The 57671-nt window shown below is 33.2% G+C and carries 55 protein-coding genes and 2 pseudogenes (1 of these 57 running past the window's edge); 38 read left to right on the plus strand and 19 right to left on the minus strand.

What is annotated here, in order from left to right:
• On the plus strand, positions 1–207 hold a 207-nt coding region (locus A3I1_RS07625; protein ID WP_033376115.1), incomplete at its 5' end, for an LPXTG cell wall anchor domain-containing protein.
• A 56-nt stretch (positions 208–263) separates the two neighbouring features.
• Here the strand turns inward: A3I1_RS07625 and recD2 are convergent.
• The 3 genes from recD2 to rnhC are packed head-to-tail and all read right to left on the minus strand — an operon-like array spanning position 264 to position 4210.
• Positions 264–2642, minus strand: a complete 2379-nt coding sequence (recD2, locus tag A3I1_RS0100010) for an SF1B family DNA helicase RecD2 (RefSeq protein WP_018369260.1) — start codon at positions 2640–2642, stop codon at positions 264–266.
• 56 nt (positions 2643–2698) lie between these two features.
• A complete protein-coding gene (gene lepB / locus A3I1_RS0100015) occupies positions 2699–3289 on the minus strand; it encodes a signal peptidase I (protein ID WP_018369261.1) in 591 nt (196 codons plus the stop codon).
• A 24-nt stretch (positions 3290–3313) separates the two neighbouring features.
• A complete protein-coding gene (gene rnhC, locus A3I1_RS0100020; protein WP_018369262.1) occupies positions 3314–4210 on the minus strand; it encodes a ribonuclease HIII in 897 nt (298 codons plus the stop codon).
• A gap of 151 nt (positions 4211–4361) precedes the next feature.
• On the opposite strand from rnhC, the gene srtB reads away from it, so the two are divergent.
• The 5 genes from srtB (at position 4362) to trxA (ending at position 8960) form a co-directional block, all read left to right on the plus strand.
• Entirely contained in the window at positions 4362–5213 is an 852-nt protein-coding gene (srtB, locus tag A3I1_RS0100025) for a class B sortase, LPKTxAVK-specific (RefSeq protein ID WP_018369263.1), read from the plus strand.
• 73 nt (positions 5214–5286) lie between these two features.
• A complete protein-coding gene (zapA, locus tag A3I1_RS0100030; protein ID WP_018369264.1) occupies positions 5287–5598 on the plus strand; it encodes a cell division protein ZapA in 312 nt (103 codons plus the stop codon).
• Positions 5598–6143 carry a CvpA family protein gene (locus A3I1_RS0100035; RefSeq protein WP_018369265.1) on the plus strand — a complete coding sequence of 182 codons (546 nt, stop codon included), beginning with the start codon at positions 5598–5600 and terminating at the stop codon, positions 6141–6143. Before zapA ends, A3I1_RS0100035 begins: the two co-directional genes overlap by 1 nt.
• A gap of 100 nt (positions 6144–6243) precedes the next feature.
• Complete coding sequence (locus A3I1_RS0100040; RefSeq protein ID WP_018369266.1) at positions 6244–8571, plus strand: endonuclease MutS2; 2328 nt, start codon at positions 6244–6246, stop codon at positions 8569–8571.
• 71 nt (positions 8572–8642) lie between these two features.
• Positions 8643–8960, plus strand: a complete 318-nt coding sequence (trxA, locus tag A3I1_RS0100045; RefSeq protein ID WP_018369267.1) for a thioredoxin — start codon at positions 8643–8645, stop codon at positions 8958–8960.
• Positions 8961–8978: 18 nt separating this feature from the next.
• Here the strand turns inward: trxA and mutY are convergent, their stop codons facing one another.
• Positions 8979–10142: an A/G-specific adenine glycosylase gene (gene mutY / locus A3I1_RS0100050; RefSeq protein ID WP_018369268.1), complete on the minus strand. Its 1164-nt coding sequence runs from the start codon at positions 10140–10142 to the stop codon at positions 8979–8981.
• An 83-nt stretch (positions 10143–10225) separates the two neighbouring features.
• The gene (locus tag A3I1_RS0100055) at positions 10226–10684 is read right to left on the minus strand and encodes a hypothetical protein (protein WP_018369269.1); all 459 of its coding nucleotides are present in this window, start codon (positions 10682–10684) and stop codon (positions 10226–10228) included.
• A 170-nt stretch (positions 10685–10854) separates the two neighbouring features.
• On the opposite strand from A3I1_RS0100055, the gene rpsF reads away from it, so the two are divergent.
• The 7 genes from rpsF to A3I1_RS0100090 all read left to right on the plus strand — a co-directional run bounded on the left by rpsF (position 10855) and on the right by A3I1_RS0100090 (position 13846).
• Entirely contained in the window at positions 10855–11145 is a 291-nt protein-coding gene (rpsF, locus tag A3I1_RS0100060; protein WP_018369270.1) for a 30S ribosomal protein S6, read from the plus strand.
• Between the two features lie 11 nt (positions 11146–11156).
• Positions 11157–11630 (plus strand): single-stranded DNA-binding protein, encoded by a 474-nt coding sequence (locus A3I1_RS0100065; RefSeq protein ID WP_018369271.1) that lies wholly within the window; start codon positions 11157–11159, stop codon positions 11628–11630.
• 32 nt (positions 11631–11662) lie between these two features.
• A complete protein-coding gene (rpsR, locus tag A3I1_RS0100070; protein ID WP_018369272.1) occupies positions 11663–11902 on the plus strand; it encodes a 30S ribosomal protein S18 in 240 nt (79 codons plus the stop codon).
• Positions 11903–12008: 106 nt separating this feature from the next.
• Entirely contained in the window at positions 12009–12530 is a 522-nt protein-coding gene (locus A3I1_RS0100075; RefSeq protein ID WP_018369274.1) for a transcription repressor NadR, read from the plus strand.
• An 82-nt stretch (positions 12531–12612) separates the two neighbouring features.
• Positions 12613–13113 carry a hypothetical protein gene (locus A3I1_RS08465; protein WP_051069666.1) on the plus strand — a complete coding sequence of 167 codons (501 nt, stop codon included), beginning with the start codon at positions 12613–12615 and terminating at the stop codon, positions 13111–13113.
• Positions 13114–13399: 286 nt separating this feature from the next.
• Positions 13400–13579: a hypothetical protein gene (locus A3I1_RS08420; RefSeq protein WP_026216703.1), complete on the plus strand. Its 180-nt coding sequence runs from the start codon at positions 13400–13402 to the stop codon at positions 13577–13579.
• Between the two features lie 45 nt (positions 13580–13624).
• Positions 13625–13846, plus strand: a complete 222-nt coding sequence (locus A3I1_RS0100090; RefSeq protein WP_018369277.1) for a hypothetical protein — start codon at positions 13625–13627, stop codon at positions 13844–13846.
• A gap of 160 nt (positions 13847–14006) precedes the next feature.
• Here the strand turns inward: A3I1_RS0100090 and A3I1_RS08655 are convergent.
• A pseudogene (locus A3I1_RS08655) lies at positions 14007–14333 on the minus strand (IS982 family transposase); the annotation flags it as partial.
• 437 nt (positions 14334–14770) lie between these two features.
• Between A3I1_RS08655 and A3I1_RS0100100 the strand changes: the two are divergent.
• The 10 genes and pseudogenes from A3I1_RS0100100 (at position 14771) to A3I1_RS0100145 (ending at position 27425) form a co-directional block, all read left to right on the plus strand.
• Positions 14771–14977, plus strand: coding sequence for a hypothetical protein (locus A3I1_RS0100100; RefSeq protein WP_018369279.1), 207 nt, complete (start codon positions 14771–14773; stop codon positions 14975–14977).
• A 462-nt stretch (positions 14978–15439) separates the two neighbouring features.
• A complete protein-coding gene (locus tag A3I1_RS08565) occupies positions 15440–15982 on the plus strand; it encodes a hypothetical protein (protein ID WP_233275087.1) in 543 nt (180 codons plus the stop codon).
• A 208-nt stretch (positions 15983–16190) separates the two neighbouring features.
• Positions 16191–16661 (plus strand): NUDIX hydrolase, encoded by a 471-nt coding sequence (locus A3I1_RS0100110; RefSeq protein ID WP_018369280.1) that lies wholly within the window; start codon positions 16191–16193, stop codon positions 16659–16661.
• A 522-nt stretch (positions 16662–17183) separates the two neighbouring features.
• Positions 17184–19166 carry an ABC transporter permease gene (locus tag A3I1_RS0100115; protein WP_018369281.1) on the plus strand — a complete coding sequence of 661 codons (1983 nt, stop codon included), beginning with the start codon at positions 17184–17186 and terminating at the stop codon, positions 19164–19166.
• Entirely contained in the window at positions 19163–19786 is a 624-nt protein-coding gene (locus A3I1_RS0100120) for an ATP-binding cassette domain-containing protein (RefSeq protein WP_018369282.1), read from the plus strand. Before A3I1_RS0100115 ends, A3I1_RS0100120 begins: the two co-directional genes overlap by 4 nt.
• The gene (locus A3I1_RS0100125) at positions 19783–20271 is read left to right on the plus strand and encodes a hypothetical protein (RefSeq protein ID WP_018369283.1); all 489 of its coding nucleotides are present in this window, start codon (positions 19783–19785) and stop codon (positions 20269–20271) included. The genes A3I1_RS0100120 and A3I1_RS0100125 overlap by 4 nt, the downstream gene beginning before the upstream one ends.
• 186 nt (positions 20272–20457) lie before the next feature.
• On the plus strand, positions 20458–22959 hold the full coding sequence (gene leuS, locus A3I1_RS0100130) for a leucine--tRNA ligase (RefSeq protein WP_018369284.1): 2502 nt from the start codon (positions 20458–20460) through the stop codon (positions 22957–22959).
• A 137-nt stretch (positions 22960–23096) separates the two neighbouring features.
• A pseudogene (locus A3I1_RS07635) lies at positions 23097–25559 on the plus strand (pullulanase); the annotation flags it as partial.
• Between the two features lie 125 nt (positions 25560–25684).
• A complete protein-coding gene (locus A3I1_RS0100140; RefSeq protein WP_018369286.1) occupies positions 25685–26719 on the plus strand; it encodes an aldose epimerase family protein in 1035 nt (344 codons plus the stop codon).
• Between the two features lie 100 nt (positions 26720–26819).
• A complete protein-coding gene (locus A3I1_RS0100145; RefSeq protein ID WP_018369287.1) occupies positions 26820–27425 on the plus strand; it encodes an ATP-binding cassette domain-containing protein in 606 nt (201 codons plus the stop codon).
• A 103-nt stretch (positions 27426–27528) separates the two neighbouring features.
• Here the strand turns inward: A3I1_RS0100145 and A3I1_RS0100150 are convergent, their stop codons facing one another.
• Positions 27529–28530: a LacI family DNA-binding transcriptional regulator gene (locus A3I1_RS0100150; protein ID WP_018369288.1), complete on the minus strand. Its 1002-nt coding sequence runs from the start codon at positions 28528–28530 to the stop codon at positions 27529–27531.
• A gap of 139 nt (positions 28531–28669) precedes the next feature.
• Between A3I1_RS0100150 and A3I1_RS0100155 the strand changes: the two genes are divergently transcribed.
• From A3I1_RS0100155 to A3I1_RS0100180, 6 genes are all read left to right on the plus strand, one after another.
• On the plus strand, positions 28670–29842 hold the full coding sequence (locus A3I1_RS0100155; protein WP_018369289.1) for a galactokinase: 1173 nt from the start codon (positions 28670–28672) through the stop codon (positions 29840–29842).
• A gap of 4 nt (positions 29843–29846) precedes the next feature.
• Positions 29847–31331 carry a UDP-glucose--hexose-1-phosphate uridylyltransferase gene (gene galT / locus A3I1_RS0100160; protein ID WP_026216704.1) on the plus strand — a complete coding sequence of 495 codons (1485 nt, stop codon included), beginning with the start codon at positions 29847–29849 and terminating at the stop codon, positions 31329–31331.
• Position 31332: 1 nt separating this feature from the next.
• A complete protein-coding gene (gene galE / locus A3I1_RS0100165; protein WP_018369291.1) occupies positions 31333–32334 on the plus strand; it encodes a UDP-glucose 4-epimerase GalE in 1002 nt (333 codons plus the stop codon).
• A 180-nt stretch (positions 32335–32514) separates the two neighbouring features.
• On the plus strand, positions 32515–33369 hold the full coding sequence (locus tag A3I1_RS0100170) for a MetQ/NlpA family ABC transporter substrate-binding protein (RefSeq protein WP_018369292.1): 855 nt from the start codon (positions 32515–32517) through the stop codon (positions 33367–33369).
• Positions 33370–33460: 91 nt separating this feature from the next.
• The gene (locus A3I1_RS0100175; protein ID WP_018369293.1) at positions 33461–34525 is read left to right on the plus strand and encodes a methionine ABC transporter ATP-binding protein; all 1065 of its coding nucleotides are present in this window, start codon (positions 33461–33463) and stop codon (positions 34523–34525) included.
• Positions 34526–35218: a methionine ABC transporter permease gene (locus tag A3I1_RS0100180; protein WP_018369294.1), complete on the plus strand. Its 693-nt coding sequence runs from the start codon at positions 34526–34528 to the stop codon at positions 35216–35218.
• A gap of 87 nt (positions 35219–35305) precedes the next feature.
• Here the strand turns inward: A3I1_RS0100180 and brnQ are convergent, their stop codons facing one another.
• The 4 genes from brnQ to rsmG form a co-directional block, all read right to left on the minus strand.
• Positions 35306–36697 (minus strand): branched-chain amino acid transport system II carrier protein, encoded by a 1392-nt coding sequence (brnQ, locus tag A3I1_RS0100185; protein ID WP_018369295.1) that lies wholly within the window; start codon positions 36695–36697, stop codon positions 35306–35308.
• A gap of 116 nt (positions 36698–36813) precedes the next feature.
• A complete protein-coding gene (locus tag A3I1_RS0100190; protein WP_018369296.1) occupies positions 36814–37485 on the minus strand; it encodes a potassium channel family protein in 672 nt (223 codons plus the stop codon).
• A gap of 15 nt (positions 37486–37500) precedes the next feature.
• Positions 37501–38880 carry a TrkH family potassium uptake protein gene (locus A3I1_RS0100195; RefSeq protein ID WP_018369297.1) on the minus strand — a complete coding sequence of 460 codons (1380 nt, stop codon included), beginning with the start codon at positions 38878–38880 and terminating at the stop codon, positions 37501–37503.
• A 48-nt stretch (positions 38881–38928) separates the two neighbouring features.
• Positions 38929–39642, minus strand: a complete 714-nt coding sequence (rsmG, locus tag A3I1_RS0100200) for a 16S rRNA (guanine(527)-N(7))-methyltransferase RsmG (protein WP_018369298.1) — start codon at positions 39640–39642, stop codon at positions 38929–38931.
• Positions 39643–39803: 161 nt separating this feature from the next.
• Here rsmG and A3I1_RS0100205 point away from each other — a divergent pair, with 161 nt between their 5' ends.
• Positions 39804–40358 carry a LemA family protein gene (locus tag A3I1_RS0100205; protein WP_026216705.1) on the plus strand — a complete coding sequence of 185 codons (555 nt, stop codon included), beginning with the start codon at positions 39804–39806 and terminating at the stop codon, positions 40356–40358.
• A 14-nt stretch (positions 40359–40372) separates the two neighbouring features.
• Positions 40373–41263, plus strand: a complete 891-nt coding sequence (htpX, locus tag A3I1_RS0100210) for a zinc metalloprotease HtpX (RefSeq protein WP_018369300.1) — start codon at positions 40373–40375, stop codon at positions 41261–41263.
• A gap of 293 nt (positions 41264–41556) precedes the next feature.
• Here htpX and A3I1_RS0100215 read toward each other — a convergent pair whose 3' ends face one another.
• The gene (locus A3I1_RS0100215) at positions 41557–44160 is read right to left on the minus strand and encodes an ABC transporter permease (protein ID WP_018369301.1); all 2604 of its coding nucleotides are present in this window, start codon (positions 44158–44160) and stop codon (positions 41557–41559) included.
• Positions 44161–44162: 2 nt separating this feature from the next.
• Positions 44163–44870 carry an ABC transporter ATP-binding protein gene (locus tag A3I1_RS0100220; RefSeq protein WP_018369302.1) on the minus strand — a complete coding sequence of 236 codons (708 nt, stop codon included), beginning with the start codon at positions 44868–44870 and terminating at the stop codon, positions 44163–44165.
• Between the two features lie 102 nt (positions 44871–44972).
• On the opposite strand from A3I1_RS0100220, the gene A3I1_RS0100225 reads away from it, so the two are divergent.
• From A3I1_RS0100225 to der, 6 genes are all read left to right on the plus strand, one after another.
• Positions 44973–45542 (plus strand): TetR/AcrR family transcriptional regulator, encoded by a 570-nt coding sequence (locus A3I1_RS0100225; protein WP_018369303.1) that lies wholly within the window; start codon positions 44973–44975, stop codon positions 45540–45542.
• The gene (locus A3I1_RS0100230) at positions 45542–46078 is read left to right on the plus strand and encodes a YceD family protein (RefSeq protein ID WP_018369304.1); all 537 of its coding nucleotides are present in this window, start codon (positions 45542–45544) and stop codon (positions 46076–46078) included. Before A3I1_RS0100225 ends, A3I1_RS0100230 begins: the two co-directional genes overlap by 1 nt.
• A gap of 110 nt (positions 46079–46188) precedes the next feature.
• Positions 46189–46683: a transcriptional regulator NrdR gene (gene nrdR, locus A3I1_RS0100235; RefSeq protein ID WP_018369305.1), complete on the plus strand. Its 495-nt coding sequence runs from the start codon at positions 46189–46191 to the stop codon at positions 46681–46683.
• A complete protein-coding gene (locus A3I1_RS0100240; protein WP_018369306.1) occupies positions 46670–47836 on the plus strand; it encodes a DnaD domain protein in 1167 nt (388 codons plus the stop codon). Before nrdR ends, A3I1_RS0100240 begins: the two co-directional genes overlap by 14 nt.
• Positions 47837–48739: a primosomal protein DnaI gene (gene dnaI, locus A3I1_RS0100245; protein WP_018369307.1), complete on the plus strand. Its 903-nt coding sequence runs from the start codon at positions 47837–47839 to the stop codon at positions 48737–48739.
• Between the two features lie 17 nt (positions 48740–48756).
• Complete coding sequence (der, locus tag A3I1_RS0100250) at positions 48757–50067, plus strand: ribosome biogenesis GTPase Der (RefSeq protein ID WP_018369308.1); 1311 nt, start codon at positions 48757–48759, stop codon at positions 50065–50067.
• A 32-nt stretch (positions 50068–50099) separates the two neighbouring features.
• On the opposite strand, the gene serS is transcribed toward der, so the two are convergent.
• The 6 genes from serS to A3I1_RS0100280 all read right to left on the minus strand — a co-directional run bounded on the left by serS (position 50100) and on the right by A3I1_RS0100280 (position 56088).
• The gene (gene serS / locus A3I1_RS0100255) at positions 50100–51377 is read right to left on the minus strand and encodes a serine--tRNA ligase (protein WP_018369309.1); all 1278 of its coding nucleotides are present in this window, start codon (positions 51375–51377) and stop codon (positions 50100–50102) included.
• A 199-nt stretch (positions 51378–51576) separates the two neighbouring features.
• Entirely contained in the window at positions 51577–51945 is a 369-nt protein-coding gene (locus A3I1_RS0100260; protein ID WP_018369310.1) for a DUF956 family protein, read from the minus strand.
• Between the two features lie 100 nt (positions 51946–52045).
• A complete protein-coding gene (locus A3I1_RS0100265; protein WP_018369311.1) occupies positions 52046–52957 on the minus strand; it encodes a PTS system mannose/fructose/sorbose family transporter subunit IID in 912 nt (303 codons plus the stop codon).
• Positions 52958–52974: 17 nt separating this feature from the next.
• Positions 52975–53775 carry a PTS mannose/fructose/sorbose transporter subunit IIC gene (locus tag A3I1_RS0100270; RefSeq protein WP_018369312.1) on the minus strand — a complete coding sequence of 267 codons (801 nt, stop codon included), beginning with the start codon at positions 53773–53775 and terminating at the stop codon, positions 52975–52977.
• Positions 53776–53806: 31 nt separating this feature from the next.
• Positions 53807–54793: a mannose/fructose/sorbose PTS transporter subunit IIA gene (locus A3I1_RS0100275; protein WP_018369313.1), complete on the minus strand. Its 987-nt coding sequence runs from the start codon at positions 54791–54793 to the stop codon at positions 53807–53809.
• 482 nt (positions 54794–55275) lie between these two features.
• Positions 55276–56088, minus strand: a complete 813-nt coding sequence (locus A3I1_RS0100280) for a Cof-type HAD-IIB family hydrolase (protein WP_018369315.1) — start codon at positions 56086–56088, stop codon at positions 55276–55278.
• 175 nt (positions 56089–56263) lie between these two features.
• Here A3I1_RS0100280 and A3I1_RS0100285 point away from each other — a divergent pair, with 175 nt between their 5' ends.
• Positions 56264–57671: the 5' portion of an NCS2 family permease gene (locus tag A3I1_RS0100285; protein ID WP_018369316.1), read on the plus strand. 14 nt of this gene lie beyond the right edge of the window; only the first 1408 of its 1422 coding nucleotides appear in the window; its start codon is at positions 56264–56266; its stop codon lies beyond the right edge, outside the window.

Genomic DNA, 57671 nt, shown 5'->3' on the forward strand with positions numbered 1-57671 from the left:
GGCAAGTTAATGCCAATGAGTAGTAAAGCAGGTAATAAGGATAAAGGTATGTCAGAGAAGAAAGTTGACCAAACTTCTTCAACAACAGCTAAGAGCTTACCAAATACTGGTGATAATTCCGACTCAGCAGTATTAGGAACCATATTAGCTTTATCGTCACTAGCTTTATATGGCTATGGCAGAAAAAGACGTGAGAATGAATTATAATTGCTAATCAGTTCTCTCCAAAAAAAACATATCAGTGATATCACTGATATGTTTTTTTATGATTTGAAAAAATAATCAAAATCTTCCTGTGAAAGACCAATCATAGGATCAATGGTCAATAAATTTTGTTCCGTCAATCTTGTTGGTTGCCTATCATCTGTCTGATAACTTGATTCTACTGTTTTATCGGATATGACTTGATTTTCAGTAGTTATTTGCTCTGTCATTTTTTCAGGTTTAAAGCGTTCAATGAGAAAAGTGTTTCTTTGGTTGCCTACGTGTTGTGTGGCATATTGAAAGGCGCTAAAATCTCCCAACATGACGAGCTTATGTTTAGCGCGTGTAATAGCAGTATAAAGGAGATTTCGTTGTAGCATACGACTGCTTTGTTGTGTTATTGGTAAAATAACAACTGGGAACTCACTTCCTTGAGCTTTATGAATGCTCATCGCATAAGCAAGAGTCAATTTATGCCAATCATTACGCGCATAAGTCACTTCAACACCATCAAAATTAATGGTCATTTCATCTTGTTTGGATTCGGTATACTTAGCAGCTATCAATTCAGTAATATAACCAATATCACCATTAAAGACATTGTTCTCTGGATCATTCACCAGATGAAGAACCTTATCATTGACTCGAAAACGAGTGTCATTAAAGGAAAACTCTAATTGGTCATTCAAAGGATTAACTAATTCTTGGAGTAATTCGTTAAGATGAGTAATGCCAGCCTGTCCGCGATACATTGGGGCAAGAATTTGGATGTCTTTGGCAACAATACCACTTTTAAGAGCGGCAGAAACAATTTTTGCTACACTTTCCAAAATAAAAGGTGTCTGACATTCAAAGTAACTTCGGTCAGCTTTTTTCGTAGTAAAATCATTTGGCAAAACACCTTCTCTAATCTTGCTGGCTAAATCAACAATGGTTGATTGATTAGACTGTCTAAAAATCTTTTTCAAGCTAACCTTGGGAAAATCATCAATCTCTAGTAAATCTGCCAAGACTTGTCCAGGACCTACAGAAGGCAGTTGGTCACTATCGCCCACAATAATCACTTGCGTTGATGATGAAATAGCAGAAAACAATTGATTGGCAAGCCAAGTATCAACCATAGAAAACTCATCAATAATAATCAGATGGGCATCTAGATAGTCATCAAGGATTTGATAATCGTTATCACTATTTAAACCAAGATGCCTATGGATGGTAGCACTAGGTAATCCAGTCAACTCATTCATACGTCTAGCAGCTCTACCTGTTGGTGCGGCTAGAATAATTGGAGAGTTATTATCAGAAAGAGACAGTTCATGTAGGTTAGCAAAACTTTGAATAATGCCATTAATAATGGTTGTTTTTCCTGTTCCAGGTCCGCCGGTCAGAAAGAAAATTTTACTCGTTAAAGCTTTTTCAATAGCTTCTTTTTGACTGTCATCATAAGTCATATGATGGCTTAATTCAACTTTTTTAATTTCCTCTTTAATCGCCTCTACACTTGGAAAAGGTAGTGAAGGAGAATTATCTAAGATCCGTTCTATATGTTTTTTAATACCTGATTCAGCAAAAAATAAACTATTATCAAAAATTTTGGTATCACTATTTTGAATTTTTCCAGTCATCAATAACTGTCTAAGTTCATTAGCAACATCAGCCCCAGGAATGGGTGTTTGGCGTGCTTCTTCTAGAAGCAATAGGCTTTTTTCAAGTAATAGTTTGGCTTCAACATAGGTATCACCCGTCTCAAGAGACGTCTCAAGTAAGGCATGTAAAATAGCTGCTTGAAAACGCTCAGGGGAATCATCAGACACGCCAAGTTGCTGAGCTAGCTGATCGGCCATTTTAAAACCAATCCCTTTAATATCTTCCACTAATTGATAGGGATTCTTAGTGATAATGTCTAAGGTTTTTTCTTTATAGGCTTCAAAGACTTGAATAGCTATTTGATTTTTTAGACCATACTCTGCTAATTTCGATAAAATTTGTTCTGTCCCATAGTTGATTTTTAATTTTGCAAGAAATGCTTCTTTATTGACTTTTGATAAACCGCTTATCGTATCCAAATGAGAAGGATCTTTCAAAATACTATCAATCGGATCCTCTCCGTAAAGAGCAATAATCTTTCCAGCAATTTTTTTACCGATTCCTTTAAAATGTTGGCTAGAAAAGTAGTTAATAAGTCCTGCTTTTGAAGGTTTTTCACGTTCATATCGTGACATTTTCAACTGTTCACCATATTTAGGATGCTTGGTTAGTTCTCCCCAAAAGGTATAGTTTTCTTCTTCAAAAATATCAGCCATAACACCAGTGACAATAATTTCAAAATCATCAAAGTTACTATCAGTATCTTCAATTTCTAAAAGGATAATCTTAAAATAATTAGTTGGATTGTCATAGATTACTCGTGTGACTGTTCCAGAAAAAAAATGTGTCATCATAACCTCAATTAATTTTTAAATTGATGATAGAGAAAAACACGGCTCACCGTGTTTTAATCGTTATCCAATGTGCCAATTCTAGAAAGTGGCCAATAGCGAAACTTCACTTCACCAATGATGGAGTCCTTTGGAAAAGTTCCCACTTCACGACTATCTTTAGAGACAATTCTATCATCACCAAGAAGATAGTACTGACCTTCGGGGACAGTGATACTAAAGTTTGATTTTCCAGCATTATTTGTGGTAAAAGCTTCAGAATTAAGGGCTAATTCTTTAAAGAGAGTACTATAAGAGTATATTTTTTGTAATTTATCTTTTTTAAAAGCTTCTTGGTAATCCTCAAGATAGGGTTCATCAAAGATTTTACCATTTACAGTTAAAACATCATTATCGTAGCTTATAATATCTCCAGGAACACCAATGACTCGTTTAACAATTTTTTTATTTCCTTTTTCTTTAGCCACAACAATATCAAAACGATCAATCTTAGCAACTTTAACAACAAATAATCGTTCACCATTTGATAAGGTTGGATCCATAGAGTGTCCATCTACAAGAACATTGGCCCATAAAAATAACCAAGATAGGAAAAATAGTGTCATAAAGAGGATAAATCCTCCCCATTCTTTAATAAAATGTTTCATTAATATCCCTTTCTCTTCTAAAAATTAAATTAAATTTTTAGCTTTTTCAGTGTTTTTAAAGTGTAATTTTGCTAAGTGACTTAAGGTAGATAAGCCAAATTTTTTGATAATCTCACTAGCAACTTGATCTGATTGGTGTCCAGCCCCACTCGGTAGGTTAACACCAATTGATTCTCCAAGCTCATCAAGATTTTTTAAAAATAAATAACGTGCAATAATGGAACTAACAGCAACTGCCAAATATTTTCCTTCAGCTTTTTCTTCAAAGATTAAAGGATTTGAGAAGCGGTTTTGTTCTTTTGATAAGTAGGCTTCATAGTTTTTTTGACTAGTGAAGGCATCGATAACAATCTTTTTAGGTTTAACACCTTGTTGCAATAACAAATAAATAGCTTGATTATGAAGTGCTACTTTGACTGATACAGCATTGTGTTTTAATCCCTGGCCAACAACCTCATTGTATTTACTTGGAGATAGCAGTAAAGACTTATGCAGTATCTTTTCTTGTAATAGAGGAGCTATTTCTCTAATTTTGTAATCAGTCAAGGTTTTTGAATCATCGACCCCCAATTCTTTAAGGAAAGAATAATCCTTTGGTTCCACAAAACTGGCCACAACAACAATACCACCAAAATAAGAGCCATTACCAACTTCATCTGAGCCAATCATGGCAATATTTTGGTTGCTAGATATTGTTTTTTGTTCCTTCATTACAGGAAATCCTAAAGATTTTACCAATGGTTGTGGTTTTTTCCCTTGAAAGACTACCTTACCTGAGGTATAAATGGAAACACTAATCCCCTCTTTTTTAGCAGCAAATAAAATATAAGGATTATTGCTATTAATCTGATAGTGAGCTAATTTTTTTCTTAATTTAGTGAGTTCTTCTGTCTCATTCACTTGAATGACAATTGTATCCATATAGTTATTCTATCATAAAAAAGTTTTTTTAGGACTTACAGACTTTCAAAAAATAATAAAATCACAGTGATTATTATAAAATATATTAAATTAGTAGATAATGTAGGGTGCCTTGCTTTAATTTATTGAATGAAAACGTTATAATAAGATTATGATTAAAAACAAAAAAATAAAATGGTTATTATATAGTATAGCAATCAGTGTTTTAGCTATCATATTTTTGCTTGTCTTTTTACCTCAAATCAATTCTCAAAAGGAGAATGATTCAAAAGAATCAACAACAAAAACAACGATTTCTAAGGAAAAAAAGGTTGAATCGTCAAAACCAAAAGAAACTTATCATTTGAGTGAGGCTGAAAAAGAGCAATTAAGGCAACGTTTTACGAGTTTGAAAGAGATTAATCAAGAAGTGATCGCTTATATTTACGCTCCAGGAACGCAACTTGATGAGCCGGTACTTCATACGAGAGATAATTATAAATACTTGGAACAGACTATTACTGGGGAGTATTCACCTTATATGGGAGCGGTGTTTATGGATAAGGATAATTATCCAAATTTTCAAGATCGTTTGACTTGGTTATTTGGTCATGCAAGAGGAAGTACCGTTTCTGATCATAGAATGTTTAACGATGTTAATTTTTATGACAACCAAACTTATTTTAATGAACATCCTTATTTCGTGATCGAAACACCTGAACGTTATTATTACTATGAAGCGGCCTTTATGATTATTGTACCTGAAACGACTAGTTTTTATAGAACTAGTTTTGAAAATGATCATGTCTTTTTAGAGCAACTAAGAGAGGTTCAAAAAGAGGCTATTGTTAAAAATGAAGCTATTGAAATCAATGCTTCAGATCGTTATTTAGTACTTTCAACCTGTCGAGAAGAAGATAAGTCCATCAGGTCAAACTTATATCTAAGACAAATTCCAGATACTGAATTACCAGAATTTTTGGTAAAAAACAAAGAGAGATTAACCTATATGCCAACAAGATGAATCTATTTGAAAATATTGCTTTGAGATTGTCAAATTTTTAAAATTCGTTATAATAAAATGTAAGAGGTGACGTATGGATAATAAAAATCGATATAAATTTACTTTTGGAGACAAGTCATTAACACTAACAACAGACAAAGACAATTTATTTATGGAAGAAGTTGAACGTGTTGCTAGAGAAAAGTATGAAGCTATTAAACAAAAGCTACCACAAGCCGACAATGAAACAGTGGCTATTTTGATGGCTATTAATACTTTATCAAAACAATTAGTTAGAGAAATTGAATTTGACAAAAAAGAAAGAGAATTAGAAGAATTACGTGGCAAGTATATGGGTGACTTGCAAGAAAAAATCAATGCTAATGAAGTAGGTGACGACTACTAATGTTATCACTTATCATTTTATTGTTGTTGGCTTGGCATTTCTATTTAGGGTACTCGCGTGGGATTATTCTTCAAGGCTATTATTTTTTGGCAACTATTATTTCGCTAATTATCAGTACCTTATATTACAAACCTTTAGCAAAAGCAATTACTCTTTGGGTGCCATATTCTAATCCTTCTGAGGATGTTAACATCTTATTTTTTAAAGATGTTGCAGTTTTTGACTTGGACAAGGTCTATTATGCAGGAGTTGCTTTTTTAAGCATTTTTATTGCTAGTTATTTAGTTTTTCGGTTACTGGGTATTTTCGTGAATCTAATAGATTTGGACTCCTTTGACACTTTAACCTATAACTGTGTTGGTGGTGCGTTGTCTGTTTTAATAACCATGCTCTTTTTCAACATGGCATTAAGCATTTTAGCAACAATTCCAGTTTCATTTATCCAAAACATTCTTTCAAAAGAGATAATGACTAAGTTGTTGATTACATTCTTTCCTTCAGCATTTCTGATTAAAATGCTGTGGGTAACAAACATACTAAAGTGAGGAATTTCCTTGCTTTTTTAATTGGTAATCATGTAAAAATAAAAAGAAGTGGTTAATCATTAATAATAGAAAGGACAGCTTTTTCTGCTATAATATAAGCATGAATACAAAAATATTAGACGATTTAGAATTTAATAAAGTTAAAAAAAGAATAGAGTCTTTTTTAAAAACCAAACAGGGTCATGATGAACTACTTCATTTAGCACCAAGTAGTGATCGTGAAAAAATTGAAAAAAGTTTTTCAGAACTTTCAGAGATAGTAGACATTTTCACCAACTCACAAGGTTTTTCAATAGGTTCTACTGAGGACATTTCACATAGTTTAAAAAGGTTAGAATTAGAAGCTGACCTTAATATCCAAGAGCTATTGGCAGTTAAAACAATATTAAAAATCTCATCAGAACTCAAATCATTTTACAATGATTTAGAAAATGTACCTCTTAATCTTTTAGAGGATCTTTTTAATAAGATTAATCCCTTTCCTGTTCTTCAAGGAAGTCTTGAAGCTATTAATGATGCCGGGTTTATTGAAGATTTTGCCAGTCCAGAGCTTACAAGAATTAGAAGAATTATTCAACAAGTGGAGCGTCAAGTCAGACAGACTCTACAAGAAATTCTGAAAAATCAAGGTGATTTACTATCAGAAAATTTGATTACCAGCCGTAATGGCAGAAGTGTATTACCCGTTAAAAACACCTTTAGAAATCGTATTTCTGGTATTGTCCATGATATTTCTGCTTCTGGCAATACCGTTTATATCGAACCACGAGCTGTTGTCAAATTAAATGAAGAAATTACACAAGCTAGAGCAGATGAGCGCTATGAGATGGTTAATATCTTACGTCAACTCTCAGCCATGCTTAGAGACCATGTTTCTGAGATTAGAAACAATGCTTGGCTCATTGGGCATCTTGATTTTCTAAGAGCTAAATACCTTTATATGGCTGAATATAAAGCAAGTATCCCAACGATTACGACTGATCATTCGATAACTCTTTTAAATGCTCGTCATCCCTTGATTGAAAATCCTGTAGCTAATGATATCCATTTCACAAAGGAACTAAATACAATTGTTATTACCGGTCCAAATACTGGAGGTAAGACGATTATGTTAAAAACATTAGGACTAGCACAGCTAATGGCACAATCAGGTTTGCCTGTTTGGGCTGATAGAGGTAGTAAGGTGACTATTTTCAATCAGATTTTTGCTGATATTGGTGATGAGCAATCGATTGAACAAAGTCTTTCAACTTTTTCAAGTCATATGACTAATATCGTTTCTATCTTGAACCAAGCAGATAATAAGTCCTTAGTGCTTTTTGATGAGATTGGGGCAGGAACAGATCCACAAGAAGGGGCCAGTCTTGCTATCGCCATTTTAGAGCATTTACGCTTGTCAGACATAAAAACCATGGCAACAACACATTATCCTGAGTTGAAAGCCTATGGTATTGAGACTGATAATGTAGAAAATGCTAGTATGGAGTTTGATATTGTGACGTTAAGTCCGACCTATCATTTCATGCAGGGTGTCCCAGGTCGCTCAAATGCTTTTGAAATTGCAAGACGTCTAGGCTTATCAGAAATCATTATTTCAAAAGCCAACCAAATGACCAATCAAGACAATGATGTCAACAATATCATTGAACGATTGGAGCAACAAACCATTGAAAGTAGACGTCGCTTAGATAATATTAAAGAGGTTGAACAAGAAAACCTCAAGTTTAATCGTGCGGTAAAAAAACTTTACAATGAATTTAATCACGAAAAAGAAAAAGAACTTGAAAAAGCGATTGAAGAAGCTAGAGAGATTGTGGATATGGCTCTTTCAGAAAGTGAAGCCATTCTAAAACAACTGCATGATAAGTCACAACTAAAAGCGCATGAAATTATTGAAGCTAAAACCCAGTTGAAAAAATTAGTTCCTGAACCAGATCTTTCAAAAAATAAGGTCTTAAAAAAAGTGAAAAAAGCGCGTGCAGCACGTATGGGTGATGATATTATCGTTATTAGTTATGGTCAGCGTGGAACCTTAACCAATCAATTAAAAGACGGTCGCTGGGAAGCACAAATTGGTTTAATCAAAATGACTTTATCAGAAGATGAATTTAATCTGATTAAAGAAGACAAAGCTAAAACCACAAAAAAACAAGTACATGTTGTAAAAAAAATGGGTAATCATTCACCACAAGCCCGCCTTGATTTACGAGGAAAGCGTTATGAAGAAGCTATGCAAGAACTGGATATTTTTATTGACCAAGCCCTGTTAAATAATATGGCTCAAGTGGACATTATCCATGGGATTGGAACAGGTGTCATTCGTGAAGGGGTGAGCAAATATTTAAGGCGCAATAAGCATGTCAAAAGCTTTAGTTATGCCCCTCAAAACGCTGGTGGTTCAGGTGTTACTATCGTTAATTTTGGTTAGCGTATCAAATAGTGGTCAAAGTGATTATTTTACTGTAAAATAGTACTGTACAAAAATAAAGGAGAATTAAAATGGTTAAAGTAGTAACAGATGCAACTTTTGAAGATGAAACAAGTAAAGGACTTGTTCTTGTTGATTTTTGGGCAACATGGTGTGGTCCTTGTTTGATGCAAGCACCTATCTTAGATCAAATTGCTGAAGAAATGTCTGAAGATGAGCTTAAGATTGTGAAACTTGATGTCGATCAAAATCCAGCAACTGCTCAAAAATTTGGAATTATGAGTATCCCAACTTTAATGTTTAAAAAAGATGGAGAAGTAGTTAAACAAGTTGCTGGTGTTCATAATAAAAATCAAATCAAAGCAATTGTTGCAGAATTAAGCAACTAATAAAAAGAGCTAGCTAATCTAGCTCTTTTTTTCTAATTTAATTTTTTGATAGGTTTGCCACATTTTCTTTTGTGGTGTTGCAAAGGGATAATCAGGAAATTCTTTTTCTGACAACCAAATAAGAACCTTGTCAGAAGACAGACTAACTGATGAAGATATTCCTTCGATCAAATCTATTTCCCATTTTTGATGACTAAAAACATGTCTAACAAGGGGAAATGTTTGATTACCCCAAGTGATTTTTAAAGGATATTTCTCTAAAAAATTCTCTTTTTGAGATTTGAAATCTACGGTTTTAGAGTTTTCAGTCTCAAATAAATCAAGTTGTGTCTCAACAACTTCTTTTTCAAGAATAGGAAAAGACCAAAATCCAGCCAATAATTTATCTTGAGTATTTTTTTCAAGAAGGTATTCTCCTTTTTGATTTTGAATAATAAAAGCTTCTAGATAGATGGGACGAGGTTTCTTCTTTGGTTTTTTAATAGGATATTTGTCCATCGTACCATGGAGATAGGCACCACTAAAAAATCGAATAGGGCTCTCATCTGGACGAGGATTTTTAGCTGATTCGATATCTGTTCCTAAATCCATAAAAGCTTGATTGAAATCACCAGGCCGAACTGGATCAATCAATTGAGTCATTATAGCTTGGAATATTTTAATGTTTTTGGGGTCACCGATATCGTAATTCACTTCAAAAAGACGTGCCAAGACACGCATCACATTGCCATCAACAGCAGGAGTTGGCTCTTGAAAAGCAATACTTGCAATCGCACCAGCTGTGTATGGACCAATTCCTTTTAGCTTAAGAATGTCCTGATAGTGACTAGGAAACTGACCAGAAAAATCTATTTCTATTTGCTGGGCGGCCTTTTGCATATTTTTAACGCGTGAATAATAGCCAAGACCCTCCCAAGCTTTTAAGATTTTTTCTTCGGGAGCCTTAGCCAAATCGGAGATGGTTGGAAACCACTCTAAAAACCTAGTGTAATAAGGAATAACTGTGACAACTTGTGTTTGTTGAAGCATTATCTCCGACACCCAAATATGATAAGGATTTTTAGTTCTACGCCAAGGCAAATCACGCTTATTTTCGTCATACCAAGCTAAAAGTGTTCTTCTAAAAGAAATTATTTTTTCCTCATCCCACATCTTAATGCCATAATCATTTAAATCTAACATAAGCTTATTTTAATAAAACCTTTCTTTTTTAAAAACTTGATACTTCTAACAAAAAAAGATGACAACATCATCTTTTAGGCTATTTAGAAGTCAAAATCAGAAAAATAACTTTTTTCTTTATGACCTAGAATATATTTTAAAAGCTTAAATGGAAGAAGATTGATGGCACTGTTATATGATTCGATAGTCTCGTTATAAGATATTTTGTACTGATAGAGTTTATCTGTTGCATCTTCTAACGCTTCTTTGTCACCTTCTTTTTTAAGTAATCGAATCTGATCTTCCGTCATCATAATATTGCTGTTATAGGATGCTAATCGTTGCTCAAGTTGGGTGATGGCATTGGCTTGTTTTGATAGTAATAAAACGAAAGGTGTAAACACAGCAAATAATCCCGATAATCGTTCTGGAAAATCATCAATTATTTCAAAATCATCAAAAAGGATTCCAAAAATAATATTGTAAACAATAAAAGCACCAAAAAATTGCCAAATATAAGTCATTACATTAAATCGTTTAATGTTTATTTTTTTATCAGTCATGATTATCAAATCTTTCCTTTATTTTAAAACTATTATAACATTTTTCAACGGAAAGGACTATATTTTACTTGCAAAATAAGCAAGCATCCTGTATAATAGTGACTTGTGAGTATCCCTCACTTACTCATGACAAAGATCATGAGTCATTAGACCAAAAGGAGGAAAAATCAATGACTAAATACGAAATTCTTTATATTATTCGTCCAAACATTGAAGAAGAAGCAAAAACTGCTTTAGTAGCACGTTTTGACGCTATCTTGACAGACAACGGTGCAACTGTTGTTGAATCAAAAGATTGGGAAAAACGTCGTCTTGCCTACGAAATCCAAGATTTCCGTGAAGGACTTTACCATATCGTTACTGTTGAAGCAGAAAACGATATTGCTATTAAAGAGTTTGATCGTCTTTCAAAAATCAATGGTGACATTCTTCGTCACATGATTGTTAAACTTGACGCATAAGAAGGTAGTTTATGATTAATAATGTAGTACTAGTAGGTCGTATGACCAAAGATGCAGAACTTCGATACACACCAAGTAATCAAGCTGTGGCAACTTTTACTTTGGCGGTTAACCGTAATTTTAAAAATCAAAATGGTGAACGCGATGCCGATTTTATCAATGTTGTTATTTGGCGCCAACAAGCAGAAAATTTGGCTAATTGGGCTAAAAAAGGGACTTTACTTGGTATTACTGGTCGTATTCAAACGCGTAATTATGACAATCAACAAGGTCAGCGTGTGTATGTGACTGAAGTTGTCGCTGACAGTTTCCAAATTTTGGAAAGTCGTGCTACACGTGAGGGTGTAAATACCGGTGGTTTCAATCCATCACCAGCAAGTTCACAACCTACTTCACAAGCTCAAACGCCTAATTTCGCAAGAGATGACAATCCGTTTGGTAATGCCAATCCGATTGAAATCTCTGATGATGATTTACCATTCTAAGAGGATGATTAAAAGTATATAAGGAGAAAAATATGGCTCAACAACGTCGTGGCGGTTTTAAACGCCGTAAAAAAGTTGATTATATCGCAGCTAATAAAATTGAATATGTTGATTACAAAGACACTGAATTACTTAGCCGTTTCGTTTCAGAGCGTGGAAAAATTCTTCCACGTCGTGTGACAGGAACATCAGCAAAAAATCAACGTAAAGTAACAACTGCAATTAAACGTGCACGTGTTATGGCACTTATGCCTTTCGTTACTGAAGATTAATAATAAGAGATGGCTTTATGCTATCTCTTTTTTATGTTATCATTATTTTGAAAATCATTGCTACAAGTCATTTTAAAAGACCATGTGATAAGAAAAGGAAAAACAAATGAAAGCAAGTCAAAGACGTGATCAGATAGTAACTATTTTAAAAGAAAGTACCTCACCTATTTCTGCAACAAAACTAGCAAAAGAATTAGGAGTTAGTAGACAAGTCATTGTTGGAGATATTGCCTTATTAAGAGCTAGTAATATTGATATTATGGCGACTCATAGAGGCTATCTGATGGTTAATAATCTACCAAAGTTAAAGGCTCAATACATTAAAAAAATAGCCTGTCAACATTCAGAAGAAGAACTAGTAAAAGAATTGGAAATCATTGTCAGTGGAGGCGGTCAAATATTGGATGTTGAGATTGAACACCCGCTTTATGGTATTCTAACAGCGACATTAAATATTGTCACAAAAGATGACATAGAATACTTCACCCAACAAGTCAAAGAGAATCAAGGTACTTTATTAAGTCATTTGACAAATGGCATCCATAATCATACTATTTCTTGTCCATCAAAAGAAATGTGTGATAAGATTCTTGAACAACTTAAAAAGGAAAATATTTTATTAACATAATTGACAAGTGTCAAGACACATGATAAAATACTTGTTATCAACTTAAAGGAGATAATAAGTGAACAGTACACGAACTCAAAAGATGGCCCTGAGTGCCTTATTAACAGCCTTTGCTATTGCTATTCCCATCATTATGCCAGCCAAGATCATTATTGGACCAGCTTCATTTACCTTGGCCAGCCATGTGCCTATTTTTATCGCCATGTTCATCTCACCCAGCATTGCAATTTTTGTATCATTGGGCAGTACGCTAGGATTTTTTATGGCGGGTTTTCCAATAGTAATTGTTTTTAGAGCACTTTCCCATGTCATTTTTGCAAGCATAGGGGCAGTTTTAATCAAAAAACGCATAGTTACATTTGCTAAACCAACAACAACCTTGCTATTTGCCTTAATTATTAACCTTATCCATGGCTTAGCAGAATTTTTAGTCGTTATCGTGATGACAACAGGCTCACAAGTTGAAACCCATTACTGGTTTACTATGCTCTGGTTGGTCGGTTTTGGAACTCTAGTTCATGGGACGATAGATTTTTACCTAGCAAGAATTTGTTGGAGTTTTATGACAAAGAAAAAGATATAAAAAACAACACCGTGTCAAACGGTGCTGTTTTAATTTTATTAAGATTTAAGTTCATTTAAGGTATTACACTCAAAAGGTTATTGAAAATTTCTCCTACTAAATTACTATCTTAAAAGAAAAATGAATAATTTTTGATGATAAATTTTATTTTGATGCTATAATGATATTAGTAGATAACCTCATAAATTTAATAAAGAATATTAAAATTATCTTCATTAGAGAAAAAGAGAAATTGCTTTGTTTAAAAGATTAAAAAGATAAACATCCGAGAAATGGTAGGTGAAATATGATGAAGCTGGGTGAGAAAGTAATTCTAGTAGTTGCATTACTTGGAGCACTATTAGTCCTAGTGAGTATGTATCTGATTCCTATCATTAAACCAAATGATCAGTTTTTAGAGTTGGTTCTGTTTATTTTAGGAGCAGTTTTAATAATTTTTCCATTGATAAGAATGAAAAAGTATTAATTTGAGCATCTAAAGAATTTGCTACTAACAAATAGGAGAATTTTTATGAAGAATATTCTAATTTCGATTGTTCTTGCATTTATCTATCATAAACTTTCAGAACGCATTAAAAATAGCTATTTTGATTTTGCTGTGTTCCTATCATTAATTGCTACTCATTTTATCTGGGACTATTACTTTTTGCCAATTGAAATATTAATTGCGTTAAGTGGTGTTAATCTGCTATCAATTTTTTGGAAGAAACGACAAAAAAATAGCAATTTATAATAAGACTGACATAAAAATATTTCTTTATATACTAATCTACCTGTTGTGCTAGTTAATGAAACATAAGAATGGGAATATTTCAAACTCACGCAAACTCATTATGGGTGCTTTCAAGCATAAGAGAATAGTTAAATAATATCGCCTCTGTCCTAAATTTGAGTGCTGGCAGGTTGCGGATGGGATGGCACAAAGTACAAGGAAAACTGTCAATCACACCGAAAGAGCATGTTTGACACAGGTCTAAGACCAGAAAATAGCGCATACGCTGAATGCTTTGAGCAAGATTTTGGCAGATACGGCAAAATCGAGAGCGCTCCGGGAAATTGTCAGGGAAGAGTTTGTGGCGAATGGCGCGGTAAATAGCACTCGCAGTTCGACAGCCTTCTTAAATTACCCAGAGATAGCTAGCAATAAGAACCGCATTAGGCTGCTTTTGTAAGTGGATATTTCGTCTATTTCTAACTTCAATTGGGACAAAACGTTGATATCAATTGGTGATGCTATCACAACGATTTTGGCTAATAATGATGTCAATCCAAGAGATTCCAACCTAAACGCTTTGAGGTAATAATAATATGAATATTGAAGTTGAAAAAATTTTTGTCATTATCTTTTTTGTATGTCTATTAATTTCAGCCGCAACTTTTTAGCATATGATCATGTTAGTGAAGAAATAAAAAAATATATTCTTTGGATAAATATCATATTTTTTCTGTTAATCATAGCAATGATAATTTATGTAAAATTTTTTTAAAAAAATAATATTTTAATTGCGATAACTGTTGTATTTCTATATTAGGAATTTACGGGTGATTTGAGAATATTTACACTGATTTTACACTATCTTTGACTAAGAAATAGAATGGTGCTAACTTTATTATTAGCACGTTTAAATAAATAGTGGAATGAGGAGGTTATTTTCAAATGAAACATTTTTTTGCAGGAATTGGTGAAATTCATTTTTTGTTATTTTTATTATATCTAATGATGTCTACTAGTCCAATTATTGGACTAGTGATTGGAGTTACTAAAATCAATCTAAGAAATTCTATTATTATGGCTCTTGGTATGATATTGGCTTTAACTTTGGTATTATCAAGAGTGTATAGAAAATATTTTTATAAAGAATAAAAGAACTGCTCGTTTGTCCTTTTGTTTTAAATTTTAGATGGATGGTTTTTTAATGAAAAACAATATTTTTGGCATTTTTTTGATTTTCTTAGTGTTGTTAAGTGCTATTTTTTTGGGTGCACCATTTTTTATGGAAATGGATTTGGCTAGTGATCCCAGAAAAACAATTATACAGTATATTTTAATGGGACCTTTATATTACATATTTTCTCAATGTTTACACACAGTAATTTTATTAATAACTGTTGTTTTTTTAGGACAAAACCTATCTATTTTTATTTTTTATTGATGACTAAACTGGGATCAAAAATTTATCATGGCGTTCATTTTAATCAAGTGCTTGGTTTTAGTCCTGGAATAGCCATTTGGCATGAGAAAACAAAATCATTTAAGCTTTTTTTCAGAGTTTATTTTCTATTATACTTTTGTTCACTTATAGGTTATTATATTTTGTTTACCTCTATGTACAGAAATTTTATAGCTCTACTCTTGATTCCATTTTCTCTTATTATCGCACTGATTCAAAAGTTATATAAAACGGAATATCAACAATTATTTTTACTTAAATCAAAAGTATTAACAATTCTAGAAACAAAGAAAGATTGCCAGTTTAATCTGGAAGACTATTCTGCTATCTGGCAACTCAATTCAAAAAATGATGCTCCTTTTATTGCCTTATCTTATATTAGCTTAATTAAGAAATATTTATCAGAAGAGATGTGTCAAAAAATTGAACGGATTGAAGATGAGCGATTAAAAGACAAGGGGTATACTATGGGTTTTTATGGTATGCTTGATGTTATCAAATTGAATTTATACCTGAGTGTTGGTGAAAAGCACACGAGATATCGAAAAATGCTCAATAGTCTTTTTTCTAATGATCCATCATTTACTCTTGTTAGACAAGATACTGAAGATGGCTTGCTTGGAAAACGAGATTTACCCTTATCATTTGCTATTGCGGAAATTCAACAACTATTGCTTGATGTCTATTACAATGATTAACTTAGAATAAATTATTCTTAGCTACAATTGTTAGCTCCCAAGCATAGAATTTTTATCTAGTTAGTATATTTTCATTACTTTTAATTAGAGAGGAAAGATATAGCATTTGTTATTTGATATAAATAAACTTAAAAAGAGCCACTTACTTTTTGGCTTGTGTTTATATTCCTTTGACTGTTAGACAGAATAGTTATTTTTGGAGGTTTTAATGGATTATATCTACTATATTAGAGAAAAAGTAGGACATGATAAGATTATCTTAACCTTTGCTGGCGGTATTTTAGCTGATCGTAATGGTCGTGTTCTTTTGCAACTACGTTCTGATAAAAAGATTTGGGGTATTCCAGGAGGAGCTCAAGAACTTGGTGAGGATACTGTCAGAACTTGTCAACGTGAATTTTTAGAGGAAACAGGGATTGCTGTTGAGCCCACACGTTTACTCAATGTCTATACCAACTTTGAAGAGATTTATCCAAACGGTGACAAAGTTCAAACGGTTGTCTTTTTGTATGCTTTAAGAAGCCTCTCAGAGCCAGATATCTCTCATTTTCATAATGAAGAAACTTTATCGCTTCGTTATTTTTCAAAAGATGAAATAATGGTACTTGATTCATTGTCAGCTAAGCACAGATTAATGTTGGATGAGTATTTTAACAATCGTTTTGATATGGGACATTGAGGTTTATCAGATAAACCAAATAAACCATTTTAAATTTAATTAATCGGCACTGTGTTAAATGGTGCTGTTTTTATAATTAGAAAAAAGAAATTAGAAGATAAAAAATAAAGGTATGACATATTCTACTAGAAGATATCTCTTAGTAGTTTTTTGACTTGGATAGTGGATTGCTATTATAACAATAATATGGTATTATATTTTTGTTTATTGTAAGTTTATTAATTTTTTTTAGCTATATCCAATTATTGATGAATAAAATGATGATATAAATGACAACTATGGCTATTCTAATGACTATATTAAGTCTCCAAATAGTATTGGTTCAAAATCTTCAGTCACTAATTTTGGAGGGATATTAAGTCATCCGATTCTAAAAAATATGGATAGACAATATCAGGTTAATGATAAAGTCGGAATAATGTTTGATTAAATGCACATTGGAGTTATTTTAGATTTTAAAAATAGTTGATGAAAGCTAGAGGCCCAATGTATTAGGGCCTTTTATAATATAGGTAGGTGTTTATGAAATTAAAATTATCTGTTATTGCATTCTTCTTTTGTTTAATGGCTACAATTGGTCTTGTCAGTATCAGTGATAGTCAAGAACCGATACCTTTACCAATTGATGGAGCCTTTTCGATTCAAGGGGAAAGTAACCTTTCTAATAACGAAATATACCAAACAATCAGTAACCTATCAAAAACGAAAAAAGTTAAAATTTACAAGCCGATAGTTCAAAGTTCGGGTCAGTTGACTTATATAAATTTTGATGATGCAAACTATGAAGAATTAAAGTCTTTACCGACAACAGGCATGTATTATACCCTAGGGAAAATAGATTCAAATAGTTTAAAAACACTTGAGAACTCAGGATTACAAACAATCTATATGACTTACCCCTGGTATATAGGAGGAATGTTACAATTCACTGGGACATTAAGGGTATTGTTGATGATATCAATTTACTTAACCTTGTTAGTTGTTTTATTTGTTGTTAGAACAAGGCAGATTAAAGAAGGAATAATCAGACGTTCTTTAGGATTACCCATATATAATCTAAAAAGAGATTACTTCATTTCTCTTGCTTTTGAACTGGTTATTGCTACTTTGTTGATGATTTCTTATAGTTCTTTTTTGGGTGGTGGCTTCTTCACCTATAGTTCAAAGTTATTTTTCTCTATGCTTTTAACTAATTTTATACTATTTCAAATCATTGACATCATCACCTTTGTTTTATTTTGGCTGACTATTAAGGTTGAAAAACCTATTGAAATTATTAAAAACAAGGCAAAAAATAAACTTATTTTTATCGTATGGCTTGTCGTTATTTCTACTATAATCGTTGTCTCAGGATTTTTTTTACAAGAAACAAAGATTAGTCAATCAAGAATAAACATACAGCTAAATAATTTAGAGCCTTGGAATAAAGTTAAAAATTGGAAGAGGCTAGATCTATTGGGGATTGAAGATCACTCTGTTAATAATGGAGAACTGATTGAAATTGACCCACTATATCTACACATAGCCAAAGCTTTAAAAAAATTAGATTTTTTATATATCCAACCATCCGCTGCATACATTCCAGATTATGTGAAATCATCTGATTCTACAGAAGATTTTTCTAAACAATTAAAAAGTGATGGCATAACAAATCCAGAAGTAAACAAAGAGCTGATTTATATCAATCAAACTGGTGCTAATGTACAAAATAAAGTGAATGGAACAAACTATCAAGTTTTAGATGATAAGGTAGCAACAATCTATATTCCCGATAAATATAAAGAGAATAAGACATCAATTGAGAATACAGTTGTAGCAGAACAATTTAGAGGAACAAACTATACGAAAGAAAATCTCACGGTACAAGTCATTCCTAATGGGAAAAAAATTTTTTATTTCAATGAGAATGGGGACAATTATTATGAAAATAAAAACCTTTCACCTTTAACAAGTGTAGCAGATAGCCAAGATAATATAGTAGTTGTGTTAGATACTGATAAAATGATAGAAAACGGAGATTTTGTTTTGGCCGATAACATAGTACACAATTCACTTTTTAGTCCTGAAGCGATAAAGGAAATTAATGATGTGAGTGTTAATTCAAATTTTTCAATTAATCCAGTAGACGTTTACCAAATTGTGAAACTTAATATTCGATCCTTAGAACACCAAATTTTTCTTTCACAAATCCTACAGAAGATTATTTACGGCATTGTATTTATACTAATTTATCAGTATGCTCAATTATTTATTTCTTTAAAACAAAATGACTACGTTAAAAAAATCATTTTAGGTCTTTCAAAAACACGTATAGCAATATCAAGTCTCAAATATTTTATTATCACTATTACAATGGTTATTCTATTGACATTTATCATGACAGGTCAAATAGAGCTATTATATATTGGCATTGTTTCTTTAATAGTTTTAATTTTTTCAACAATAATGAGTTTTAGAAAATTATCGGAAAAATACACTCAAATTTTAAAAGGAGATGAACAATGACAATTGAAATTTTGAATGTCACAAAAAAATTTGGTTCAAAAAAGGTATTTACAGATTTAAATTTAACCTTTGAAGCTGGGAAAAGCTACGCACTGATTGGAGGCTCTGGTTCAGGTAAAAGTACACTACTTAATATTATAGGAAGACTAGAGAAAATTGACAGTGGCACTGTTTTGGTGGATGAACAAGATATTTGGAAAACAAAAGAAAGAACATTCTTTAAAAATATTATTGGCTATGTCTTCCAGAATTATTCTTTAATAGAAAATAAGACTGTATATGATAATTTGAAACTCATCAATAAAGACAAAAAAATAATATCTGATGTCCTTGAAAAAGTTGGACTCTCTAGTGACTATTTAAATCAGAAAATCTATGAATTATCTGGAGGGCAGGCTCAGCGTGTGGCGATTGCAAGGATGTTAATGAAGCCACGTAAAGTTATTTTAGCAGATGAACCCACAGGGGCTTTGGATGGTGAGATTGGAAAAGAAATCATTAATTTATTATTGAACGAAACAGCCGAAGATAAATATGTTATCATAGCAACACATGATCCAGCTGTATATAGCAAAGTTGATTTTATCATTGATATGAAAGATATAGGGAGTGAGATATGAAAAAGAAAATTATTATTAGTTTGGTATTAATAATTGGAATACTAGCCATTTTTTTAGTTGGAAAACAATTCTTAAAAACAGAAAATCCTAAACCCACGGTAGATTTAACAGTCTATACTATCTCCCCTGATGACACAGAAAAATGGAATAAAGTAAAACAATTAGAAACTAAAGATGCTATCTACCTAATAACGGTAAAAGAAGCAGCCTCTTCAGAAGAAATATTTTCAAATATCATTGAAAATACAGCTGCTGTGGGTTTTGGAGTAAGCGAGGAAGAAGTTCAACAATTTAATAATAATATAGAGGAGACTATAGAGGATTCTAGGAATAATAAACTAATTGGAATAGAATTTTTAACTTTTTCTAATGATGATGAAGGATTTGTGATAGCAGATTTTGACTATGGCAAAAAAGGGTTTAATTCACAAAAAAACGAAAAGAAAGAATTATATCGAAAACTATATGATGCTTTTAAGAAGTAGAGGACTATCTGCTTGATTGATTTTGGCTTGTTAGTCAAAACATTTAATCACCATATGAAGGAATTAAGCAAATCACTTCCAACCCTAAAAACCAGCACCGTGTTAAACGGTGTTTTTTTGATAATTGATTTAAAAAATTCACAAAAACATGCTATAATAAAAACACTACATTTAATGGAGAATACTATGGTATATTACAATCACAAGGATATTGAAAAAAAATGGCAAGCCTATTGGGCTGAGAATCACACATTTAAAACGGGAACAGATAAAAATAAACCTAGTTTTTATGCGTTAGATATGTTTCCATACCCAAGTGGTGCGGGGCTCCATGTTGGACATCCCGAAGGCTACACGGCTACTGATATTTTGAGTCGTTATAAGAGAGCACAAGGTTACAATGTCTTACATCCTATGGGTTGGGATGCTTTTGGTCTGCCTGCTGAGCAATATGCCATCGACACAGGTAATGATCCAGCTGAATTTACAGCAAGAAATATTGCCAATTTCAAGCGTCAAATCAACGCTCTTGGTTTTTCTTATGACTGGGATCGTGAGGTCAATACGACTGACCCTAACTACTACAAATGGACGCAATGGATTTTCACCAAACTCTATGAAAAAGGTTTGGCTTATGAAGCAGAAGTACCGGTTAACTGGGTGGAAGAGCTTGGAACTGCTATTGCCAACGAAGAGGTCTTGCCTGATGGCACTTCTGAGCGTGGTGGTTATCCTGTTGTTCGCAAACCAATGCGTCAATGGATGCTTAAAATCACTGCCTACGCAGAACGTCTTCTTAACGATTTGGATGAGCTTGATTGGCCTGAATCCATTAAAGACATGCAACGTAACTGGATTGGTAAATCAACAGGTGCCAATGTTACCTTTAAGGTTAAAGATACAGAACAAGAGTTCACTGTCTTTACTACTCGTCCTGATACCTTGTTTGGTGCTACTTATGCGGTTTTAGCTCCTGAGCATGACTTGGTTGATAAGATTACGACAAGTGAGCAAAAAGAAGCTGTTCAAGCTTATCAAAAACAAGCCAGTTTGAAATCTGATTTGGCTAGAACGGATTTGGCCAAAGAAAAAACAGGTGTTTGGACTGGAAGTTATGCGGTTAATCCTGTCAACGGGAAAGAAATGCCTATCTGGATTGCTGACTATGTCCTAGCAAGCTATGGTACAGGTGCGATTATGGCAGTTCCTGCTCACGACCAACGTGACTTTGAGTTTGCCAAACAGTTTGACTTAGATATTATTCCTGTTCTTGAAGGTGGGGACATCACCCAAGCTGCCTATACAGAGGATGGTCCTCATATCAATTCTGACTTCTTAGATGGTCTTGGAAAAGAAGAAGCCATTACAAAGATGGTATCTTGGCTTGAAGACAAGAAAATTGGTTCTCAAAAAATTAGTTATCGTTTGCGTGACTGGCTCTTTAGTCGTCAACGTTACTGGGGTGAGCCTATTCCAATTATCCACTGGGAAGATGGCACTAGTACGGCTATTGCTGAAAAGGAATTGCCACTTGTTCTTCCAAAAACTGATGATATTAAACCTAGTGGAACTGGTGAAAGCCCACTTGCCAACTTGACGGACTGGTTAAGTGTGACACGTAAAGACGGTGTTAAAGGGCGCCGTGAAACCAATACCATGCCACAATGGGCTGGATCAAGCTGGTATTATCTCCGTTATATTGATCCGCACAATAATGAGAAGCTGGCCGATGAAGAATTATTGAAACAATGGCTACCTGTTGATGTTTATATTGGTGGGGCAGAACATGCTGTGCTCCATCTCCTTTATGCACGATTCTGGCATAAATTCCTCTATGATATTGGAGTAGTTCCAACCAAGGAACCCTTCCAAAAATTGTTTAACCAAGGAATGATTCTAGGGACAAGCTATCGTGATAGTAGAGGAGCCCTTGTTGCTACTGATAAGGTAGAAGAAAGAGATGGACTCTTCTATCATCTTGAAACAAAAGAAGAACTCGAGCAAGGTCCAGCTAAAATGTCTAAGTCACTTAAAAACGTTATCAATCCTGATGATGTCATTGAAAAATACGGTGCTGATACACTTAGAGTGTATGAGATGTTTATGGGACCACTTGATGCTAGTATTGCTTGGTCAGAAGATGGTCTTGAAGGAAGTCGTAAATTCCTAGACCGTGTTTATCGTTTATTTACGACAAAAGAAACAACGACTAAAAACAATGGGCAATTGACCAAGGTTTACCATGAAACAGTTAAAGCAGTGACAGAACAGATTGAAAGCTTGAAATTTAATACTGCTATTGCTCAGTTGATGGTTTTTGTCAATGCTGCTAATAAAGAAGAAAAACTCTTCATTGATGATGCTAAAGGCTTTATTCAGCTTCTAGCACCATTTGCGCCTCACTTGGCAGAAGAACTATGGCAACACATCAATCCAACTGGTCAATCGATTTCTTATGAATCATGGCCAACCTATGATGAAAAACAATTGATTGAAGATGAGATTGAAATTGTTGTTCAAATTAACGGCAAGGTTCGTTCTAAATTAATCATTGCTAAAGATACCAGCCGTGAAGAATTAGAATCGCTAGCTAAATCAGATGACAAGATTGCTGAACTCATTGCTGATAAATCAATTATTAAAGTGATTGCTGTACCAAATAAATTGGTCAATATTGTTGTCAAATAAGAATCAAAAGTCTAACATTTTTAGTTAGACTTTTGTAAAAAAGTTTATGCAACCGATTGCTTAACTTTTTTCAAAAGAGTATACTAGTAAGAGTGACATATAATTAATTTGTTAAAGTAATCAAAATTTTTATCTTAATGAAAGGGCAAATGCAGAATTTTGTAAAAGATAGGGAACGAACTATTTTAACAAAACTATGCTTTGTAAATAACATTTGTATGATTGAAGCACAACACACAAGTTTAAACACTATCGAAATCATTTTTACCACTTTAGATGGTATAACAAAAGAAAGATTATTTGTAGATATTTCAGTCACTGATGCGTCACAACAAATACTATCATTGTCAGATATCTTGATTGATGAAAAAACAAAAATTGTGAGCTTGATGGGAGAATTTCCTCAAACAAGAGCACCTTATACTATTCACTTTGATGATAATGATTTTGAAACAGCAATGAACTGGCAATTAAAAGATAGTCTTTACCGCTATGATGGTCCCTTAGGAGCTCAGGTTAAAGAAAACGGGAAAGTTGTTGATATGACGCTTTGGTCACCAAGTGCTGATGGGGTTGATGTGGTTATTTATGATAAAGATAATCAAGTAAACCGTATCGGAAAAGTTGCGATGACAAAAGGTGAACATGGGGAATGGCACGTCCAATTAAGGGTAGAAACAACTCTAAATATCAGTGATTATCGCGGTTATTATTACCATTATGAAATCACCAGAGGACAAGATAAAGTTCTCGTGCTTGACCCTTATGCCAAATCTTTAGCTGTTTGGAATAGTGAGTTAGCTGAAAAAGATCCGTCTTATAGAGTGGCCAAAGCTGCCTTTGTTGATCCTTCTGAAGTTGGACCAAAAGAACTGACATATGCTCAAATTGATGGGTTTAAAACAAGAGAAGATGCCATTATTTATGAAGTACATATTCGTGATTTCACTTCAGATGAATCTATTTCTAATGGATTAAAGCATCAATTTGGGACTTTTTCAGCCTTTATTGAAAAATTAGATTATCTCAAAGATCTTGGTGTCACTCATGTACAACTTTTGCCTATTATGAGCTATTACATTGCTAATGAATTAGAAAATGGCAATCGTTTAAGCGACTATGCTTCAAGTGATACCAATTACAATTGGGGCTATGATCCTCAAAGTTATTTTGCTTTGACAGGCATGTATTCAGAAACACCAAATAATCCGCTCGCTCGTATCGCTGAATTTAAAAACCTCGTTAATGAAATTCATAGACGAGGGATGGGAGTCATTTTAGACGTGGTTTATAACCATACAGCTAAAACTTTTATTTTTGAAGATTTAGAACCCAATTACTATCACTTTATGGATGCTAATGGCTCACCTAGAACCAGCTTTGGAGGAGGTCGTCTGGGGACAACTCACCACATGAGTCGTCGTATTTTGGTCGACTCTATCAAATATCTTGTCGATGAGTTTAAGGTTGATGGCTTTCGTTTTGATATGATGGGTGACCATGATGCAGAGTCTATTGAGATGGCTTATTTGGAAGCCAAGACATTAAATCCTAATATTATCATGCTAGGAGAAGGATGGCTGACGTTTGTTGGTGATGAAAACAAACCACTTCAACCAGCTGATCAAACATGGATGAGTCAAACAGATACGGTTGCAGTTTTTTCCGATGACATCAGAAATCTTTTAAAATCTGGCTTTCCAAGTGAAGGACAACCAGCATTTCTTACAAATGGTGCTAAAAGTATTGAACAGCTCTTTAACAATATTAAGGCACAACCAAGTAATTTTACAGCAGACTCACCGGGAGATGTGATTCAATACATTGCGGCCCATGATAATTTAACCTTGTTTGATATTATTGCTCAATCCATTAAAAAAGACCCAGCTATTGCTGAAAATTTACAAGAGATACAAAAACGCCTACGTATTGGAAATCTTTTAGTATTAACATCACAAGGAACACCATTTATTCACTCTGGTCAAGAATATGGCCGTACCAAACAATTCCTAGGAGTAGGTTATGAAAAACCAGTAGCAAATGGTAAGGTACCAAGTAAAGCTCATCTCTTAGTGGATGAGAAGGGTGATCCTTTCAAATACCCTTATTTCATCCATGATTCTTATGATTCAACGGATGCTATTAATCAATTTGATTGGCAAAAAGCAACGAATAAAGAAGTTTATCCAGAACATACACTGAGTCAAGTCTATACTAAGGGATTAATTGCTTTAAGACGTTCGACAGATGCCTTTAGCCTTAAAACGATGGCAGACATTAATCAAAAAGTCAGTCTGATTACTCAACCAAATCAAAATGACATCAAAGCAGAAGATTTGGTGATTGCTTATCAAACCATTGCCTCAAATGGTGATATTTATGCCGTCTTTATTAATGCAGATACCAAAAAACGTCAATTTGTCCTATCAGATGATTATAAGCACCTGCTTGAAGCTGATATTATTGTAGATGGTCAAATGGCAGGAATAACACCTATTAGCCAACCATTTGGTGTCGATATAACAACAGATGCGGTTCATTTGGCACCACTAACAGCTACTGTCTTCAGACTAAAAGCAAGCAGAATTGATATAAAATAATATTAATAAATAATATCCCATCTTAGTGATCTAAGATGGGACTTTAAATGAAGACTAGAAAACGTTTACTTTTAATATATTAAGTTGTACAATAAGAATAGTTATAACTTTTGAAGGAGATTACTATGGAAATAACAACAAAAGTGATTGAAACAATTAAAGATAAAGAAGTCACTCAAATTCGACTTATCAATGATAATGGTGTAGAAGCACATCTGATAACCTTAGGGGCTACTTGGCAAGCCTTTTTAGTCCCTCAAGTAGATGGTACCAAGAAAAATATCGTCTTAGGTTTTGATACACCAAGTCACTACAATCAAAACGGTATTGCTGCAGGTCAGTCTATTGGACGTGTGGCAGGACGTATCAAAAATGGTCAATTTAGTATTTCAGACCAAGATTATCAAGTGGCTCAAAATAATAATGGCAACGCACTACATGGTGGACCAAATGGTTTTCATCGTCAACATTGGGATTATGAGTTGGTTGAAGATAAGGACACAATCGGTGTTAAATTCATCTATCATGCTAAAGAAGAAATCGATGATTTTCCAGGTGATATGACAGTTTCCGCCTTATACCTACTAGATAATGAAAATAAGTTAACCGTTTCTTACACCGCGACAGATGTTACAAAAGACACTTTGTTTAATCCAACCAACCATGTCTATTTCAATCTTAGTGATAAGCAAGATTTATCAAGTCATGAGCTAGCGATTAAAGCGGATTATGTCCTTGAATCAGACGATAATCTCATTCCAACAGGAGTGAAAAAAGAAGTCGCAAATACACCTTATGATTTTAGAATTGCAAAACCAATTGTTCCTGCAATTGAAGCAACTGGTGGTATTGACGATGCCTTTATTGTTGAAGCAACAGACAACCAACCAATTGCCATCTTAACAGATAAAGACAGTCATGATACTGTTTCAATCTATTCAGATAGAAATGCTATTGTAATTTACAGCTTTAACTTCCCTGAAGATAATGTTTATTTTGCAAGAGATAATGGTTTAGAGAATAAAAAACATGAAGGTATCGCTATGGAAGCTCAGACTCTACCTGATGCCATAAACCATCCAGATTTTGGTAATACTATTATTAAAAAAGGAGAAACAGTGACACATAGCATTACTTTTTCATACACAAAAGAAATATAATTGTTAGAAAATATTTGAGACTAGTGTGATTGGAGAATATATTGGAAAATAAAGTAACCATTAAGACTTATTTATGGAGATGTAAAAAAGAGAACAGCAAGTGGTTTTTGAGCATCTGACTCTTCATTTTGAAAAAAATAAAAAATATGCTTTGACTGGAACATCTGGAGTTGGAAAATCATCACTCCTCAAACTTATCAAAGGAGAACTCTTTCCTGATTCAGGGACTATCAGTTTCAATGGAATTTCTCTTCTAGAGATTGATAGGCAGTCCTTAAACGACAATATTAGCTATGTGTCTGCTGATAATCATATTTTCAATGAAAGTCTACGGTTTAATTTGACTTTAGGAAAAGAAATTGAGCAATCAGAGATTTTTCGAGTGCTAGATATCTTAAGCTTGAAGAATTGGGTCAGTGATTTAGACAAGGGATTAGAAACAAGACTATCACAGATTACCCAAGATATGTCAAGCGGTCAAAAACAGCGTATTCTATTGACTCGATTATTATTAGAAGACAAACCCATCTGGCTCATTGATGAAGGAACGTCTGCTATTGACAAAGATAATCGTGAATTGATTGAAGAAGAGCTCTTAAAACAACCAAACAAAACAATTCTTTTTGTAACACACCATCTATCGGAAACACTGGCAGAACGATTAGATAGCAAGATACATTTAGATGATTTCGTAGCGAAACATTAGTGTGTTAGAACTATTTTATCAAAAATCTTATACCAAGATTTGGTTTACAATGTCACTAACCCTTTCATATTTTAAAAACCACGATATTTATCGTGGTTTTTTATTAGAGGCAACTATCTCTGATGGTTAACTTGGTCGCTAGTCTAACCATTGAAGCAATTTTTGGAGGATTTGGCGATAGGGTTTGTGTCATCAAGTCAACTGCGATTTTCCCCATCTCTTCAGTATAGACCGTGACACTAGATAGGGCTGGAAAAACTTGTTTAGTGATGGGAGTATCATTAAAGCCTATGAGACTCACTCTTTCAGGCACAGCAATCTTTGCTTCTTGTAAGGCCTTTAAAGCTCCCACAGCCAAAGTATCATTAGCAATGAAAAAGGCTTGTGGAAGTTCATTTCCCAATTCTTGAATGGCTTTTTGCATCAAATCATAACCAGATTGGGTTGAAAATGGTCCTACATAGACAGATTTTGCCTTATAGATACCTAATTCACTCATGTAGTTTTTAAAGGTTCGAAAACGTTGGTCAATTAAATGTTCTAAGCCATCACTAGTGGATTCCTCACCTGCTATCATACCAATGTCTGAAAGATTTTGATTTAAAAAATAATCTATGGTATTAATGACTGAACTATCAAAATCCGTTGTTACACAAGAATAACCGTCATTAAGTGTATCACTATCAACAAAAATAAGTGTTGAAGTAATTTTTTCTAATTTTTCAATCTGTTTTTGACTAAATTTACCAATGGCAAGAATCCCTGAAATATCAGTATCAATTGAAAAAATAGCATTGTTGAAAAAGCGTAAGATATTATAACCTAATTCTTGAGCTCTTTTTTCAATGCCAATACGAATGGCATAATAATAAAGGTCATTAAGTTCTTCCTGCTCACTATACCATTGCAAAATAGCAATGGTTTTTTTCTGCCCATTTTTTTTACTATTTTTTTGGTGTTTGGTATAGTTGAGTTTTTCAGCAGTTGTTAGTATTTTTTCTCTGGTCTTTGGGCTAACTGAAAGAGTGTCGTCTTGACTGAGAACACGTGATACAGTAGCTATTGAGACCTTTGCTGCTTTAGCGATATCTTTAATCGTTGCCATAACCCTTCTCCTTTAGTCGTTTTTATTATATCACAAAAAATTAAAAAATTAGTAAAATTTTACTAAAATAATTGACTTTAGATTTTCTAAAGCGTAAAATAATAATGAACTATTATCATAAATTTAAAAGGAGAACTTTATGAACATTCAAGAACTACAACAAGCTTTTTTAGCTGTTTTTAATACTGAAGCTGATGCCACTTTTTTCTCACCAGGACGTATCAATTTGATTGGTGAGCATACTGATTATAATGGTGGTCATGTTTTTCCAGCAGCTATCACTATTGGAACATATGGTGCTGCTAGAAAACGTGATGATCAAACCTTACGTTTTTATTCAGCAAACTTTGAAGATTTAGGCATTATCGAAGTTGACTTAAATAATCTAGTTTTTGACAAGAAAGACAATTGGACAAACTATGCTAAGGGTGTTCTTAAGTTCTTGAAAGAAGCTGGTCATACTATCGATTCTGGGATGGATATTTATGTTTATGGTAACATTCCAAATGGTGCTGGTTTATCATCATCAGCCTCATTAGAACTGCTAATTGGTATTATTGCAGAAGAATTATTTAATCTTAAATTAGAACGCTTAGACCTTGTAAAAATTGGTAAACAAACGGAAAACAACTTTATCGGGGTTAATTCAGGCATTATGGATCAATTTGCAATTGGTATGGGTGCCGATAATCGCGCTATTTATCTTGATACTAATACTTTAGAGTATGACTTAGTACCACTTGATTTGGGAGATAACGTTATTGTTATCATGAACACCAACAAACGTCGTGAATTGGCTGATTCAAAATATAACGAGCGTCGTAGCGAATGTGAGATGGCTGTTGAAGAATTAAATACTGTCTTAGACATCAAAACACTTGGTGAATTAGATGCTAAAGCTTTTGATGAATATGCTTATTTGATTAAAGACGAAAATCGCCTTAAACGTGCTCGTCATGCTGTTCTTGAAAACCAAAGAACACTTGAAGCGCGTGAAGCCTTAGCAGCAGGTGATTTAGAGAGATTTGGTCGTTTAGTGAACGCTTCTCACGTTTCATTAGAGCATGATTATGAAGTCACAGGTATCGAACTTGATACTCTTGCTCACACTGCATGGGAACAAGAAGGCGTACTTGGTGCACGTATGACAGGTGCAGGATTTGGTGGCTGTGGTATTGCTATTGTTGCTAAAGATAAAGTTGATCAATTTAAAGAAAATGTTGGTAAAATCTACACAGAAAAAATTGGCTATGCACCAGACTTTTACATTGCTGAGGTAGCAGGTGGTTCACGTGTCCTATCAAGAAAATAAGACTATGAAAACAATAATAGAGGTCTTTGTTGCTAAAGTTATCGAGAATTCTCATTACACACCTTTAGATGCTTTTTATCTAAAAAATCGTATATTGGCTTTAGTAGGAGAAGAAAATACTCAAAAAGAAACTGATCTTACTGAACTTATTGCTTTAAAAGATGAATTGGTTGCCTTAGCAGTTACAAATGGTAAAGTAGGAGCACTTCAAGAAGAAAAAGATACCTTGGGTGCAGAATTGATGAATCTCATCACACCAATACCTAGTCAGCTTAATCATGATTTTTGGCAAACGTATGCAACTGATAAAAAGCAAGCTATTTCTGATTTTTATCAACTCAGTCAAAAAAATGATTACATTAAGTTAAAAGCTATTGCTAAAAATATTTATTATCAAGTGGCGACTGATTATGGCCATTTAGAGATTACGATTAACCTATCAAAGCCTGAAAAAGATCCAAAGGCGATTGCCATGGCAAAACAAATGAAAAGCACTAGCTATCCCATGTGTCAACTTTGTGTTGAAAACGAAGGCTATCAAGGTAGAATCAATCATCCGGCAAGAGCTAACCATCGCATCATCAGACTTGATTTAGGTGATGAAAAATGGGGATTTCAATATTCACCTTATGCCTACTTTAATGAACATAGTATCGTGTTAAACACTGAACATGTTCCCATGGTGATTAGTCAAAAAACCTTTGAACAGTTGTTAGATATTATTGATATTTTCCCAACTTATTTTGTTGGTAGTAATGCTGATTTACCAATTGTTGGTGGGTCAATTTTGACACACAATCATTACCAAGCAGGAAAACACACTTTTCCAATGGAAGTGGCACCACTAGATAATTCCTTTTCATTTGAAGGTTTTGAGAATATTCAAGCAGGGATTGTGAAATGGCCTATGTCTGTTCTTCGTCTAAAAGGTGATAATAAAAAAGAATTGGTTGCTTTAGCAGAAAAAATTCGCCTGGCTTGGAAATGTTATTCTGACATGAGCCAAGATATTATTGCAAAGACTGGTAGCCAAGAACACCATACCGTTACTCCTATTGCTAGAAAAAATAATGGCTTATATGAACTGGATCTTGTTTTAAGAGATAATCATACGTCAGAAGAATTTCCAGATGGCATTTATCATCCGCATCCAGATGTGCAACATATCAAAAAAGAAAATATTGGACTTATTGAAGTGATGGGGTTAGCTATTTTACCACCTCGTCTAAAAGATGAACTTCTCGATGTTGAACGTTATTTATTGGAAAAAGAAAATGAGATAAAAGACTATCACAAAACTTGGGCTAATGACATTAAAACCAAGTATGGTCAGTTTGAGCCAGAGACAGTATCAGACATTGTCAAAGAAGAAATGGGTCTGATTTTTGCTCGTGTTCTTGAAGATGCTGGTGTTTATAAACGCACAAAAGCTGGTCAAGAGGCCTTTATGGCTTTTGTGAGAAGTGTTGGGATTAAAGAAGGAGATTAAAATGACTGTTTTAGTACTTGGTGGTGCTGGCTATATCGGCTCACATATGGTTGATCGTTTGATTGAAAAAGGCGATGAACAAGTGGTTGTGGTCGATAATTTAGTAACAGGCCATCGTGATGCTGTTCACTCTGAGGCTGTGTTTTATGAAGGTGATTTAGCTGATAAAGACTTTATGCGACAAGTCTTCTCAAAACATCCTGATATTGATGCTGTTATTCACTTTGCTGCCTTTTCACTTGTAGCTGAGTCGATGAGTAATCCTTTAAAATATTTTAATAATAATACGGCAAAAATGATTGCACTACTAGAAGTGATGCTTGAGTTTGAAATTAAAAATATTGTCTTTTCATCAACAGCAGCTACTTATGGTATCCCAGAAAAAATGCCAATTCAAGAAAATGATAATCAAAAACCAATCAACCCTTACGGAGAAAGTAAGTTGATGATGGAAACAATCATGAAATGGGCTGATAGTGCCTATGGTTTAAAATCAGTAGCTCTTCGTTATTTTAATGTCGCAGGAGCAAAACCTGATGGTTCTATCGGAGAAGATCATGGCCCTGAAACCCATCTTTTACCGATTATCTTACAAGTTGCCCAAGGAAAACGTGATAAAATCATGATTTTTGGTGATGACTACAAAACACCAGATGGCACTAATATTAGAGATTATGTTCATCCTTTTGATTTAGCAGATGCTCATATCTTAGCGGTTAATTACTTACGTGAAGGCAATCCTTCTACTGCCTTTAATTTAGGGTCATCAACTGGTTTTTCTAACCTAGAAATCCTTGAAGCAGCTAGAGAAGTGACAAAACATCCCATTCCATCAGAAATTGGTGAGAGGAGATTAGGAGACCCAGATACCCTTATTGCTGACTCAAAAAAAGCAAGAGAAATTCTAGGATGGAAGCCTCAGTTTGATAACATTAAAAAAATTATTGAAACAGCTTGGGCTTGGCATTCTAATCACCTTAATGGCTACGATGATAGGAAATAGAAATTTTTCTTGAGGTTTAAAAATAATATGCTTGTCTGTCTTATTTCTGACAGCAGGCTTTTTTTAAACTTAGATATAGTTAAAAACTATAACATATTCAATGAATTAACAATTTGATTCTTATAAGAAGATATGAGAGAATGAATTCATTCATTTATTAAAAGAAAAAGAGGAAATATTATGTCATTAAAAAAATTAGTTTCATTACTTACGATTACATTATTAGCTGGATTTATTTTAACAGCATGTGGTGCTAGAAATGATGACGATGATGCTAAAACATTAAAAATCGGTGTGATGTCAATGACAGAATCTGATGAAGCACGTTGGGATAAAATTGCTGAATTGTTAGAATCAGAAGATATCGATCTTGATTTTGTAGAGTTCACTGAATATTCTCAACCAAACAAGGCTTTAGCAAACAATGAAGTGGATATTAATGCTTTTCAACATTACAATTTTTTAAACAATTGGAATGATGAAAATAATGGTGATTTAGTAACCATTGCTGAAACTTATATCAGTCCAATTCATCTATTTTCAGGAACAGATGCTTCTGGTAAAGCAAAATATCAAAATGTTTCAGAATTACCAGATGGTGCTCAAATTGCTGTTCCAAATGATGCTACTAATGAAAGTCGTTCTTTATACGTCTTACAATCTGCAGGGCTCATTGAGTTAGATGTGTCAGGTGATGAATTAGCAACCATTGCCAATATCAAATCAAATCCTAAGAACTTGGATATTAAAGAGCTAGAAGCTAGTCAAACAGCTCGCTCACTCATTTCTGCAGATGGAGCCATTGTTAACAACAGTTATGCTGTGCCAGCAAATATTGATTATGAAACATCACTTTTTAAAGAAGAAATTAATGATGATTCAAAACAATGGATTAACATTATTGCAGGACAGAAAAATTGGGAAAAATCTAAAAAAGCCGATTTAATTAAAAAAGTAATAGAAGCCTATCAAACAAATGAAGTTAAGAAGATCATCGAGGAGACCTCAAATGGTATTGACTTACCAGTTTGGTAAAAATAATACAATTAAGCGTGTTATTCACACGCTTAATTGTATTATATGCTTTAATGATGGATACTAAAAGAAAATAAAGAAAGGGAAAACTATGGCTCAAACCATTATCTCCTTAGACAACATTGACATTACTTTTCGTCAAAAAAATAAAGTAATAGAAGCTGTTAAAAATGTTAGTCTAACAATTGATAAGGGACAAATTTATGGCATTGTCGGTTATTCGGGTGCCGGGAAGTCAACGCTTGTGCGTGTGATTAATCTTTTACAAGTACCTACAGCAGGTAAAATTACCATTGATGGTGATGTAACATTTGATCAAGACAACATTCAAATTAGTCCCAATGAACTACGAGAAAAACGTCGTGATATTGGAATGATTTTTCAGCATTTTAATCTCATGGCTCAAAAAACAGCAAAGGAAAACATCGCATTTGCCTTAAAGCACTCGCCACTAAGTAAAAGTGAAAAAGAGCAAAAAGTCCAAGATTTGCTAAACTTAGTGGGACTATCAGACAGGTCTGATAGTTACCCTGCACAATTATCAGGTGGTCAAAAGCAACGTGTAGCTATTGCTCGTGCTCTAGCTAACGACCCTAAAATCTTGATTTCAGATGAAGCAACATCTGCACTTGATCCAAAAACAACCAAACAAATTTTAGCCTTACTACAAGATCTCAATAAAAAATTGGATTTAACAATTGTTTTAATCACTCATGAGATGCAAATCGTAAAGGATATTTGTCACCGTGTAGCTGTCATGCAAAACGGACAATTGATAGAAGAAGGATCTATCTTAGAGATATTTTCACATCCAAAAGAGAGTCTAACCAAAGACTTTATCAATGTGGCAACTGGTATTGATGAAGCATTGCCAAAAATTGAAAAACAAAAAATTGTACAACAATTACAAAATAATGCTGTCTTGGTAAAATTAAATTATGTTGGCTCATCAACTGATGAACCGATACTTAATAGGATATATAAGCAGTTTGATATCAGTGCTAATATTTTATACGGTAATATTGAAATTTTGGATAACACACCTGTTGGAGAAATGATTGCTATTTTAGAAGGTAACGAAGAAAATCTTGAAAAAGCACTCTTGGCTATCAATGATTCCAATGTCACAGTAGATATTTTAAAGAAAGGATGTTAAATGATTGAGTTAATTCAGACTTATCTTCCCAATGTTTATCAACTTGGTTGGGGTGGTGATAATGGTTGGGGAACAGCTATTTATTACACACTTTATATGACTTTTATTCCTTTTATTATAGGTGGAAGTGTTGGTTTAGCCGTTGGTTTACTGCTAGTGATGACAGCTCCTCAAGGTGTTTTAGAAAATAAATATATTTATTGGATTCTTGATAAAATAATTTCAATTTTTAGAGCTATTCCTTTTATTATTTTACTAGCAATTATGTTTCCTATCGCCTTATTATTAGTTAATTCTGTCATTGGACCGGATGTTGCTAACATCTCACTTTCTGTTGCCGTGTTTGCCTTTTTTGTCAGACAAGTGCAAGTAGTTTTATCAGAGCTAGATAAAGGTGTGATTGAAGCCGCACAAGCTTCAGGAGCAACAACTTGGGATATTGTGCTTATTTATATCACAGAAGGACTACCAGACATTATTCGAGTGTCAACAGTAACCATTATCTCTTTGGTCGGTGAAACTGCCATGGCTGGAGCAATCGGTGCGGGAGGCCTTGGACATGTGGCCATTTCCTATGGTTATAATCGCTACAACAACGATGTCACTTGGGTCGCTACCATCTGCATCCTCCTCATCATTTTTGGTGTTCAATTTTTGGGAGATTTTCTTACTAAAAAAATAAATCATAAATAGAATAAATATCACTAGGTAAGTTTATATCAATAGAAAAACGTCTTCTTACAACTGTAAGAAGACGTTATTTTATATTATTTTAGTGAATTACAATGATTGTGCTTTTCTTTTGACAAAGGAAATGATAAAACTGATAACAAAACCAAGAAAGGCAAAACTAATCCACCCCATAGAGTACTGGCCTAAGAAAACAACTTTTGTAAAGTAATGTATAATGCTTTTAGGTAATGTAAAGAAACCTGTCATTTTACTTAAAGTATGAATGGCATCAAATAAAGCTGGAATGAGTGTAAACCCTGTGGTAATCTGATAAACCAAACGATCCCCTTTAAACCATCCTTTTGTGAGTGATAGAAAAATCAAGGTAATGGTGAGAGGGTAAAGTAAAAAGAGCACAGGCACTGACCAATTGATAATCTCAGCAAGACCACCAAAATAGAAAGTTGTTGCAATGATTGTAAACAAGGTTACCCAAACAAAGTAAGAAATCTTAGGAACCAATTCATTAAAATATTCCGCACAAGCTGTAATAAGACCGGTTGAAGTGGTTAAACAAGCAAGAAAAATAATGATTGATAGGATGATTTGCCCAATTTGTCCTAGGTAGAAGTTGGCTGATTGTGATAAGATATGACCACCATCAATAGCAGAATTATCCATCATGAATTGACCATCTAAAAAGGTGAATAAACTTTGTGAAGTAGCTCCGATACGAGTGATAAAAATATAGATAAGAGCCAATAAGATAGTTGCAATCACTCCAGAACTCATGGTTGTTTTAGCCAGTTCTTTATTTGATTGATCACCAAAACTTTTAGCAGCGTTAATAACTAGAATAGAAAAAGCGAGTGATGCTAAGGCATCCATTGTTCCATAACCTTGAATTATACCAGCAACAAAAGGTAGACTAGAAAAAGCATTTTGAACGTCACCACCAATATCAGTAGGAGTTCCTAAGCTACCGGCTGGTTTGATAAATGAAAAGATGATCAAGATAGCAATGACAACTAAAAGAGCAGGAGTTAAGTATTTACCAATACGTTCTGCAATTTTATTAGGTTTAATGGCTAGCCAATAAGAAATCCCAAAAAAGACAAGAGCATAAAGAGCTTTTGTTAGTAAACTATCACCAAAAATTGGTGCGATACCAACAGAGTATGACGTTGCTCCCGTTCTTGGAATGGCAAAAAAAGGACCAATTGATAGGTAAAGAGCTACTGAAAAAAAGATGGCATAAGGCTTAGCAATTGGTCTTGCCAACTCTTCAGGGTTAGTGGCTCCTGTATAGGAAATGGCAATAACACCCAATAAGGGAAGTGTGACAGCGGTTAAGAGAAAACCAAGCACAGCTGGCCAAATATTCCCACCAGAATAAATCCCTAAAAAGGCGGGGAAAATTAAGTTACCTGCTCCAAAAAAGAGAGCAAATAGCATAAAACCAATAATGAGAAATTTATTTTTTTGAGTTGTATGATTCAATAGATGGCCCTTTCTATAATAACAAAGGTAATAGAAAACCTATTACAGAAAAAAAGTATATTATTAGGATTATATTATAATGACTTGGGCCTGTCAATAACATATTAGAATAATTTTTAATTAAAATATCCTAAATAATCGTATTTTTCAAATGTTCTAGAATTAGCAATTGCAACAATAATTGCGTTTTCATCAAAAGGTTCATTAATTGGAATAGAAGTATCAAGTGGTGAAGATTTACCAATTCTTGTTCCAATCAAATTGAGATCGTACTTACGACGAACGTCTAATTCTTGAACTGTCTTTCCAACCCATTCTTTAGGAAGTTTAAATTCAACGATAGAAACATCTCCTTCAAAATGATAAATGCCTGCAATAGTATGTCTTAAGATATCAGAAGCAACCACTTTTCCAGACTCTCTTTCAGGAGAAATAACTAAATCAGCACCAATCTCATATAGAACTTCTTCATAATGACTACTTCTTGCCTTAGCAATAATTCTTGGAATTCCAAGTTTTTTACAGTGCATGACAGCTAAAACAGAACTTTCCAGATTATTTCCTGTTGCAATAATAACGACATCACACTGATCAATACCAGTATTTTTCAATATTTCTATATCAGAAATATCACCAATAGCTGCTTTACTCACGAAGTCTGCAACTTCTTGAATATGTTGTTCTTTACTATCAATAGCAATGACTTCCTGACCAAATTCACTAAGTTCAGCAGCAATAGTACGTCCAAAAATACCTAGTCCTAGAACACCTACAATTTTTTGTTTCATAAATATTTTCCTTTTCTATCCGATAAATATATCTGTTTTAGCATAATGTATAGTTTTTTCTTGCCGTTGTCTTAGACTGAGTAAAACAGTGACTGGGCCTACACGACCAATAAACATTAAAGACATTATAATCAATCTTCCGATATTTGATAACTCAGGTGTCAGATTCATAGATACCCCAACAGTTGCTAAGGCACTAATTGTTTCAAATAAAAGAGCAAAAGGGTTAAGAGATTTCTCAAACTCTAATAGCAAGAGATATCCAGTAATTAAAACGATAAAATAGAAGATTAAAACGGTCAGAGTTTGTTTAATTAATCGTTGTGAAAAACTTCTATAATTAAAGGTTACCTCACTCCTACCTCTTAATTCTGCTTTAAATAGTAGAAATAAAATTGCAGCAACAGTAATCTTTACCCCACCGGCAGTACCACCAGGGGCACCACCAATAATCATTTGCACCATGTATACAAAATTGGTGGCAAAGTTAGTTTGAGTAAAATCAATAGTAGAAAAACCAGCAGTACGCATGGTTACTGTTTGAAAAAAACTAACCATAATTTGTTGGAAAAAATTGTAGTTTCCAATTGTTGCAGGATTATCATGCTCAAATAACCAAGATAAAAAAGTCCCAATAGTTAAAATAATCATTGTTGTTGAAAGAACCAACTTTGTTTGAATACTTAATTTTTTAATAGTTAACTTAACATTCCTTGGACGTTTAAAGATGAATTGCTGTAAACGATGAATAATATCACGCCAATTTCCAAATCCTAATCCACCAGAAATGATTAAAAAAGCTACTGAAAAGTTAATAATGGGATTTAGTGTATATTCTCCTAAACTGTTTGAGCCTAAATTATCAAAACCAGCATTACAAAAGGCTGAAACAGATAAAAAAATACTGTTAAAAATTCCATTTTTCCAACCATAATGTGGAATAAAATCAAACATTAAAATTAAAGCAAAAAAAGCTTCTATAAAAAAAGTTAATTTATAAACAGAATAGAGATAGCGTTTTAAATCTTTTGAAGAATCCTTACTTAGAGAGGATTGTAGCATGGTTTGATCAGTGATAGAAATTTTTTTTCTTAAGGTATAGTAGCTAAAAGCGATTAAAGAGACTAATCCTAGCCCACCAATTTGCATTAAGATAATAGCAATAGTTTGTCCAAAGCCATTGTAAACATCCCCTATAGGAAAGACAGCTAAGCCTGTCACTGACACCATGGAGGCAGAAGTGAAAAGATGTTCAAGGAAGGTAGTTTTTGGAGCATGAGGATAATGCATGATTGGTAGAGATAATAAAAAACTACCAATCATAATAACGATGAGAAAGCTAGCACTTAAACGTTGTGTAATAGATAAAGGTGCTAGTTTGAATTTTTTTTTCATTGAGTGATTCTCCTGTAAAAGTGGTTAAAAGGCATCACAGCTCGTCAATTAAAGTGGTTTTTTATTTGGGATACCTGCTTTTCTTGGAAAACGATTAGGCGTTTCTTTTGCTTTAGTAAGTAATATTATATTTCTAGGGTCTCCATTTGGTAGTTGGTAATCAAATGATTCCGTCACTTTTGCAAAAAGTGTTTCTAAAGCATTTTTGGCCTCATCTAATTCTTCTTCGACAGCACTGGCTTTTAAAGCAATTACTATTCCACTGATTTTTAAAAATGGTAAAGTTAGTTCAGATAAAACAGGCAAACGAGCTACTGCACGAGCAGTTACCACTTCAAATTCTCCTCTAAAGTCTTTATTTTGACCAAAATCTTCAGCACGACCGTGATAAAAAGAAACATTTTTTAAATGTAATTTTTCAGCTAAAAGTGTTAAAAATTGGATTCTTTTATTTAAGGAGTCAATAATGGTTACTTGAATATTTGGAAAAATAATTTTGATAGGTAGACTAGGAAAGCCAGCACCAGCGCCAATATCAAGCAATTTTATAGGTTTATTTGAGAGAAACCCAAAAAGAATTGGCGCAATTGAATCAAAAAAATGTTTTAAATAGACTTCTTTTTTTTCAGTAATAGTAGTTAAATTGATTTTTTCATTCCATTCAATTAAGAAGTGAAAATAATCTTCAAATTGTTGTTTTTGAAAATCAGAAAGAGTAATGTTTTTTTTTGCTAAAGCGTTATAAAATTCTTCAGGTGTCATAGGTTATTCCTTACTAAATAATATTCGTTTATCATTTTAACATAAAATAATGGTTTATGATAGAGAGAGAAAGTTTCCATTGACAAGGACTAATAGAACGATTATAACAGATTTTTAAAAAATATTTTGTTATAATAGTTTAAAAGATTTTAAAGGAGACTATTATGTTTTTTATTATTTTGGGAATTGCTATTGCTCTAGCTTTGTATGTTACTGGTGTCTATAATGGGCTGATTAAAGCTAGAATGCAAACACAAGAATCTTGGAGTCAAATTGATGTTCAACTAAAACGTCGTAATGATCTGATTCCAAACCTTATTGAGACTGTTAAGGGGTATAGTCAATACGAAGGTAAAACGCTAGAAAAAGTGACTGAACTTCGTTCTCGTGTAGCTACTGCTAAAACACCAGGAGAAGTAATGAAAGCAAGCGATGCCTTAACACGTCAAGTTGCGAGTATCTTTGCTGTGGCTGAAAATTATCCTGATTTAAAGGCAAATGCTAATTTTTTGAAATTACAAGAAGAATTGACTAATACTGAAAATAAAATTTCTTATTCACGTCAACTCTATAATACAACCACTGCCAATTATAATGTGAAGCTAGAAACCTTCCCAACCAATCTTATTGCTGGTATCTTTAGCTTTAAGCCTAAAGAATTTCTTGAAGTTCCTGAGTCAGAAAAATCAGTTCCTCAAGTTAAGTTTGACTTTTAAGGTAGGAGAAGATTATGCTATTTGATCAAATTACCAGCAATAAAAGGCGAACTATAGTATTATTGATAGTCTTTTTTGGGCTCCTTGGTATGATTGGTGCCGCTGTTGGTTATCTGATGTTTAATAATTATTTGGGTGGTCTTGTTATTGCTTTAGTCATTGGCTTTATTTATGCCTTTAGTATGATTTTTCAGTCAACGAATGTTATCATGTCAATGAACAATGCTAAAAAAGTTAATGTAGAAGAAGCACCAGATCTTTATCATGTTGTAGAAGATATGGCTATGGTTGGACAAATTCCAATGCCAGGTGTGTTTATCATTGATGACCCTGCTTTAAATGCTTTTGCTACAGGTTCGAAACCAGAAAATGCAGCTGTTGCTGTCACAACAGGTCTTTTAGCCGTAATGAATCGTGAAGAATTAGAAGCAGTTATGGGTCACGAGGTTAGTCATATTAGAAATTACGATATTAGAATCTCCACCATTGCAGTAGCTTTAGCAAGTGCTATTTCCATGCTGTCTTCTATGGGCAGCCGTATGTTGTTTTATGGAGGAGGTAGAAGGCGAAGTAACAAAAATAATGGTGGCACGCAAATAATTGTTTTACTTTTTGCGCTAGTTGCCCTCGTATTAGCGCCTCTAGCAGCAACCCTGGTACAATTAGCTATTTCTAGACAAAGAGAATTTCTAGCAGATGCTAGTAGCGTTGAATTGACTAGAAATCCGCAAGGAATGATAAATGCTCTACAAAAACTTGATCAATCTGCACCTATGTCTCAACCAGTTGACAGTGCTAGTGCAGCTTTATATATTAATGATCCAAAGAAAAAAAATGGCATTAAATCTTTGTTCTATACCCACCCTCCCATTTCTGAGAGAATTGCACGTTTACAAAAAATGTAAGTTTATTTTTAAAAACATTAAATTTTTGACTATTTAAAATAGTTTAAAAAAGACTAATTTGTTAAAATTGAAGGATTGTCTTGAATGATTATATTGTTAAGTTTTAAGAGTATAAAATATGAAATGATATTTTTAACTTATAACTATAATAGTAACCTTATCCTCTAAATCAAATAAAAATAGCTATTTTTTAGTCAAAATTTATCAAAAAAGCAGGGTTGTCTTGAGATAACTCCTGCTTTTTGAATAGTTTAAATAAAGAAAAGTTTAAGGATTATAAAATACTTATCTTGTTATACAGATTTTAAGGCTGATAACATGTCAATTTTTTTAATGTGTAGATTCATGATAAACATTACAATAATAGTAAAACTAAAGACTGTGCTAACCGAAACAATAATATTTGACCAAGTTAATCCCTCGATGGCTATCAGATTTTCAGGTAGTAAAATAGCCATGATAAAGGCATGAAGAAAATAACCAAGACCAATTCCTAATAAAATACCAATAAAGGTTAGCAGAATTGTTTCTTTAAAAATATATAGGAGAACTTCTTTTTGATAGAATCCTAATACCTTAATCGTGGATAATTCTTTTTCTCTTTCTGCAACATTAATGCTTGTCAAAGTGAATAAAACAATAAAGACTAATAAAATAGAAATAACAACAATAATTATGATAATGCCATTTAATCCCTCAAGAAAATCATTGGCTTCTTGTTTTAAGGTTGTGTTTCGAATAGTATACATGTGAACTTTGTTATTAGATATTTGCTTTAAAAAAGTATCAAAAGATTTTTGAGTCTTTATAAGGTAGGCGTTTTCTTGGTAAGGCTCATTGAAAATAGTTTCATAATAATTAGGAGTCATATAAATTATATGACCAATATAGTTTGTAGTTGTATCGCTAATTTTCAAAGTCTTTGAATAACCTTCCTTATCTTTAATTATGAGACTATCTCCTTTTTCTAAATGAAGAGATTGAGCTAATTTTTTAGAGACTACAACTCCATTTTTTGTTGGTTGACTATCCAAGTTAACATAATCATAAAAATCATTTGCAACAAATAATTGTACAGATTGAGGCTCGATAAAATAATGATTATGAATTGTTAGATTTTTAAATACTATTTCCTTTTTTTGTTTTGAAAAATTAGTTATTTTTTTTTGAAAATCTTTTATTTCTAAGGAGTAGGGATTAAATATTTCAATAGCATCATATTTTGAAATAGATTGATATTGTATTGGTACTAATTGGGATAGACTATCTTTTATACCAATACCAAGTATTAGTAAACTTGTCGATAACATAACTCCCAAAATGGTCATTAGAAGTCTTGACTTGTAGCGAAAACTGTTCCTAAGGGTTAGTTTATTTGAAAAAGAAATAGAATGCCATAATTTTGGAAAATATTCTAGAAAGATACCATTCTTTTTTTGAGGAGGCTTTGTATAGATTAATTGACTTGGGTGTTCTTTCAATTGTTTTTTAGCTGATAAATAAACGGCTAAAAAAGTACTTGAAAGAGATAAAAAGAAAGATATTAAAAGAATTGGCCACTGATAAACAATAATCATTTCATCTAGAATATAATTACCATTTGAAAAAATATTAAAAATCATTTTGGGTAATAAATGGATTCCCAGAAAGCAACCTAATAAGCTTCCTAAAACAGAGGTTAGGGTACTAAAAATTAGAAATTCTCTCATCACTTCACTTTTGGTAAAACCTAGAGATCTTAGGGTACCCATTTCAATTCTTTTTTCATCAACCATTCGTTTCATAGTTGTTATACTCACCATAAGAGAAATAACAAAAAAGATAATTGGTAAAATTGAAGCAAGAATATCAATTCTTATGGCCGTATTACCATAATCAGAATATCCAACAGAAAATTGAGAACGGTCTTCTACAGTAATTAACAAAAATGATTGTTGTTTTTTTAAATTCTCTAATGTTATTTTTTGACGTTTTAGTTCATTTATCTGTTTTGAAATTTGTTTTACTTGAGTTTTTAGTTCATTTTTTTGTTGTATGTATTCATTTTGATCTAGGTTAACTGGATTTTGATTACCTACTTTCTCAATTTGTTTTATCATTTCATTTAAACTTTGTTTACTGAGCATCAAATCGTCAAAATTTAAATCAATTTTTTTTATCTTTTCATCAATCTCTTGTGTAAATTGTTGTCTTAATCTTATTGTTTGTTGTTGTGTAATATGTTGCAAGGAAGAAATGTTTTTTTCGATTAATTTGGTGTACTCCTTAGTATAAGCTTCTTTATTATAAGTATTTTTAAAGATAATTCTTGCAAAGTTGTCTTCATTTTTAAATAAATTTTTATTTATAACCCCAAAATAATGGATATTTCCATCAGCTAATGAAGTAATTCCTAAACTTCTTTTGGACATGTATTCGGATGATTTGACGATACCAACAATTTTGAAAGTGTTTGATTTTAAATCGTCTGAGGTTATTTTTAAGACATCACCAACTTTATAATTTAATTGCTTCCCTATAGCAATTTCATTTTCTTCAATTGGCAAACGCCCTTCAATGAGATTAAGTTTTGAAATTTTTTCAGGAGTACTAATCAGACGGATGACTTTGTTTTTTAGTTTGGCATCAATTTGCTTACCATATTCTATGGATTTAATAAGAGGACTTTGGGACAGTTCTTTTTTGTCATCATTAGCTAAGTTAGTTGAGGAAAAAACAATAGCATCAGCGAGATTTTCTTTTTGGTAAGTGTTTAAAATGGTTTCTCGCATATTAGGACCTGTACTAAATAATCCAATAAAAACAAAATTTGATAAAACAATTAAAATAGTAACAGATAAAAGTCTTGGCCAATTTTTTTTAATGGCTCTAAAGCTATTACGTGCTAGTTTTTTCATTTTTACCACTCCAAATCAATAACATCGTGTACTTTTTTGTTATAATAGTTTTGTCTAATATGACCATCTGATAATTCAATAACATGGTCTGCCATGGCTTTCAATGCTGAATTATGAGTAACAATGATAACATTTTTCCCGGTTTTTTTGGGGTAATCTTGGAAGAGTTTTAGAATCTGTTTACTTGTTTGGTAGTCTAGAGCACCTGTTGGCTCATCAGCTAATAATATTTTTGGATTTTTTGCCATTGCTCTTGCAATAGCTACTCGTTGTTGCTCTCCTCCGGATAATTGGCCTGGGAAATGATTCATACGATTTTCTAGACCAACATCAATCAACATTTGCCTTGGATCTAGATGATCTTGAACTATTTCACTTGCCAATTCAACATTTTCTAAAGCTGTTAGATTAGGGATTAAATTATAAAATTGAAAAACAAAACCAACATCTTTTCTTCTGTAGTTTGTTAGTTCCTTTTCAGAAAAATTAGAAATTTTTTTATCATCAATTGTCACCTCTCCAGATGTAATCTGATCCATTCCTCCCAAGATATTTAAAAGTGTTGACTTACCGGCCCCACTATTTCCTAAGATAATTGTTAATTCACCTTTTTTAATTGTAAAACTTACATTATCTATTGCTTTTACTTCATTGTCTTGATGTTGATGGTATATTTTTTTGATTTTTTTTAATTGAATAATAATTGACATTCTTTTCTCCTTTATGGTACCTTATGCATATATTATACTAGATGGTTAATCAATTACAATGTACACAAAAAGATAAAATGTTTACTTTGTTTAGGAGGAATTATGTCTGAATATAATCAAAAAAAAGAACAAACAAAACTTTACTTAACAAAGGCATTTGTTATTTTACTAAAAACAACACCTCTTCATAGAATTAATGTTTCTCAATTAACCAAAAAAGCAGGTATTTCACGTGGAACATTTTACTTGCATTATATCGATATAGATGATTTTATCAAAACAACTAGAGATGATATAATTAAACATATAAAAAGCCAACTGTCTTCGGAAATAATCATTAGACCAGAAAACAATTCAGTTATTCAATTGGTTTGCTATGTAGAAGAAAATTTTGAATTATTTCAAAGATTATTAGGCTATAATGGAGATAGACAATTTGAAGCAGAAGTGATTAATTTAATTAGAGATTTTATCTTCGATAATCAAAAAGATAAATTAGAAAAAGCTAGTATTCCAGATAATTACATTATAAATATATCTGTTATGAGTATTTTATCTATTTTTTTAACATGGTTTCAGGAAAAAAATCCACGATCTAGTAATGAAATTATTGACATTCTACTCAAGATTCGCCAAACGACTCTTTGTAGATTAATAAAAGGAGAAATTTAATGTTTCGTACCACTGAGATTAAGAAAAATTCAGATCCTATTTCTTTTGATAAAAGCTTGGATATTAAAGATTTATTATTAAAAAGACAGGATAGTATCATTGATATTAAAAATGTAAGAGCAAAAGGACAAATTAGTTATGAAAATCATTTGTTTTTATTAACTTATGATTTAGATTACCAGATTGTTCTACCTTCTAGTCGTTCGATGGTACCAGTTGAATTGACAGAACATTTTCTTGTTACAGAAGTCTTTTCAGAAGAAATAGAGCAAAGTTATTTTGAAGACGACTCTCATGATAAGTTGATATTATCTATAGAAACAGATATTATTAGCTTGGAAGAAAGTGTGATTGACAATATTTTATTAAATATTCCTTTAAAAGTATTAACCGAAGATGAAGAAAAAACAGATGAGCTCCCAAGTGGAGAAAACTGGTCTGTTCTAACCGAGGAACAGTATCAAGCACTAAAAACACAAAAAAAGAAAGAAAATAATCCCTTTACAGCTCTAGAAGGATTATTTGATGATGACTAATAGCTAAAATGAGTAAGCACATGGAAAATCTGTGTGCTTTTGTTATTGTTGAAAATATGTTAAAATGAAGTATTAGAGAAATATTAAAATTATTAGAAAGAGGTGCTCTTGTGCGTTGTCCAAAATGTCATTATACCAAATCCAGCGTTGTTGATAGCCGTCAAGCTGAAGAAGGAAATACTATCCGTCGTCGTCGAGAGTGTGAGAATTGTCAAACTCGTTTTACTACTTTTGAAAGAATTGAAGAGTCGCCACTCTTAGTGATAAAAAAAGATGGGACTAGAGAACAATTTTCAAGAGATAAAATTCTCAATGGAATTATTCATAGTGCACAAAAGCGCCCAGTCTCAAGTGCTTCTATTGAAAAAATTGTTAGTGAAGTGGAACAGCAGTTACGTAGCGAATATGATAGCGAAGTATCAAGTTCTGTTATTGGAAATTTAGTGATGGATCAGTTAGCTGAATTAGATGAGATTACCTATATCCGTTTTGCCAGTGTGTACCGTAGCTTTAAACATGTGGATGAAATTGAAGCTCTGTTAAAACAAATCACAAAACGAGAAAAAAGCAATAAGAAAAGTAAGATAACAGATGAAACCAATTGAACCTTTTTATTTTATAAAACAAAACAACGTTACTTATAATACAATCAGTTTAATCCAATCCTATTTTCCAATTATAGGTAGTGATGCTTTAGCTTTGTATGCCTATTTTGTTGCTTTCTATGATAATGGACAAAAACAACATAAATTTAGCGATATTTTAAATCATTTACAGTTTGGTATGCATCGCTTAGAGTTAGCTTTAGATATTCTAACTGCCTTTGATTTAATTGTTTTTTATCAAGTTGATAATATCTATTTGATTAAACTTCATTCTGCTTTACCAACAGAACTATTTTTGGAAAATCCTATTTATCGAAAATTATTAGAAAAGAAAATTGGTGAAGTAGCTGTCGAGCAACTTATTAGCCAAGCCCCCTTAGATGCTAAAATAATTTCCAAACAATTTTCAGATGTATTTTCAAGTGTAGGGGAATTTAAAAAAATAGTCAAGAAGCCAAAAAACTTTTTTGATTTGGCGAATTTTAAACAATTAATGTCAAAAGATGGCCTAAGTTTTAGTAATGAGACAGATGATGTCATCGGTCTTCATCATTTTGCAGAACAATTTGGTTTTAATTGGTTTGAAACCTATCAACTAGCTAAAGAAACAGCTATTAACCATAAGATTTCTCTTAAAAGAATGCAAACTAAGAAGCAGTCCTTACCAGAATCTGAGGGTAAAACTGAGTTTTCAAAAGAGGAATTGGTCGTCATAAATGAAGCTAAGTCAGATAAAGCAGATGTTTTTTTAGCAAAAATTAAAAAAATTCGCCAAGCAACAATCACAGCAACCGAAAGAAAAATTTTAATTGAACTGGCTGAGCTGGGATTTTTAGATGAAGTGATTAATGTCATGGTTTTATATACCATGTCAAAAACAAACTCTGCTAATCTTAATAAGACTTATATTATGATGATTGCTAATGATTTTTCCTATCAAAATATTACATCATCAGAACAAGCTGTTATTAAAATGCGTTCTTTTACTGAAAAGAAAAATCATACGAAACAAGAGAAAATAAAACCACAAAAGAGTAATGTACCAAAGTGGAGTAATGATCGCTATAAGAATGAAACCACTGAGGAACAACAAGCTAAATTAGAAGAAATGAAGCGTCGTCACTTAGAAAAATTGAGAAAGAAGGAAGACTAGATGGAAAAAGTTGGAAAAACGATGAAGCATAACCATCCTCAAAGCTTCAGGGTATCTGATGAGTTGATAAAGACCATTTTGGCAACTCCCGTCATCTCTGATTTCATTACTTCTCATCAATTGAGTCAAGAGATAATCAAATTGAGTTTACCAAAATTTAATCAATTTCTGATGGAAAAAGAACGATTTGAAAACCAAGACCCAAGTTATATTGCAAAAGGCTATGAGCCAATTCTAATCATGAATGAAGGCTATGCGGATGTCACTTATAAAGAAACACTTGCATTAAAAGAAAGACAATATCAAAACGAAGTGGCAAATCGTATTAATGTGGTTAGTTTGCCAAAATCATATAAAAACATCAATTTTGATGATATTATCCTAGACGATGTTAAACGCTTGCCAATTTTTGAGTCTGTTGTTGAATTTGTAAGGCAATACCCAAATACTAATCAAAAAGGGCTTTATCTCTATGGAGATATGGGTGTGGGAAAATCCTATCTGATGGCTGCCATGGCTAGAGAATTGTCTGAACAAAAACAAGTGTCAACTACACTAATTCACTTTCCAAGTTTTACTATCGATGTTAAAAACGCAATTAATACAGGAACTGTTAAAGAAGAGATTGATGATGTTAAAAAAGCAGAAGTTCTGATTTTAGATGATATAGGTGCTGAACAAAGTACCTCTTGGATAAGAGACGAAGTCTTACAAGTGATTTTGCAGTACCGTATGTTAGAAGAATTACCAACTTTTTTCACTTCCAATTATAGTTTAGAAGATTTAGAAAAGAAATTAGCCAAAATGAAAACTGGCGATGAAAGCTGGCAAGCAAAAAGAGTGATGGAGAGAATTCGTTTTCTTGCCAAAGAAGTTCATCTAGAAGGTGAAAATAGACGCTAAGAGATAAAGGAGAATGAATGGCTTTACCAACAGTTGCTATTGTCGGGCGTCCTAATGTGGGAAAATCGACCTTATTTAATCGAATTGCTGGAGAGAGAATTTCCATTGTTGAAGATGTGGAAGGTGTGACACGTGATCGTATTTATACTAATGCTGAATGGTTAAATCGAAAATTTAGCATTATTGATACTGGTGGAATTGATGATGTTGATGCTCCTTTTATGGAACAAATTAAACACCAAGCAGAAATTGCTATGACCGAAGCAGATGTGATTGTTTTTGTTGTTAGTGGTAAAGAAGGTGTCACTGATGCTGATGAATACGTTTCAAAAATATTATACCGAACTAATAAACCAATTATCTTAGCTGCCAATAAAGTGGATAATCCTGAGATGAGAAATGATATCTATGATTTTTATTCTCTAGGTTTGGGAGATCCTTATCCGGTTTCATCTGTCCATGGTATAGGAACAGGTGATATTTTAGATGCTATCGTACAAAATTTGCCAGAAGAAAGTGGTGATGAGAATCCAGATATCATTCGCTTTAGCTTGATTGGACGACCAAATGTCGGTAAATCAAGTTTAATCAATGCTATTCTTGGTGAAGAGCGCGTGATTGCAAGTCCAATCGCTGGAACAACTCGTGATGCGATTGATACTCATTTTGTCGATAGTGATGGTCAAGAATTTACGATGATTGATACGGCGGGGATGAGAAAATCTGGTAAAATCTATGAAAACACTGAAAAATATTCTGTCATGCGTGCCATGCGTGCTATTGACCGGAGTGATGTTGTCCTAATGGTTATTAATGCTGAAGAAGGTATTAGAGAATATGATAAACGCATTGCTGGTTTTGCTCATGAAGCTGGAAAAGGGATGATTATTGTTGTTAATAAATGGGATACCATTAAAAAAGATAACCATACCGTTTCTAAATGGGAAGAAAATATAAGAAATCATTTTCAATATTTATCCTATGCTCCTATTATTTTTGTATCAGCTGTAAGTAAGCAAAGACTTAACAGGTTACCTGAGATGATTAAGTCTATTTCACAAAGTCAAAACACACGCATTCCTTCTGCCGTTCTTAATGATGTGATTATGGATGCGATTGCGATCAATCCAACACCAACTGACAAAGGAAAACGTCTCAAAATTTTCTATGCCACACAAGTAGCTGTTAAACCACCAACATTTGTTATCTTTGTTAATGAAGAGGAGTTGATGCATTTTTCTTATCTCAGGTTTTTAGAAAACCAAATCAGACAAGCATTTGTCTTTGAGGGGACTCCGATTCATTTAATTGCAAGAAAACGCAAATAAAAAGTAGAAAGAAATATCTTTCTACTTTTTTGTTAGTCTGGTTTGATAACGTCAATATTTCCCATGTAAGGTTGTAATACCTTAGGGATGGTCACTGAGCCATCTTCGTTTTGATAATTTTCAAGAATAGCAGCAACCGTACGACCAACAGCTAGTCCAGAACCATTGAGGGTATGCAGAAGTTTTACCTTGCCATCTGTTTCGTTACGATAACGAATTTGGGCACGACGAGCTTGAAAATCTTCTGTATTGGAACAACTTGAAATTTCGCGATAAGTGTTTTGAGCTGGGATCCATACTTCTAAGTCATAAGTTTTAGCTGCTGAAAAGCCCATATCTCCCGTACAAAGAGTTAAAACACGGTATGGTAATTCTAATTTTTGTAGAATATTTTCGGCATTAGCAGTCATTTTTTCAAGTTCTTCATAAGACTGCTCTGGGGTTGCAAATTTAACCATTTCAACCTTATGGAATTGATGCAAACGAATCAAACCTCGGGTATCACGACCAGCCGACCCAGCTTCAGAGCGAAAAGAAGGACTCATAGCAGTGAAATTGATTGGTAATTCTTTTTCATCAATGATTTCATTGCGATAGAAATTGGTTAATGGTACTTCAGCAGTAGGGATAAGGACATATGGACTATCAGCTAATTCAAAGGTATCCTCTTTAAATTTTGGATACTGACCTGTACCAAACATTGAATCATGATTTACCATATATGGTGTAATCATTTCTTGATATCCTTCTTTAAGGTGCTCATCTAGCATAAAATTGTAGATAGCACGTTCTAATCTTGCCCCTAGTTTTTTATAGAATAAGAATCGTGAACCAGTCACTTTGGCACCACGTTCCCAATCAAGAATGTCTAGTGCTTCTCCTAAATCCCAATGAGCCTTAGGTTCAAATGTAAATTCTCTAGGCGTTCCCCATCGTCTAATTTCAATATTATCTTCTTCATCAGTACCAATTGGAACTGAATCATGAGGAATATTTGGTAATCTCGTTAAAATAGTATTTAATGTTTCGTCAATCTTAGCTAGTTCGGCATCAATAGTTTTAATTTTTTGAGATAGTTCCTGCATAGCACGAATCTTCTCATTAGCATCTTCTTTGAGGCGTTTAGCTTTAGCGATTGCTGCAGAAGAGAGATTACGCTCAGCTTTTAACTCTTCTGTCTCTACTAAAAGTTCACGACGTTTGACATCTAACTCTTTCAACTTTACGAGTATTTCTTTTTCTACGCCTCGATTAGCTAATTTTTCATTGATGAGATCAAAATCTGAGCGAATACGTTTTAAATCTAACATAATTTCCTCCATTAAAAAGCACAAAACATGACTACTGGAGCGATTTTATCGCGGTTCCATCCAGCTTCACACTTTGTGCCTTAATTGTTTATTTAATTGATAAGAACGGTAGAATTTCACATTAATTTATTATCTACTCACAACAACCGTAGACTCTCTGAAAATAAATTAATCTTACTTATCCGTTTTAGCTATTATACTAATTTTTCTTTTTTTTCGCAAATAGAGAGCTAATTTTTTGTAATAAAGTTGGTAATTTAACAATTTTGTCATTACCTATTTGTTCTCTAGCTAATTTTAAAATCTTCCCAGAGTCTTTAGAGGCAAAAAGAAATTTCCCTTTGTCAGTATATACTTCAAAATGACGGCTGATTTTTTTACCAAAGACATTTGCCCCGATAGAATCAATACTTTCCCAAGGAATTTGGATATAATCGGCAACATTATTGTCACTATAAAATTCAATTGCTTTATCACCGATAAGAAATTTCCCCACTTTTCCACCAAGTCCTAAGTAAGAAACACCTGTGCTTTTTAAAAATACAGTTTTATTTAGTGATTGTATCATTTGTTAATCCTTTATTTCTAATACTACTTTAATACCATTATATCACAAGACAAAAAGAAGTGGGAAACCACTTCTTTTTTATCAGTAGTAGTGAAATAAATTACATTAATCCTGCTAGGTGGGCTAAGATACCAATTGCGAATAATCCAAGAATCATTACGATAGGTGATACTTTTTTCTTAAGCAACCACATACAAATTAGAGTTAGGATAAGCCCCATAAACCCAGGGATAAGTGAATCCAAGTTTTGTTGGAAACTAGTTACTTTTTCAGGTGATTGTGATAACCCTTGACCCACTTGAGCAAAGGCTTCTTTAATACCTTCGCTACCTTCTGGCAATTGATCCCAGTGAATATAAGCTTTTTCATCTAACTGTACTTTAGCAACATCAAAGGCAAATTTAATAGAGACCCAGCGTTGCACAAGAACAGCAAGGATAAACATTCCTAAGATTGAAGCACCTTTAGTAATATCTTGAAGGATACCTCCAGACATATCTTTTGTAATTTCTGATCCAGCCTTGTATCCCATTTCTTGTGTATACCATAAGAATCCCATACGAATAACATTCCAGGCTACGAAGAAAATGATTGGGCCCATTAGGTTACCAGTGACTGCTAATGAAGCACCGAGTGCTCCTAAGATTGGACGAACAGTAAACCAAAAGACTGGATCACCAATACCTGCAAGAGGTCCCATCATACCAATCTTAACCCCTTGAATAGCTGCATCATCGATAGGAGCACCATTTGCTTTTTCTTCTTCTAAAGCAAGTGTTACACCAATAATTGGTGCTGCAACATATGGATGTGTATTAAAGAATTCTAAATGACGTTCAAGAGCGGCAGATTGGTCATCTTTATTTGGATATAGTCTTTTAATAGCTGGGATTAAAGCATAAGCCCAACCCAAGTTTTGCATACGTTCATAGTTCCATGAACCTTGAAGGAAAGTTGAGCGCCACCAAACTTTCTGACGATCTAATTTTGAAAGTTGTAATTTTTCTGACATGTTAGTTCTCCCTTCTCTTAGTAATTTTCTAGAATGTCGCCAATTGGGTCATTTGAGCCAGCACCGCCATTTGAGTTACCACCTTTTTTAGAAAGGTTAAGGTAAATAAGAGCGATAGCAACACCGATAACACCAAGAGCGATAAGAGTAAGGTTGCTAACGGCAGCAAATGCAAAACCTAGAGCAAAGAACGGCCATACTTCACGAGTAGCCATCATATTGATAACCATAGCATAACCAACGGCAACAACCATACCACCACCGATAGCCATACCATCTTTCAACCAATCAGGCATTGCTGTAAGCACTCCTTGAACGGCTTCTGTTGGAATAGCAAGAAGTAGAGCAGCTGGAACAGCGATACGTAAACCTTGAAGAACAAGAGCAAATAAATGATAACGTTCAACAGCTCCAATATTTCCTTTTTTTGCAGCAGTGTCGGCACCATGTACAAGTCCAACAGAGATAGTACGAACAATCATTGTAAGGAATAAACCAGCAACAGCTAATGGGATAGCAGTAGTTTGAGCTACTGAGATAGCTTGATTTGAGAAATCGCCACCTTTAACAAGAATGATAGCAGCAGCTACAGAAGCAAGAGCAGCATCAGGCGCTACTGCAGCTCCGATATTAGCCCAGCCAAGAGCGATAAGTTGAAGTGAACCACCAAGCATAACACCTGCTTCTAGGTGACCAGTTACAAGACCGATTAGGGTACAAGCAACAATAGGTTGATGAAATTGAAATTGGTCGAGAATACCTTCCATTCCTGCTAGGAAAGCAACGACGACAACTAAAATAATTGAAATAATTGACATCTTATAAATCCTTTCGTTTTTATAAATAAGATTATTGAACGTTTGCTTTATTGATTAAATCAAACAAGTTCTTTTTAGAATCATTTGGTACTTTACGCACGTCGAAAGCAACACCTAAGTTACGAAGCTTTTCAAATGTAGCTACGTCTTCCTTATCCATTGAAAGAACGTTGTTAATCATAGTTTTTCCAGTTGAGTGAGCCATTGAACCAATATTTAGTTCTTTAATCTCAACTCCTCCTTCAATTGCTTTTAGGGCATCTTGAGGAGTTTCAAATAAGACAAGAGCTTGAGTATTACCAAAACGAGGGTCTTTTGCAGCTTCAATTAATTTGTTAATTGGAACAACGTTAGCCCTAATACCTCCCGGAGCAGCTTGTTTGATTAATTGTTTTCGAAGGTCATCTTTGGCAACTGTATCAGAAGCAACAATAATACGGTTAGCTTTTGACTCAGGTGTCCAAGCAGTTGCAACTTGGCCATGAAGAAGGCGTGTGTCAATACGGGCAAGGTTAATTTTTAATTTACCATCTCCAATAACTGTTCCTTCTGGGATAGCTCCTTGTGCCACTGCTGTTGCAGCAGGTGAGGTTGTTTCTTGAGGTTGAAGTTCCTCAGGTAAAACTCTTACACCTTCTTTTGCTTCCTTAATAATATTTGCTGCGACTTCCTCCACGCCTGCTTTTGCATTCATCATGCGTTCAGTGTAGGCTTGGATAAGCATTGGCAAGTTGAGACCAGTGATGATTGCAAATTTACGATTTGGATTTTCCCCCATAATACGACTAGCTTGATTAAACGGAGAACCACTCCATAAGTCAGCTAAAATAAGCACTTCATCATCAGCATCAAATTGTGCGATAGCATTGCTGAAATGATTGTATAAATCATCAGGTCCTTCACTTGGCATGAAAGTAACAACTTGAACGTTTTCTTGTTCACCAAATATCATTGCACCTGATTGATGTATGCCTTCAGCAAATTTGCCATGACTGGCAATAATAATACCGATACCCATTCTTGACTTTCCTCCTTTTTTTATATTTTTCATTGGGATGAATAAGAGAAATCTTCTATTTAAAAATAAAAGTCGACTCTTATTTATTCCAAAGAATTTCAAGAACACTATTCATTGTAAAACGTTTACAGACAAAAAGCAAGAGACTTGAATTTGTCAAAACTAGCGTTTTTAGTAAGTTATCAAATACAATCAAAATAAAATCTAAACAAACAAAAATAATTATTTTCATTATTTTCATACCTCTAAATAGCTAATCTAAAAGGTTTTTGAAAATAAAATCTTTTTATATTAAAAATAAATTTTTAGGATAATTATTAAAAAATGACGATTTTCATGGAATTTTCATTGATAGAAGCATTATAATATGATTGAAATTGGTTTAAAATGTTTTCAATCGTTTGGAACAAACTTTTTAAAACATATTTAATTACTATAAAAAATAAAAAAACTTCCATTTTAATTGGAAGTATCTTTAAGAATTATAGAAATAGTTTTTCTAATTTTTTTGCGACACCATCTTCATCATTAGTTTCATTAAGTTGCTGTTTTGCATATGGCAAAAGAAGAGGTGTAGCATTTTTCATTGCATAACTGGTGGGTGCAAAATGTAGCATTTCTATATCGTTATGTTCATCTCCAAAAGCGATGAGATGCTCTTTAGAAATATTTAAAGTTGTTAATAAATAGTCTAAAGCATAAGCTTTATTAATACCTTTAGGAGAGAATTCAAGAATTTGGAAAGCTCCTCCCCATGAATCAACCTCAAGCTCATAGTTAAAATATTCTTTAATTTCTTTAGCTAATTCGTAGCGATCAGATGCACGAGTTTGCATTAATAATGCATTGGGATCCTTTGTTATTTTATCTGGTACCAAAAACATGTGATCAAGAAATTCTTTTACACCAAAAAGTTCAGGATTAACATTGCTGTCACTATTAAGAGCAATATAAAAATTTTTACGATATTGACTAGCAATGAAATCGGCTTGAAATTCTTCTTGACATTTTAATACTTCAAAAAGATATTTTTTATCAATTCGAACAACATGCTCAAATTTCCATTTTTTCCTAGGAATATAAGTCAGGGCACCGTTGAAATTAATCATTGGTGTGTCTAGTTCTAATATATTATAGTAGTCAATGGACATAAAGGATGGTCTTCCAGTTGTAATAATAATATGGTGCCCCATGGCTTTAATTTTTTTAATGGTTTGAATGGTGTAATCAGATATTGTATTATCACTACGTAAAAGAGTACCATCCAAATCAATTGCTATTACTTTTTTAATCATGTGTGTATTATACCAAATAAATTGTAGAATAGAAAGAAAGAGGTCTACGATTCTAAATAAGTTACTGCTGTTTTAAATTAATCTTTTATGAAAAATTTTGAAAAAGTATTGAAAAATGAACTTTTTTGTTATATTATATATCTATCGTTCGTAAATAAAGGGGATTTCATAAAAAATGGAAAAATTTTTTAAGCTAAAAGAGAACAATACAACTGTACGTACAGAAATTATTGCTGGTTTGACAACCTTTTTTGCAATGAGTTATATCTTATTTGTAAACCCAGCGATGCTCAGTCAGACAGGAATGCCTGCACAAGGTGTTTTTCTTGCAACTATTATTGGTGCAGTTGCTGGGACGTTAATGATGGCATTTTATGCTAATTTGCCCTATGCTCAAGCACCTGGTATGGGATTGAACGCCTTTTTTACCTATACTATTGTTTTTTCACTTGGTTATTCTTGGCAAGAAGCATTAGCTATGGTTTTTCTTTGTGGAATTATTTCAGTTATCATTACTTTAACTAAAATTAGAAAAGCGATTATCAATTCTATTCCTCAAAGTTTAAAATATGCTATTTCTGGAGGAATTGGTATTTTCCTAGCTTATGTAGGGATTAAAAATGCTGGTCTCTTAACTTTTACGACAGATCCAGGTAATTATATTGCCCTTGGAGAAGGTGCTCAAGAAGGTAGTGCAACAATTATCTCAAATTCTTCTATTGTACCTAGTTTAGTTTTATTTACAGATCCAAAAGTTATTGTTGCGATTATTGGTATCTTTATTACTGCTTTTTTTGTCATTAAAAACATTAAAGGTGGTGTTATGTTATCAATTATTTTAACAACTATCATTGCTATTTTTGCAGGTGTTGTTAATCTTTCACAAATCGACTTTGCTTCAAACAACATAGGTGCAGCTCTTTCTGATCTTAAAGTTGTTTTTGGTTCTGCATTAGGCAGCCAAGGATTGGGCTCTCTATTTTCTGATGCTGCAAGAATTCCAGAAGTTCTTTTAGCCATCTTAGCTTTCTCATTGACAGATATTTTTGATACTATTGGAACTCTTATTGGAACAGGTGAAAAAGTCGGTATTGTTGTTTCTGATGACAATGCCGGTGTAACGCATGAATTAGATAAAGCACTTTTTTCAGATCTTGTTGGGACAACAGTTGGGGCTATTGCTGGAACATCAAATGTAACCACTTATATTGAAAGTGCAGCAGGTATTGGTGCTGGTGGTCGTACTGGTCTTACTGCCTTGGTAGTTGCTCTCTTATTTAGTGTTTCAAGTCTCTTTAGTCCATTGCTTGCAATTGTTCCTTCTGCTGCAACAGCACCAATTTTGATTATTGTTGGTATTATGATGTTAGCTAGTATGAAAAAAATTAAATGGGATGATATGAGCGAAGCTATTCCAGCATTCTTTACGTCTATTTTTATGGGATTCACTTATAGTATCACTCATGGTATTGCTGCTGGATTCATCTTTTATACACTCGCTAAAATTTTTAAAGGTCAACTAAAAGATGTTCATCCAATTATTTGGATTCTTGATGTTTTGTTTATTTTAAACTTCATTAGTT

Origin of the sequence: Streptococcus marimammalium DSM 18627 (genome assembly GCF_000380045.1) — a bacterium.
In the GTDB taxonomy this organism is placed as follows: domain Bacteria; phylum Bacillota; class Bacilli; order Lactobacillales; family Streptococcaceae; genus Streptococcus; species Streptococcus marimammalium.

Excerpts from the sequence above, each read along its gene's own strand:
- A3I1_RS0100065 (WP_018369271.1), top strand. The coding sequence starts at position 11,157 with ATGATTAATAATGTAGTACTAGTAGGTCGTATGACCAAAGATGCAGAA.
- A3I1_RS0100220 (WP_018369302.1), bottom strand. The coding sequence starts at position 44,870 with ATGTCAATTATTATTCAATTAAAAAAAATCAAAAAAATATACCATCAA.
- rnhC (WP_018369262.1), bottom strand. The coding sequence starts at position 4,210 with ATGGATACAATTGTCATTCAAGTGAATGAGACAGAAGAACTCACTAAA.
- A3I1_RS0100075 (WP_018369274.1), top strand. The coding sequence starts at position 12,009 with ATGAAAGCAAGTCAAAGACGTGATCAGATAGTAACTATTTTAAAAGAA.
- A3I1_RS0100270 (WP_018369312.1), bottom strand. The coding sequence starts at position 53,775 with ATGTCAATTATTTCAATTATTTTAGTTGTCGTCGTTGCTTTCCTAGCA.
- lepB (WP_018369261.1), bottom strand. The coding sequence starts at position 3,289 with ATGAAACATTTTATTAAAGAATGGGGAGGATTTATCCTCTTTATGACA.
- A3I1_RS0100120 (WP_018369282.1), top strand. The coding sequence starts at position 19,163 with ATGACAATTGAAATTTTGAATGTCACAAAAAAATTTGGTTCAAAAAAG.
- A3I1_RS0100150 (WP_018369288.1), bottom strand. The coding sequence starts at position 28,530 with ATGGCAACGATTAAAGATATCGCTAAAGCAGCAAAGGTCTCAATAGCT.
- A3I1_RS0100155 (WP_018369289.1), top strand. The coding sequence starts at position 28,670 with ATGAACATTCAAGAACTACAACAAGCTTTTTTAGCTGTTTTTAATACT.
- A3I1_RS08420 (WP_026216703.1), top strand. The coding sequence starts at position 13,400 with ATGATGAAGCTGGGTGAGAAAGTAATTCTAGTAGTTGCATTACTTGGA.
- A3I1_RS0100260 (WP_018369310.1), bottom strand. The coding sequence starts at position 51,945 with ATGATACAATCACTAAATAAAACTGTATTTTTAAAAAGCACAGGTGTT.
- rpsR (WP_018369272.1), top strand. The coding sequence starts at position 11,663 with ATGGCTCAACAACGTCGTGGCGGTTTTAAACGCCGTAAAAAAGTTGAT.
- serS (WP_018369309.1), bottom strand. The coding sequence starts at position 51,377 with ATGTTAGATTTAAAACGTATTCGCTCAGATTTTGATCTCATCAATGAA.
- htpX (WP_018369300.1), top strand. The coding sequence starts at position 40,373 with ATGCTATTTGATCAAATTACCAGCAATAAAAGGCGAACTATAGTATTA.
- A3I1_RS0100195 (WP_018369297.1), bottom strand. The coding sequence starts at position 38,880 with ATGAAAAAAAAATTCAAACTAGCACCTTTATCTATTACACAACGTTTA.
- trxA (WP_018369267.1), top strand. The coding sequence starts at position 8,643 with ATGGTTAAAGTAGTAACAGATGCAACTTTTGAAGATGAAACAAGTAAA.
- A3I1_RS0100110 (WP_018369280.1), top strand. The coding sequence starts at position 16,191 with ATGGATTATATCTACTATATTAGAGAAAAAGTAGGACATGATAAGATT.
- A3I1_RS0100175 (WP_018369293.1), top strand. The coding sequence starts at position 33,461 with ATGGCTCAAACCATTATCTCCTTAGACAACATTGACATTACTTTTCGT.
- A3I1_RS0100170 (WP_018369292.1), top strand. The coding sequence starts at position 32,515 with ATGTCATTAAAAAAATTAGTTTCATTACTTACGATTACATTATTAGCT.
- A3I1_RS0100240 (WP_018369306.1), top strand. The coding sequence starts at position 46,670 with ATGAAACCAATTGAACCTTTTTATTTTATAAAACAAAACAACGTTACT.
- A3I1_RS0100225 (WP_018369303.1), top strand. The coding sequence starts at position 44,973 with ATGTCTGAATATAATCAAAAAAAAGAACAAACAAAACTTTACTTAACA.
- dnaI (WP_018369307.1), top strand. The coding sequence starts at position 47,837 with ATGGAAAAAGTTGGAAAAACGATGAAGCATAACCATCCTCAAAGCTTC.
- galT (WP_026216704.1), top strand. The coding sequence starts at position 29,847 with ATGAAAACAATAATAGAGGTCTTTGTTGCTAAAGTTATCGAGAATTCT.
- A3I1_RS0100140 (WP_018369286.1), top strand. The coding sequence starts at position 25,685 with ATGGAAATAACAACAAAAGTGATTGAAACAATTAAAGATAAAGAAGTC.
- rpsF (WP_018369270.1), top strand. The coding sequence starts at position 10,855 with ATGACTAAATACGAAATTCTTTATATTATTCGTCCAAACATTGAAGAA.
- A3I1_RS0100125 (WP_018369283.1), top strand. The coding sequence starts at position 19,783 with ATGAAAAAGAAAATTATTATTAGTTTGGTATTAATAATTGGAATACTA.
- galE (WP_018369291.1), top strand. The coding sequence starts at position 31,333 with ATGACTGTTTTAGTACTTGGTGGTGCTGGCTATATCGGCTCACATATG.
- srtB (WP_018369263.1), top strand. The coding sequence starts at position 4,362 with ATGATTAAAAACAAAAAAATAAAATGGTTATTATATAGTATAGCAATC.
- leuS (WP_018369284.1), top strand. The coding sequence starts at position 20,458 with ATGGTATATTACAATCACAAGGATATTGAAAAAAAATGGCAAGCCTAT.
- rsmG (WP_018369298.1), bottom strand. The coding sequence starts at position 39,642 with ATGACACCTGAAGAATTTTATAACGCTTTAGCAAAAAAAAACATTACT.
- A3I1_RS0100035 (WP_018369265.1), top strand. The coding sequence starts at position 5,598 with ATGTTATCACTTATCATTTTATTGTTGTTGGCTTGGCATTTCTATTTA.
- A3I1_RS0100100 (WP_018369279.1), top strand. The coding sequence starts at position 14,771 with ATGAAACATTTTTTTGCAGGAATTGGTGAAATTCATTTTTTGTTATTT.
- A3I1_RS08465 (WP_051069666.1), top strand. The coding sequence starts at position 12,613 with ATGGCCCTGAGTGCCTTATTAACAGCCTTTGCTATTGCTATTCCCATC.
- zapA (WP_018369264.1), top strand. The coding sequence starts at position 5,287 with ATGGATAATAAAAATCGATATAAATTTACTTTTGGAGACAAGTCATTA.
- A3I1_RS0100180 (WP_018369294.1), top strand. The coding sequence starts at position 34,526 with ATGATTGAGTTAATTCAGACTTATCTTCCCAATGTTTATCAACTTGGT.
- A3I1_RS0100265 (WP_018369311.1), bottom strand. The coding sequence starts at position 52,957 with ATGTCAGAAAAATTACAACTTTCAAAATTAGATCGTCAGAAAGTTTGG.
- A3I1_RS0100040 (WP_018369266.1), top strand. The coding sequence starts at position 6,244 with ATGAATACAAAAATATTAGACGATTTAGAATTTAATAAAGTTAAAAAA.
- A3I1_RS0100190 (WP_018369296.1), bottom strand. The coding sequence starts at position 37,485 with ATGAAACAAAAAATTGTAGGTGTTCTAGGACTAGGTATTTTTGGACGT.
- der (WP_018369308.1), top strand. The coding sequence starts at position 48,757 with ATGGCTTTACCAACAGTTGCTATTGTCGGGCGTCCTAATGTGGGAAAA.
- A3I1_RS0100215 (WP_018369301.1), bottom strand. The coding sequence starts at position 44,160 with ATGAAAAAACTAGCACGTAATAGCTTTAGAGCCATTAAAAAAAATTGG.
- A3I1_RS0100055 (WP_018369269.1), bottom strand. The coding sequence starts at position 10,684 with ATGACTGATAAAAAAATAAACATTAAACGATTTAATGTAATGACTTAT.
- A3I1_RS0100230 (WP_018369304.1), top strand. The coding sequence starts at position 45,542 with ATGTTTCGTACCACTGAGATTAAGAAAAATTCAGATCCTATTTCTTTT.
- A3I1_RS08565 (WP_233275087.1), top strand. The coding sequence starts at position 15,440 with ATGTACAGAAATTTTATAGCTCTACTCTTGATTCCATTTTCTCTTATT.
- A3I1_RS0100090 (WP_018369277.1), top strand. The coding sequence starts at position 13,625 with ATGAAGAATATTCTAATTTCGATTGTTCTTGCATTTATCTATCATAAA.
- mutY (WP_018369268.1), bottom strand. The coding sequence starts at position 10,142 with ATGTTAGATTTAAATGATTATGGCATTAAGATGTGGGATGAGGAAAAA.
- A3I1_RS0100115 (WP_018369281.1), top strand. The coding sequence starts at position 17,184 with ATGAAATTAAAATTATCTGTTATTGCATTCTTCTTTTGTTTAATGGCT.
- recD2 (WP_018369260.1), bottom strand. The coding sequence starts at position 2,642 with ATGACACATTTTTTTTCTGGAACAGTCACACGAGTAATCTATGACAAT.
- A3I1_RS0100275 (WP_018369313.1), bottom strand. The coding sequence starts at position 54,793 with ATGGGTATCGGTATTATTATTGCCAGTCATGGCAAATTTGCTGAAGGC.
- A3I1_RS0100280 (WP_018369315.1), bottom strand. The coding sequence starts at position 56,088 with ATGATTAAAAAAGTAATAGCAATTGATTTGGATGGTACTCTTTTACGT.